Origin of the sequence: Streptomyces sp. HP-A2021 (assembly GCF_022807935.1) — a bacterium.
Taxonomy (GTDB): Bacteria; Actinomycetota; Actinomycetes; order Streptomycetales; family Streptomycetaceae; genus Streptomyces; species Streptomyces afghaniensis.
The window spans coordinates 5,855,589-5,912,217 of sequence record NZ_CP094344.1; the positions used below are offsets into that span (position 1 = coordinate 5,855,589).

General features: G+C 71.3%; 51 protein-coding genes (1 of these 51 running past the window's edge). 27 read left to right on the forward strand and 24 right to left on the reverse strand.

What is annotated here, in order from left to right:
* Positions 1–117: 117 nt before the first annotated feature.
* On the forward strand, positions 118–879 hold the full coding sequence (locus tag MQE23_RS26600; RefSeq protein WP_243380481.1) for an SDR family oxidoreductase: 762 nt from the start codon (positions 118–120) through the stop codon (positions 877–879).
* A gap of 15 nt (positions 880–894) precedes the next feature.
* On the opposite strand, the gene MQE23_RS26605 is transcribed toward MQE23_RS26600, so the two are convergent.
* On the reverse strand, positions 895–1,320 hold the full coding sequence (locus MQE23_RS26605; protein ID WP_243382762.1) for a hypothetical protein: 426 nt from the start codon (positions 1,318–1,320) through the stop codon (positions 895–897).
* Between the two features lie 174 nt (positions 1,321–1,494).
* On the opposite strand from MQE23_RS26605, the gene MQE23_RS26610 reads away from it, so the two are divergent.
* On the forward strand, positions 1,495–2,337 hold the full coding sequence (locus MQE23_RS26610) for a MurR/RpiR family transcriptional regulator (protein ID WP_020274227.1): 843 nt from the start codon (positions 1,495–1,497) through the stop codon (positions 2,335–2,337).
* Between the two features lie 102 nt (positions 2,338–2,439).
* Positions 2,440–3,024: a hypothetical protein gene (locus tag MQE23_RS26615; protein ID WP_037670657.1), complete on the forward strand. Its 585-nt coding sequence runs from the start codon at positions 2,440–2,442 to the stop codon at positions 3,022–3,024.
* Positions 3,025–3,122: 98 nt separating this feature from the next.
* Here MQE23_RS26615 and MQE23_RS26620 read toward each other — a convergent pair whose 3' ends face one another.
* Positions 3,123–4,514, reverse strand: a complete 1,392-nt coding sequence (locus MQE23_RS26620; RefSeq protein WP_020274225.1) for a diaminopimelate decarboxylase — start codon at positions 4,512–4,514, stop codon at positions 3,123–3,125.
* Between the two features lie 150 nt (positions 4,515–4,664).
* On the opposite strand from MQE23_RS26620, the gene hutU reads away from it, so the two are divergent.
* From hutU to MQE23_RS26655, 7 genes are all read left to right on the forward strand, one after another.
* Complete coding sequence (gene hutU / locus MQE23_RS26625) at positions 4,665–6,329, forward strand: urocanate hydratase (protein WP_037670655.1); 1,665 nt, start codon at positions 4,665–4,667, stop codon at positions 6,327–6,329.
* Complete coding sequence (locus MQE23_RS26630) at positions 6,326–7,543, forward strand: allantoate amidohydrolase (protein ID WP_037670654.1); 1,218 nt, start codon at positions 6,326–6,328, stop codon at positions 7,541–7,543. The genes hutU and MQE23_RS26630 overlap by 4 nt, the downstream gene beginning before the upstream one ends.
* Positions 7,534–8,886: a formimidoylglutamate deiminase gene (locus MQE23_RS26635; protein ID WP_243380482.1), complete on the forward strand. Its 1,353-nt coding sequence runs from the start codon at positions 7,534–7,536 to the stop codon at positions 8,884–8,886. The genes MQE23_RS26630 and MQE23_RS26635 overlap by 10 nt, the downstream gene beginning before the upstream one ends.
* On the forward strand, positions 8,883–10,172 hold the full coding sequence (gene hutI / locus MQE23_RS26640) for an imidazolonepropionase (RefSeq protein WP_243380483.1): 1,290 nt from the start codon (positions 8,883–8,885) through the stop codon (positions 10,170–10,172). The genes MQE23_RS26635 and hutI overlap by 4 nt, the downstream gene beginning before the upstream one ends.
* Positions 10,173–10,499: 327 nt before the next feature.
* Positions 10,500–12,704 carry a glycoside hydrolase domain-containing protein gene (locus MQE23_RS26645; protein ID WP_020274220.1) on the forward strand — a complete coding sequence of 735 codons (2,205 nt, stop codon included), beginning with the start codon at positions 10,500–10,502 and terminating at the stop codon, positions 12,702–12,704.
* A 32-nt stretch (positions 12,705–12,736) separates the two neighbouring features.
* The gene (locus MQE23_RS26650; RefSeq protein ID WP_037670651.1) at positions 12,737–13,042 is read left to right on the forward strand and encodes a hypothetical protein; all 306 of its coding nucleotides are present in this window, start codon (positions 12,737–12,739) and stop codon (positions 13,040–13,042) included.
* A 39-nt stretch (positions 13,043–13,081) separates the two neighbouring features.
* Entirely contained in the window at positions 13,082–13,771 is a 690-nt protein-coding gene (locus MQE23_RS26655; RefSeq protein ID WP_243382764.1) for a hypothetical protein, read from the forward strand.
* A gap of 121 nt (positions 13,772–13,892) precedes the next feature.
* Here the strand turns inward: MQE23_RS26655 and MQE23_RS26660 are convergent, their stop codons facing one another.
* A complete protein-coding gene (locus MQE23_RS26660; protein ID WP_020274217.1) occupies positions 13,893–14,819 on the reverse strand; it encodes an RNA polymerase sigma factor SigF in 927 nt (308 codons plus the stop codon).
* Positions 14,820–15,057: 238 nt separating this feature from the next.
* On the opposite strand from MQE23_RS26660, the gene MQE23_RS26665 reads away from it, so the two are divergent.
* The 4 genes from MQE23_RS26665 (at position 15,058) to MQE23_RS26680 (ending at position 18,841) form a co-directional block, all read left to right on the forward strand.
* A complete protein-coding gene (locus MQE23_RS26665) occupies positions 15,058–15,435 on the forward strand; it encodes an STAS domain-containing protein (RefSeq protein WP_030242586.1) in 378 nt (125 codons plus the stop codon).
* A gap of 243 nt (positions 15,436–15,678) precedes the next feature.
* A complete protein-coding gene (locus MQE23_RS26670) occupies positions 15,679–16,233 on the forward strand; it encodes an ATP-binding protein (protein WP_086562404.1) in 555 nt (184 codons plus the stop codon).
* A gap of 834 nt (positions 16,234–17,067) precedes the next feature.
* Entirely contained in the window at positions 17,068–17,775 is a 708-nt protein-coding gene (locus tag MQE23_RS26675) for an LPXTG cell wall anchor domain-containing protein (protein ID WP_243380484.1), read from the forward strand.
* Positions 17,776–17,806: 31 nt separating this feature from the next.
* The gene (locus MQE23_RS26680; RefSeq protein ID WP_243380485.1) at positions 17,807–18,841 is read left to right on the forward strand and encodes a hypothetical protein; all 1,035 of its coding nucleotides are present in this window, start codon (positions 17,807–17,809) and stop codon (positions 18,839–18,841) included.
* A gap of 59 nt (positions 18,842–18,900) precedes the next feature.
* On the opposite strand, the gene MQE23_RS26685 is transcribed toward MQE23_RS26680, so the two are convergent.
* Entirely contained in the window at positions 18,901–20,439 is a 1,539-nt protein-coding gene (locus MQE23_RS26685) for an oligopeptide:H+ symporter (RefSeq protein ID WP_020274211.1), read from the reverse strand.
* Between the two features lie 528 nt (positions 20,440–20,967).
* Here MQE23_RS26685 and MQE23_RS26690 point away from each other — a divergent pair.
* Both MQE23_RS26690 and MQE23_RS26695 read left to right on the forward strand, forming a co-directional pair.
* On the forward strand, positions 20,968–21,645 hold the full coding sequence (locus tag MQE23_RS26690) for a response regulator transcription factor (protein WP_010034575.1): 678 nt from the start codon (positions 20,968–20,970) through the stop codon (positions 21,643–21,645).
* Between the two features lie 38 nt (positions 21,646–21,683).
* Entirely contained in the window at positions 21,684–22,961 is a 1,278-nt protein-coding gene (locus MQE23_RS26695; protein WP_020274208.1) for an ATP-binding protein, read from the forward strand.
* Between the two features lie 19 nt (positions 22,962–22,980).
* Here MQE23_RS26695 and MQE23_RS26700 read toward each other — a convergent pair whose 3' ends face one another.
* On the reverse strand, positions 22,981–23,490 hold the full coding sequence (locus MQE23_RS26700; RefSeq protein ID WP_020274207.1) for a GtrA family protein: 510 nt from the start codon (positions 23,488–23,490) through the stop codon (positions 22,981–22,983).
* A 162-nt stretch (positions 23,491–23,652) separates the two neighbouring features.
* On the opposite strand from MQE23_RS26700, the gene MQE23_RS26705 reads away from it, so the two are divergent.
* Genes MQE23_RS26705 through MQE23_RS26715 form a run of 3 tightly spaced genes read left to right on the forward strand, consistent with a single transcriptional unit; the run spans position 23,653 to position 26,500 of the window.
* On the forward strand, positions 23,653–24,792 hold the full coding sequence (locus tag MQE23_RS26705; protein ID WP_243380486.1) for a 5-(carboxyamino)imidazole ribonucleotide synthase: 1,140 nt from the start codon (positions 23,653–23,655) through the stop codon (positions 24,790–24,792).
* Positions 24,793–24,812: 20 nt separating this feature from the next.
* Positions 24,813–25,316: a 5-(carboxyamino)imidazole ribonucleotide mutase gene (gene purE / locus MQE23_RS26710; RefSeq protein WP_020274205.1), complete on the forward strand. Its 504-nt coding sequence runs from the start codon at positions 24,813–24,815 to the stop codon at positions 25,314–25,316.
* A gap of 5 nt (positions 25,317–25,321) precedes the next feature.
* Complete coding sequence (locus MQE23_RS26715) at positions 25,322–26,500, forward strand: dipeptidase (protein WP_243380487.1); 1,179 nt, start codon at positions 25,322–25,324, stop codon at positions 26,498–26,500.
* Here the strand turns inward: MQE23_RS26715 and MQE23_RS26720 are convergent.
* Positions 26,449–27,582 carry an alkene reductase gene (locus MQE23_RS26720; RefSeq protein ID WP_020274488.1) on the reverse strand — a complete coding sequence of 378 codons (1,134 nt, stop codon included), beginning with the start codon at positions 27,580–27,582 and terminating at the stop codon, positions 26,449–26,451. The genes MQE23_RS26715 and MQE23_RS26720 overlap by 52 nt on opposite strands.
* Positions 27,583–27,635: 53 nt before the next feature.
* Here MQE23_RS26720 and MQE23_RS26725 point away from each other — a divergent pair, with 53 nt between their 5' ends.
* Positions 27,636–27,995, forward strand: coding sequence for a MerR family transcriptional regulator (locus tag MQE23_RS26725; RefSeq protein ID WP_020274489.1), 360 nt, complete (start codon positions 27,636–27,638; stop codon positions 27,993–27,995).
* A 112-nt stretch (positions 27,996–28,107) separates the two neighbouring features.
* Positions 28,108–29,250, forward strand: coding sequence for a dipeptidase (locus MQE23_RS26730; protein ID WP_020274490.1), 1,143 nt, complete (start codon positions 28,108–28,110; stop codon positions 29,248–29,250).
* A gap of 12 nt (positions 29,251–29,262) precedes the next feature.
* On the opposite strand, the gene MQE23_RS26735 is transcribed toward MQE23_RS26730, so the two are convergent.
* Together MQE23_RS26735 and MQE23_RS26740 are read right to left on the reverse strand one after the other, a co-directional pair.
* On the reverse strand, positions 29,263–29,658 hold the full coding sequence (locus MQE23_RS26735) for a VOC family protein (protein WP_243380488.1): 396 nt from the start codon (positions 29,656–29,658) through the stop codon (positions 29,263–29,265).
* 14 nt (positions 29,659–29,672) lie between these two features.
* Complete coding sequence (locus MQE23_RS26740) at positions 29,673–30,044, reverse strand: VOC family protein (RefSeq protein ID WP_020274492.1); 372 nt, start codon at positions 30,042–30,044, stop codon at positions 29,673–29,675.
* Between the two features lie 130 nt (positions 30,045–30,174).
* Between MQE23_RS26740 and MQE23_RS26745 the strand changes: the two genes are divergently transcribed.
* Positions 30,175–30,678: a CGNR zinc finger domain-containing protein gene (locus MQE23_RS26745; RefSeq protein WP_243380489.1), complete on the forward strand. Its 504-nt coding sequence runs from the start codon at positions 30,175–30,177 to the stop codon at positions 30,676–30,678.
* Position 30,679: 1 nt separating this feature from the next.
* On the opposite strand, the gene MQE23_RS26750 is transcribed toward MQE23_RS26745, so the two are convergent.
* The 6 genes from MQE23_RS26750 to MQE23_RS26775 all read right to left on the reverse strand — a co-directional run bounded on the left by MQE23_RS26750 (position 30,680) and on the right by MQE23_RS26775 (position 36,765).
* On the reverse strand, positions 30,680–31,369 hold the full coding sequence (locus MQE23_RS26750; RefSeq protein ID WP_243380490.1) for a cupredoxin family copper-binding protein: 690 nt from the start codon (positions 31,367–31,369) through the stop codon (positions 30,680–30,682).
* 32 nt (positions 31,370–31,401) lie between these two features.
* Positions 31,402–31,899, reverse strand: a complete 498-nt coding sequence (locus tag MQE23_RS26755; protein WP_243380491.1) for a hypothetical protein — start codon at positions 31,897–31,899, stop codon at positions 31,402–31,404.
* Positions 31,900–32,010: 111 nt separating this feature from the next.
* Positions 32,011–33,015 (reverse strand): cupredoxin family copper-binding protein, encoded by a 1,005-nt coding sequence (locus MQE23_RS26760; RefSeq protein WP_243380492.1) that lies wholly within the window; start codon positions 33,013–33,015, stop codon positions 32,011–32,013.
* 26 nt (positions 33,016–33,041) lie between these two features.
* Entirely contained in the window at positions 33,042–34,373 is a 1,332-nt protein-coding gene (locus tag MQE23_RS26765) for a copper resistance protein CopC (RefSeq protein WP_243380493.1), read from the reverse strand.
* Positions 34,370–34,993, reverse strand: coding sequence for a hypothetical protein (locus MQE23_RS26770; protein WP_243380494.1), 624 nt, complete (start codon positions 34,991–34,993; stop codon positions 34,370–34,372). Before MQE23_RS26770 ends, MQE23_RS26765 begins: the two co-directional genes overlap by 4 nt.
* Before the next feature lie 428 nt (positions 34,994–35,421).
* Positions 35,422–36,765 carry a UDP-glucose/GDP-mannose dehydrogenase family protein gene (locus tag MQE23_RS26775; protein WP_243380495.1) on the reverse strand — a complete coding sequence of 448 codons (1,344 nt, stop codon included), beginning with the start codon at positions 36,763–36,765 and terminating at the stop codon, positions 35,422–35,424.
* A gap of 185 nt (positions 36,766–36,950) precedes the next feature.
* Here MQE23_RS26775 and MQE23_RS26780 point away from each other — a divergent pair, with 185 nt between their 5' ends.
* The gene (locus MQE23_RS26780; protein ID WP_020274502.1) at positions 36,951–38,108 is read left to right on the forward strand and encodes an acyl-CoA dehydrogenase family protein; all 1,158 of its coding nucleotides are present in this window, start codon (positions 36,951–36,953) and stop codon (positions 38,106–38,108) included.
* 48 nt (positions 38,109–38,156) lie between these two features.
* On the opposite strand, the gene MQE23_RS26785 is transcribed toward MQE23_RS26780, so the two are convergent.
* Positions 38,157–38,714: an acyl-CoA thioesterase gene (locus tag MQE23_RS26785; RefSeq protein WP_037670903.1), complete on the reverse strand. Its 558-nt coding sequence runs from the start codon at positions 38,712–38,714 to the stop codon at positions 38,157–38,159.
* 119 nt (positions 38,715–38,833) lie between these two features.
* Between MQE23_RS26785 and MQE23_RS26790 the strand changes: the two genes are divergently transcribed.
* A complete protein-coding gene (locus tag MQE23_RS26790) occupies positions 38,834–40,135 on the forward strand; it encodes an LCP family protein (protein ID WP_082319969.1) in 1,302 nt (433 codons plus the stop codon).
* 57 nt (positions 40,136–40,192) lie between these two features.
* Here the strand turns inward: MQE23_RS26790 and MQE23_RS26795 are convergent, their stop codons facing one another.
* Both MQE23_RS26795 and MQE23_RS26800 read right to left on the reverse strand, forming a co-directional pair.
* Positions 40,193–40,558 (reverse strand): four-helix bundle copper-binding protein, encoded by a 366-nt coding sequence (locus MQE23_RS26795; protein ID WP_243380496.1) that lies wholly within the window; start codon positions 40,556–40,558, stop codon positions 40,193–40,195.
* Between the two features lie 121 nt (positions 40,559–40,679).
* On the reverse strand, positions 40,680–42,041 hold the full coding sequence (locus MQE23_RS26800; RefSeq protein ID WP_020274506.1) for an LCP family protein: 1,362 nt from the start codon (positions 42,039–42,041) through the stop codon (positions 40,680–40,682).
* Between the two features lie 250 nt (positions 42,042–42,291).
* Here MQE23_RS26800 and MQE23_RS26805 point away from each other — a divergent pair, with 250 nt between their 5' ends.
* Positions 42,292–43,329, forward strand: coding sequence for a glycosyltransferase family 2 protein (locus MQE23_RS26805; RefSeq protein WP_243380497.1), 1,038 nt, complete (start codon positions 42,292–42,294; stop codon positions 43,327–43,329).
* A 50-nt stretch (positions 43,330–43,379) separates the two neighbouring features.
* Here MQE23_RS26805 and MQE23_RS26810 read toward each other — a convergent pair whose 3' ends face one another.
* The 6 genes from MQE23_RS26810 to MQE23_RS26835 all read right to left on the reverse strand — a co-directional run bounded on the left by MQE23_RS26810 (position 43,380) and on the right by MQE23_RS26835 (position 52,867).
* On the reverse strand, positions 43,380–44,960 hold the full coding sequence (locus MQE23_RS26810) for an LCP family protein (protein ID WP_243380498.1): 1,581 nt from the start codon (positions 44,958–44,960) through the stop codon (positions 43,380–43,382).
* Between the two features lie 90 nt (positions 44,961–45,050).
* Positions 45,051–46,751, reverse strand: coding sequence for an LCP family protein (locus MQE23_RS26815; RefSeq protein WP_243380499.1), 1,701 nt, complete (start codon positions 46,749–46,751; stop codon positions 45,051–45,053).
* 227 nt (positions 46,752–46,978) lie between these two features.
* Positions 46,979–48,643, reverse strand: coding sequence for an LCP family protein (locus MQE23_RS26820; protein WP_020276014.1), 1,665 nt, complete (start codon positions 48,641–48,643; stop codon positions 46,979–46,981).
* 75 nt (positions 48,644–48,718) lie between these two features.
* On the reverse strand, positions 48,719–50,494 hold the full coding sequence (locus MQE23_RS26825; protein ID WP_243380500.1) for an LCP family protein: 1,776 nt from the start codon (positions 50,492–50,494) through the stop codon (positions 48,719–48,721).
* A gap of 240 nt (positions 50,495–50,734) precedes the next feature.
* Positions 50,735–51,967 (reverse strand): LCP family protein, encoded by a 1,233-nt coding sequence (locus tag MQE23_RS26830; protein ID WP_037672391.1) that lies wholly within the window; start codon positions 51,965–51,967, stop codon positions 50,735–50,737.
* Positions 51,968–52,111: 144 nt separating this feature from the next.
* Positions 52,112–52,867 (reverse strand): TIGR03089 family protein, encoded by a 756-nt coding sequence (locus MQE23_RS26835; RefSeq protein ID WP_020276017.1) that lies wholly within the window; start codon positions 52,865–52,867, stop codon positions 52,112–52,114.
* 150 nt (positions 52,868–53,017) lie between these two features.
* On the opposite strand from MQE23_RS26835, the gene MQE23_RS26840 reads away from it, so the two are divergent.
* Entirely contained in the window at positions 53,018–54,538 is a 1,521-nt protein-coding gene (locus tag MQE23_RS26840; protein WP_037672393.1) for a peptidoglycan recognition protein, read from the forward strand.
* Between the two features lie 135 nt (positions 54,539–54,673).
* Entirely contained in the window at positions 54,674–55,756 is a 1,083-nt protein-coding gene (locus MQE23_RS26845; protein ID WP_020276019.1) for an NDP-sugar synthase, read from the forward strand.
* 189 nt (positions 55,757–55,945) lie between these two features.
* Here MQE23_RS26845 and MQE23_RS26850 read toward each other — a convergent pair whose 3' ends face one another.
* Positions 55,946–56,629 carry the 3' portion of a DNA-3-methyladenine glycosylase 2 family protein gene (locus MQE23_RS26850; RefSeq protein WP_243380501.1) on the reverse strand. 318 nt of this gene lie beyond the right edge of the window, so only the last 684 of its 1,002 coding nucleotides appear in the window; its start codon lies beyond the right edge, outside the window — the gene reads right to left on this strand; the stop codon is at positions 55,946–55,948.

Consider the following 56,629-nt stretch of genomic DNA (forward strand, 5'->3'; position numbering starts at 1 on the left):
GCGAACCTGGTACTGCCAGACCCAGGAAAAGCGCCGCCCTGGGTACGGCCGCCGAGAGAGCCGAGGGTGGTGGACGAGGCCGGGGAGACGCCCCGGCCACCAGCGAGGGGACGCCCCATGCCGTACGAGAACCTGACCGGCCGTACCGCTGTCGTCACCGGAGCCGCCAGCGGGATCGGCGAGGCCGTCGCCGTGCTGCTGGCAGCCCAGGGCGCACGGGTGGCGCTGCTGGCCCGGCGTGAGGAACGGCTCGCGGCGATCGCCGGGAAGATCCGCGCCGACGGCGGGCAGGCCCTGGCCGTCGCCGCGGACGTCACCGACGAGACGTCCGTGACCGACGCCGCCGACCGGATCCGTGCCGAGTACGGGACGGTCGACCTGGTCGTGAACGCCGCCGGCGTCATGCTGCCGCACCCCGTCGACGCCCGGCGCACCGACGAGTGGCAGCGGATGCTCGACACCAACGTCACCGGCGTGCTGCGGATGATCGGCGCCTTCACCGCCGACCTGGTCGGCGCCGCCGCGGACGGCCGTACCGCCGACATCGTGAACATCTCGTCCATCGCCGCGCACGTCAGCTTCCCGAACTACGCGGTGTACGGCGCGACCAAGGCCGCCGTCACCTATCTGTCGGAGTCCCTGCGCGGCGAGTTCGGGCCGCGGGAGGTACGGGTCACCAACATCGAGCCCGGGTTCGTCGAGAGCGAGCTGCGCACGCACATCGCCGACGCGGAACTCTCCCGGCAGGTGGAGGGCATGCTGGACGAGGTGGGCGCGCTGTCCGCCGAGGAGGTCGCCGACCTGGTCGCCTACGTGACGAGCCGCCCGCGCCGGGTCAACCTGCGGCAGATCGTCGCGCTGCCGACCCGGCAGGTCTGAACCGCGTGCGCCCGCTCAGTCCTCCCAGTCGCTGTCCTGGGAGGACTTGCGGCGGCCGCCGAACAGGCCCGGGTTGGTGCGGGCGGCCTGCACGACGTTGACGCCGACGATGCCCGCCCAGGCGGCGAGCAGGCCCGGCAGATGGGCCACGCCCCCGCCGATCGCGGACAGCGGCACCGCGAGGACCAGGGAGACGATCCCGAAGCCGAAGCGCTCGCCCCAGGAGTCCGTGGCCTTCGGCGACCGGGAGTCCCGGGCCGTCTGCATCTGCTGCTCGGCGAGCTGCCGGCGCACCCGGCGCTCCACCGCGCCGTCGATCCGCTGGTCGACCTTCTCCAGGAACGAGTCGACCAGCGCGGACTCGTACTCCTCGCCCAGCTCCCTGCGCGCGTGCAGGGTGGCGTCGAGTTCCCTCTTCAGGTCGGTGTCCCGCGCGTCCATTCCGGTCATGTCACTCACGGTAGAAAGCCGGGGCGCCGGCCGCACTGGGGTTAGCCCCCCTGTCGGGCTGGGGTTTCCGGGCGTGCGGCAGGGCCCGCCCTTCGGTTCCGCTTGCCGGTCTGCATATGCTCATGCAGAATCCTCAGCTACTGAATAGGCGAGGGGGAGCACGTCATGAGCGTGACCGACAGCCCTGCCGCGCGGTTGCAGGCGCTCTTCGAGGGCCACCGGCTGACGCCGACCCAGCGGCGCATCGCGCACAGCATGGTGCGGCGCGCCGCCGACGTGCCGTTCCTGTCGAGCGTGGAGCTCGCCGAGCTGGCCGGGGTCAGCCAGCCGTCCGTGACCCGCTTCGCCGTCGCCCTCGGCTTCGACGGCTACCCGGCCCTGCGCCGCCACCTGCGCGAGGTCGCCCCCGCCGAATCCGCCGCGGACGCCGGGTCCTACAACGAGTACCAGCAGGCCGTCGAGGCCGAGATCGAGAATCTGCGGCACCTGGCGGAGGCCCTGGCCGACCCCCGGCCCGTGCAGCGCGCGGGGCGCCTCCTCGCCGCCTCCCGGCCGCTCCCCGTCCTCGGACTGCGGGCGGCGGCCGCCCAGGCACACGGCTTCGCCTACTTCGCGGCCAAGGTCCACCCCGACGTGCGGCTCCTCAACGAGGGCGGCACGATGCTCCACGACCGCATCGACGCCGCCGTCCGGGCCGGCGCGACCGCACTGCTGTGCTTCGCGCTGCCCCGGCACCCCCGCGAGGTCGTCGACACCCTCGACTACGCCAGACAGGCCGGGCTGACCGTCGTCACGGTCGCCGACTCCGCCTTCGCACCGGTGGCCAAGGTGTCCGATCTGCTGCTCCCCGCCGCCGTCGGCACCGGCCTCGCCTTCGACACGGCCTGCGCCCCCATGCTGCTCGGCCGGGTCCTGCTGGAGGCGATGTGCGACGACCTGCCTCAGGCCCAGTCCCGCCTGGAGGAGTTCGACGTGAAGGCGGCGGCGCGGGGGCTGTTCGTCGACTGACGGCACGGGCACCGCATTCTCAGACTCGTCTCACGTTGTGTCGCTAACGTGTTTCTCCTGTAACACCCTTCAGGCGCTTCGCAGACCGGACGGAGGCTGAACGTGACGCGCGGAGGACAGGGACTGGCTCGGGTGGCCGTCGTCGTACGGGCGGGGGCGGCCCCGCTGTGGTGGCTGGGTGTGTTCGCGGCGGGCATCGGCCTGCTGCCCCCGGGGCTGACGGGCCGCCGCATCGGCGTCCTGGCCGGGGCGGCACTGTTCGTCCTGGCGACGGCCGCGGTGGCGTACGGACGCCGCAAGCGCTACGTCGCCCTGGCCGCCTCCGCGGCCCGCGCCGGCAAGCACGACGTGCTCCAGGACCGCGCGGTCACGACCCGCAACTGGCGCCGCGCCCACCGCTGGTGGCTCCTCCTCGCCTTCCTCGCCGCCCTGGGCAGCGCCTTCGCCGTACCCGCCGCGGCGGGTCTGCTCCTGGCCGGCTGCGGCGCGGGCCTGTGGCTGAAGGCGGCGTGGCTCGGCCGCCGCGAGCGCGCGGACGAGGTGCTGCTGTGGGTGCGGGTGGACTGGCTGCGCGGGGGCGCGGGCGGCCCCGCGGGAAAGCGGGTCAAGGGCTACCGCAGCACGGGCATCGCGGCGGGCGACGCGGCACCGGGCGGGGCGAGAAGGAAAACGCCGGCGCTCGTCTGAGCGGGCACGGGGATACCGGCCCAGGGGCGCGGGGCCGCATTCGATGTGCGGCTACGCCGCGTGGGCGCGACCAGCCACGATGAACCCGCAGCCGGAAGCTACGAGAACCCCCACGGCGCCCGGCCGCCCACCAGCGCATCGACCTGCGCCCCTCCGGACTCCGCCACGACCTCCTCGACCGTCTGCGCCTCCCGCACGACCGCGAAGGCGACACGCCCCTCCCCGCCCGGCCCGAACCCGTAAATCGCAGGCCGGACGAGCGAGTTGTACGCGTAGTGATGCGCGAAGTAGTACGCCCCCGTGTCCAGCGCCGCCGCGAAGTCCCCCTGCTCCAGCAACGGCAGCGCGCACCCCTCGGCCAGCAGGTCGCCCGAGAAGCACGCCGGTCCGGCCACGTCCTGCACCACGGCCGGGCCCTCCTTGGGGCGCCCCTTGGCGTCGTACCCGGCGATCCTCAGCGGCCAGACCTCGGGCGCGTACACCGTCCGCGTCGCCACCTGCACGCCCGCGTGCGTGACCGCCACCGGCCGGCCGCCCGCGCTCTTGGCGTATTCGACCCGCGCCACGACGGTCCCGTGCTTCGCCAGCAGCGACCGCCCGAACTCCGTCACCAGTCCGTACCGCCCGTCGAACAGCCCGGGCACCTCCTCGGCCAGCGTCCGCGCGTACTGCGCGTACGTCGGCGTCGTCGCGTCCGACGCGAAGTTCACCGGCAGCCCGCCGCCGATGTCGAGCGTGTCGATCTGCCGCCGCCCGGCCCGCCGGTTGATCTCCTCCGCCAGTTCGTACGTCTCCGCCACGCCCCGCGCCATCAGGGACAGCGGAACCCCCTGGGACCCGGTGTGCGCGTGCAGCCGGGTCAGCCACGGCCGGTCCAGATACGCCCGTACGACCCACTCCCGGGCACCCTCGTCGCGCAGTGCCACCCCGAACTTCGACGTCGCCGTGGCCGTGGACGTCGCCTCGATGGAACCCCCGCCGATCTGCGGATTCACCCGTATCCCGAGCGGGGATCGGCTGCTGCCGGACCTCATCAGGCCGTCGATGCGCTCCAGCTCCTGCGGATTGTCCGCGTTGACGGCGATGCCCAGCGCCAGCGCCTCGCGCAGCTCGCCGGGCGTCTTGGCCGGCGAGTCCAGCACAGTCATCTCCGGGCCCAGTCCCGCCGCCCGCGCCAGCGCCAGCTCGCCCGGGCTCGCCACCTCCGCGCCGATGCCCTCCTCGCGCAGCAGCCGCAGCACCGGCACCAGCGGGGTCGCCTTCACCGCGAAGGCGTGCAGCACGGGCGTACCCGGTGCGACGACCGCGTCGAACGCGGCCCGCAGCTCCGCCGCCGACTCCCGGATGCCGGTGACGTCCAGCAGTCCGACGATGGGGCTGTCGGGCCCGAGCAGTCCCTGCTCCACGGCGGCCCGCACCGCCTCGTCCCGCCGGGCCGCCCGCCCGGCGCCGACGTCGCGTGCCTCTTCTGCCTCGGTGTGTGCGCCCATGCATCCAGCCAAACATCCACGGCAGCGGCGCGCCGAGCCTCACACGTATTGACTAGCTCTATTCAGACGGTCAGGATGTGAATAACCGCAGCAACAATGACCGCAGCACCACCCGCCGGGAGCACCAGGCACCCACCCAGGAGGCAGACCATGTCAGGACCCCGCCCCGTCCGAGCGCCGCGCGGTACGGAACCGAGCGCCCTGGGATGGCAGCAGGAAGCCGCCCTGCGGATGCTCCAGAACAACCTCGACCCGGAGGTCGCCGAGCACCCCGACAAGCTCGTCGTCTACGGCGGCACCGGCAAGGCGGCCCGCGACTGGCGCTCCTTCGACGCGATGGTGCGGACGCTCAAGGGGCTGAAGCAGGACGAGACCATGCTGGTCCAGTCCGGCCGGCCCGTCGGCGTCATGCAGACCCACGAGTGGGCCCCGCGCGTCCTCATCGCCAACTCCAACCTCGTCGGCGACTGGGCGAACTGGGAGGAGTTCCGCCGCCTGGAGGCCCTCGGCCTGACCATGTACGGGCAGATGACGGCCGGCTCCTGGATCTACATCGGCACCCAGGGCATCCTCCAGGGCACCTACGAGACCTTCTCCGCCGTCGCCGCGAAGAAGTTCGGCGGCAGCCTCGCCGGGACGATCACGCTGACCGCCGGTCTCGGCGGGATGGGTGGCGCCCAGCCGCTCGCCGTGACGATGAACGACGGTGTGGCGATCTGCATCGACTGCGACCCGCGTGCGATCGAGCGGCGCATCGAGCACCGGTACCTGGACGTCAAGGCCGACTCCCCGGACCACGCGCTGCGGCTCGCCGTGGAGGCCCGGGACGCCCGCCGCCCGCTGTCCATCGGCGTCCTCGGCAACGCCGCCGAGCTGGTGCCGCAGCTGCTCGCCATGGGCGCCCCGATCGACATCGTCACCGACCAGACCTCCGCCCACGACCCGCTGGCCTACCTGCCCCTCGGCACCGCCTTCGAGGACATGGCCGACGCGGCCGCCAAGGACCCGGCCGGCTTCACCACCCGGGCCCGCGAGTCCATGGCCCGGCACGTCGAGGCCATGGTCGGCTTCATGGACGCCGGCGCGGAGGTCTTCGACTACGGCAACTCCATCCGCGGCGAGGCGCAACTGGCCGGATACGACCGCGCCTTCGCCTTCCCCGGCTTCGTCCCCGCCTACATCCGCCCGCTGTTCTGCGAAGGCAAGGGCCCCTTCCGCTGGGCCGCCCTGTCCGGTGAGGCCTCCGACATCGCGAAGACCGACAAGGCGATCCTCGACCTCTTCCCGGAGAACGAGTCCCTGGCCCGCTGGATCCGCATGGCCGGGGAACGGGTCCACTTCCAGGGCCTGCCCGCCCGTATCTGCTGGCTCGGCTACGGCGAGCGGGACAAGGCCGGTGAGCGGTTCAACGACATGGTCGCGAGCGGGGAGCTGGCCGCGCCGGTCGTCATCGGCCGCGACCATCTCGACTGCGGCTCCGTCGCGTCTCCCTACCGGGAGACCGAGGCCATGCTCGACGGGTCCGACGCGATCGCCGACTGGCCGCTGCTGAACGCGATGGTGAACGTGGCGTCCGGGGCGTCCTGGGTGTCGATCCACCACGGCGGCGGTGTCGGGATGGGCCGGTCGATCCACGCGGGGCAGGTGACGGTGGCCGACGGCACGGCACTCGCGGGCGAGAAGATCCGCCGGGTGCTGACGAACGACCCCGGCATGGGCGTCATCCGGCACGTCGACGCCGGGTACGACATCGCGGAGTCGGTCGCGGGGGAACGGGGCGTGCGGGTGCCGATGCGCGAGGGTGACGACGCGTGAGTTTCCACAGCATGTGGGCGGAGCTGCTGCCGGTCGGCCGCAGCTCCGCCTCCGGTGGTTACCGCCGCTTCGCATGGACGGACGCCGACTCCGACTGCCGGGCCTGGTTCGAGGAACAGGCCCGCTCGCGCGGTCTCGCCTACGAGGTCGACCGGAACGGCAACCAGTGGGCCTGGCTCGGTGACCCCGCCGTCGGGGACGCCGTCGTCACCGGGTCGCATCTGGACTCCGTGCCGGACGGCGGAGCCTTCGACGGGCCCCTCGGAGTCGTGTCCGCCTTCGCCGCGCTGGACGAACTGCGCGGCCGGGACGCGCGGTTCACCAGGCCCCTCGGCATCGTGAACTTCGGTGACGAGGAGGGCGCCCGGTTCGGGCTCGCCTGTGTCGGGTCCCGGCTCACCGCCGGGCAGCTCACCCGCGAGCAGGCGCACCGGCTCACCGACGGCGAGGGCGTGACGCTGCCGCGCGCCATGGAGGCCGCCGGATACGACCCTGACGCCATCGGGCCCGACCCCGAGCGGCTCGCCCGCATCGGCGCCTTCGTCGAACTGCACGTCGAGCAGGGCCGGGCCCTCGACCTGTCCGGCGACCGGGTCGGCATCGCCAGCGCGATCTGGCCGCACGGCCGGTGGCGGTTCGACTTCCGGGGCGAGGCCAACCACGCCGGCACCACCCGGCTCGCCGACCGGCGCGACCCCATGCAGTCCTACGCCGAGACGGTCCTCGCCGCCCGCCGCGAGGCCGAACTCGCCGGTGCCGTCGCCACCTTCGGGAAGATCGCCGTCGAGCCGAACGGCGTCAACGCCATCCCCTCCCTGGTGCGCGGCTGGCTCGACTCGCGCGCCGCCGACCAGGACAGCCTGGACGCCGTGGTGGCCGGCGTCGAGAAGGCGGCCGGGGAGTACGCCGCCGCCCACGGTGTCGATCTCGCCGTCGTACGCGAGTCGTTCACCCCCGTCGTCGAGTTCGACCACGCCCTGCGTGACGAACTCGCCCGCATCCTCGGCAAGGACACCGGCCTCACCGTCCCCGTCCTCGGCACCGGCGCGGGACACGACGCCGGAATCCTCTCCGGGAGCATCCCGACCGCCATGCTGTTCGTGCGCAACCCCACCGGCGTCTCGCACTCACCGGCCGAGTCCGCCGCCGAGGACGACTGCGTGGCCGGGGTGCTCGCACTCGCCGACGTACTGGAAGGACTGGCGTGCAGGTGACCACAGCAGCCACGCGCACGTACTGGCTGGAGCACGCCTGGCTCGGCACACACGTCGAGCCGGGCGTGGCCCTGGACGTCCGGGACGGCCGCATCGCCGCCGTCCGCCTTGGCACCCCGGCCCCACCCCCCGGCGCCGAGGTCCTGCGCGGTCTCACCCTCCCCGGCCTCGCCAACGCCCACAGCCACGCCTTCCACCGCGCCCTGCGCGGCACCGTCCAGGTCGGCTCCGGCACCTTCTGGACCTGGCGCGAGGTCATGTACGCCACGGCCGCCCGGCTCACCCCGGACACCTACCACGCCCTCGCCCGCGCCGTGTACGCCGAGATGGCCCTGGCCGGCATCACGGCGGTCGGCGAGTTCCACTACGTCCACCACGCCCCCGGCGGCACCCCCTACGCCGACCCCAACGCGATGGGTGAGGCTCTGATCGCGGCGGCCGCCGAGGCCGGGATCCGCATCACCCTCCTCGACACCGCCTATCTCTCCTCCGGCTTCGGGCAGCCGCCCACCACCCCTCAGCTCCGCTTCTCCGACGGCACGGCGGAGGCCTGGGCCGAACGCTGTTCAGTTCTCAAGGAACGAGATCACGCGCGGATCGGAGCGGCGATCCACTCCGTACGGGCCGTGCCCGCCGACGAGCTGGCGACCGTCGCCCGGTGGGCCGAGGAGCGGCGGGCCCCGCTCCATGTGCACCTGTCGGAGCAGACGGCCGAGAACGACGCCTGTCGGGAGGCCCACCGCCGCACCCCCACCCGGCTGCTCGCTGACCACGGCGTGCTCGGCCCGCGCACCACCGGCGTACACAACACCCACCTGACCGCCGAGGACATCTCGCTCATCGGCGGCAGCGGCACCGGCACCTGTATGTGCCCCACCACCGAGCGGGACCTCGCCGACGGCATCGGGCCCGCCGTCGCCCTTCAGCAGGCGGGCTCGCCGCTCTGTCTCGGCTCCGACAGCCACGCCGTGATCGACCCGTTCGAAGAGGCGCGCGCCATGGAGCTGAACGAGCGCCTGCGCACCCGTACCCGAGGCCACTGGACGGCGGCAGCTCTCCTGCGCGCCGCCTCGGCGGACGGGCACGCGGCCCTCGGCTGGGAGGACGCCGGCGCCCTGGAGCCCGGCGCGCTCGCCGACTTCACGACGATCGCCCTCGACTCGGTCAGGACGGCAGGGCCGCTTCCGCGGCTCGGGGCCGAGACGGCCGTATTCGCCGCGTCGGCAGCAGACGTGTCGCATACGGTCGTGGGAGGCCGGCACGTCGTACGGGACGGGGTCCACTCGCTCGTACCGGACGTGCCGCAAGCCCTCGCGGACGCCGTCGAAGCCCTGCGCGGATGACCCCGGGCCGCTCCTCCGAGCGGTCGGCCCCCGACCCCGATCCCACCGCCGACCAGGCCACCAAGGACGCCATGAGCAACGCGACGACCGTCAGCCCCGCCCACTCCGCGAGCACCGCAAGCACGCTCATCACCAACATCGCCGCCCTGGTCACCAACGACCCCTCCCTCGGTGGCAGTTCCCCCCTCGGACTGATCCAGGACGCGGCCGTCGTCATCGAAGGCGACCGCATCGCGTGGACCGGTGATCAAAGCAAAGCACCCGCCACTGACAATCGGGTCGACGCCGGCGGCCGGGCGGTCCTCCCCGGCTTCGTCGACTCCCACTCCCACCTGGTCTTCGCGGGCGACCGGACGCAGGAGTTCAACGCCCGGATGTCGGGGCGGCCGTACAGCGCGGGCGGCATCCGCACGACCGTCGCGGCCACCCGCGCCGCGACGGACGAGGAACTCGAGGCGAACGTCACCCGTTACCTCGCCGAGGCCCTCCGCCAGGGCACCACCACCTTCGAGACGAAGTCCGGCTACGGCCTCACGACCCACGACGAGTCCCGCGCCCTGCGCGTCGCCGCCCGCCACACCGACGAGGTCACCTTCCTCGGCGCCCACATCGTCGCGCCCGAGTTCGCCGAGGACCCGGCCGCCTACGTCGCCCTCGTCACCGGCGAGATGCTCGACGCCTGCGCCCCGCACGCCCGCTGGATCGACGTCTTCTGCGAGAAGGGCGCCTTCGACGGCGACCAGGCCCGCGCGATCCTCACCGCCGGCCAGGCACGCGGCCTGCACCCCCGTATCCACGCCAACCAGCTCTCCTACGGCCCCGGCGTGCGACTGGCGGTCGAACTCGACGCGGCCAGCGCCGACCACTGCACCCACCTGACGGACGAGGACGTCGACGCCCTGGCGAACAGCCGCACGGTCGCCACCCTGCTGCCCGGCGCGGAGTTCTCCACCCGCGCCGAGTGGCCGGATGCCCGCCGTCTCCTCGACGCGGGTGCCACCGTGGCCCTGTCCACCGACTGCAACCCGGGCTCGTCGTTCACCTCTTCCGTCCCGTTCTGCATCGCGCTCGCCGTACGGGACATGGGCATGACCCCGGACGAGGCCGTCTGGTCGGCCACGGCGGGCGGCGCCGCGGCCCTCCGGCGCACCGACATCGGCCGCCTCACCCCGGGCGCGTACGCCGACCTGACGCTGCTCGACGCCCCGAGCCACGTGCACCTGGCCTACCGGCCCGGTGTCCCGCTGGTCACCGGGGTCTGGCGGCGCGGCGAGCGGGTGCTCTGACCAACGAAGGCACACGAAGGTTGTGCACGATTTCCATACCGTGTGCATCACGAGTGGATGACAAATCGGAGTTGACGATCCGCCACATCAACTCGCTTCGTGCATAACGGACTTGACCCCCCTCACGGTGCGACGGAAGATCGCGCCAGTCGCTCCGCGCGCACCGAGACCATGCGCCGGCCGCATGCGACGAGGGGGGTTTTCCGGCATGCCCCCGACGGGGGGTGCCGTTCCATGCGCGGACGCGTCGGTGTGAGCAGGACACGTGCCGCGACGACAGCGCTTTCCTCCCCGCCTCATTTTCCGGACGACAGGAGGAAGCAGCCCATGGCAGACGAGATGGTGCAGCGCGCCCAGAGATTCATCAACACCACGTACAACAACGGCGCGACGCTCGGCATATCCAAGCTGGACGAGAACGGCCAGACCGGCTGGCCCGTGATGTACGCGCTCACCCGGGCGCTCCAGTACGAGATGGGCATCACCGCCCTGTCCAACTCCTTCGGCCCGACCACCCTCGCCAAGCTGGGGGAGCTCTACGGCAAGCTCGACGAGACGACCATCCCGTCGGCCAACTTCTGCCGCATCATCCAGTCCGCCCTGTACTGCAAGGGCTACGACGGCGGCGACATCGACGGCAAGTACAACGACCGGGTCAAGGACGCGGTCGTGAAACTCAACCAGAACATGGGCGTCTCCGGCACCTACCCGGGCAGCTCCCTGTGGCCGAAGGTGGTCAAGGGCCTGTTCAACATGGACGCCTACGTCACCGTCAACAACGGTTCGGACACCATCCGTTCCATCCAGCAGTGGCTGAACGGCAAGTACATCCTGCGCAAGGACTTCTACATCATCCCCTGCGACGGCCACCACTCCCGTGACGTCGCCAAGTCGATGCTGTTCGCGATCCAGTACGAGCTGGGCATGGCGGACGGCGTCGCCAACGGCGTCTTCGGGCCCGGCACGCAGTCCGGACTGAAGTCCCACACCGTCTCGCTCGGCACCACCGGCGTCTGGGCGCAGCTGTTCACCGCGGCCATGATCCTGAACAAGCGGAACGTCCCCTTCGGCAGCTTCACCGCCACGGTGCAGTCCGGCGTGGAGACCTTCCAGTCCTTCAGCAAGCTGCCGGTCACCGGCAAGGGCGACTTCCAGACCTGGGCCTCGCTGCTCGTCTCCTACGGCGACCAGTCCCGCAAGGGCACGGCCTGCGACGGCGTCACCAAGATCACGCCCGCGCGGGCGCAGGCCCTGAAGGACGCCGGCTACAAGTACATCGGCCGCTACCTCTTCAACCCCTCCACCACGGACCTGCCGGAGAAGCAGATCCAGCCGGGCGAGCTGGCCACCATCAAGGAATACGGGCTCAACTGCTTCCCGATCTTCCAGACGTGGAGCCGGTCCGCCGACTACTTCAGCCCCAGCCAGGGCGCCGCCGACGCGTTCCGCGCGATCGAGTGGGCCAAATACCACGGCTTCAAGGCCGGCACCATCATCTACTTCGCCGTCGACTACGACGCCATGGACGGCGAGGTCACCGACTACGTCATCCCGCACTTCCGCGGGGTCATGCGCACGATCGGGGAGAACTCAAGCTACGGCGTGGGCGTCTACGGTCCCCGCAACGTCTGCCAGCGCGTCGCGGACGCCGGGTACGCCGCGGCGAGCTTCGTCTCGGACATGTCCAGCGGCTTCTCCGGCAACCTCGGCTACCCGCTGCCGACCAACTGGGCGTTCGACCAGATCTCCACCATCAAGGTCGGCTCCGGCGCCGGTCTGATCGAGATCGACAACAACATCGTCTCCGGCCGCGACTACGGCCAGAGCGACTTCGACGCCGGTGCCGATCTCGGCGGACTGGACGAGAGGCTGGACGAGGCCGCGTACCGGAGCCTGATGCTCCAGGACGTGAAGGCCTACCTGGAGTCGATCGGCGTCCCCGAGACCGGCGGCGACGGCTGGACCGACAAGGACTGGGCCAGCCTGGGGGGCATCTCCACGACGGAGGCGTTCAACGAGGTGGTGAACGCCGACTGGCTCTTCACCTCACTGGCCCGGACGCTGCGGATGCGCAAGGCCCTCATCCAGGCCCCGGTCCTGTGGGAACTGCGTAAGCTCAACCCTCTCGACTTCGCCTCCGACGCGGCGGTCAAGGCAGGCCAGATGGACGACTGCAGCACCGGGTGGGGACAGATCTTCGCCGCGACCGCCATCAAGGCCCGCAACTACTGCATCGGCGAAGGCATCATCAACGGTGAGGGGCTGGACTACACGTCCAAGACCGACCTCCGCAACGTCTGGGACAAGCTCCACGACGACGAGGAGTACAACGTCCGCACCGTCGCGTACGTACTGCTGTGGAACTCGGACGTGCTCGGCATCGACCGGCCGGACCTGAGCGGCAACCTCAACGTCACGCAGGCGGTGCTCGCCCAGTACAACGGCACCGGCCCGGACGCCGAGCAGTACGGACGGGAGCTGATGGGGCTGTACAACGTCCTGGAGCAGTACAACGCGTTGTCGCGCGCCTAGTGACACCGGCGAACGAAGGAAGGCTGGATCCGATGACCAGACGGTGGCAGGTGGCCCTGGGTGCCAATGTGCTTCTCGGCATCCCGGGCGTCATACCGATCTGGATGCTGTGGTTCCTCGCAGCGAGCTGGACGAGCGGCCCCGAGTCGACGGACAACGACCCCATGGTGCTCTGGCTGCCGATCGCGGCCGTCATCGTCGTCCCGTACGTCATGCTCTGGCTGTCCGTGAACCGCTCCATCGCGCGCCGGAGTTCGCTCGCCCCACGGACCTACTGGTGGCTCAGCGCCCTGGCCACGTTCCTGCCGACCACGGCGCTGATCATCTACTCACCGTAAGAAGGGAACCAAGACGTGCACACCGAGAGGCGCGGCAGCATGAACGGGATATCGAGACGAACCCTGGTGCGGACCGCCGGCGTGATCACGGCCGCCGCGGCGGTCGGCTCCCTCGCCCCGGGCACCGCGACGGCCGCCCCCGCGAGCGCCCCCCTGAGCGCACCGAAGAAGGCCCCCACCTCGGCCAACGGCTGGACCCTGGAGAAGGAGGCGAACCACGTCTCCACCGTGTGGACGCGCTCCGTCCCGGGCACCGGCCTGGAGGTCGACGTCCGGATCGGCGACGTGGAGGCGATCCTGCTCCATGTCGTCCGGCGCTACCACTACGAGGTCGAGCAGCTGCCCCGCGTGGACCTCGCGGGCTGGCAGCGGATCGACGGCCTGAAGAAGGACGGGCCGGAGTCCAACCTCGCCTCGGGCACCGCGGTGCGGATCCGCCCGGGCGCCGGCGCGAGCGGCAGTCTCTTCCCGCTCCAGGTGCTGACGGTGCGCGACATCCTCGCCGACTGCCAGGGCGTGGTGCGCTGGGGCGGCGACGACAGCCCCGTTGACGAGTCGCTGTTCTACATCGACCGCGGCCCGGACGACGCGTCGGTCCGTGAGCTCGCCGACCGGCTGCGGCGGGCCGAGGCCACGCCCGGCGAGGGTGCCGGCGTGACGGTGGACGTGCTGGCCCCGTCCCGGCGCGACCGCGCGAAGCGGCTGGTGAAGGAGCAGCGGGCGAACTGAGGCCCGCAGGACTGGTACAGGACTGGTAGGAGACGAGCCCGGGGGCGGACCTTTCGGTCCGCCCCCGAAGGACAACGTCACCGGGCACAGCGTCGTGCAGTGAGGACCACGCCTCGGAGGATCACTCCTCGACGGTGAGCCCCTTGCGCAGCCGTACCAGCGTGCGCGACAGCAGCCGCGAGACGTGCATCTGGGAGATGCCCAGTTCCTCGCCGATCTCCGACTGGGTCATGCCCGCGACGAAGCGCAGCGACAGGATCTTCCGGTCGCGCGGCGGAAGTTCGGCGATCAGGGGCTTCAACGACTCGACGTACTCGATGCCTTCGAGTCCGTGGTCCTCGTAGCCGATGCGGTCCGCGAGCGCGCCCTCGGAGTCGTCCTCCTCCGGCTGGGCGTCCAGCGAGGAGGCGGTGTAGGCGTTCGACGCGGCCATACCCTCGACGACCTCGTCGTTGGAGATGCCGAGGCGCTCGGCCAGTTCGGTCACCGTCGGGGCGCGGTCCAGCTTCTGGGCCAGCTCGTCACCGGCCTTGGCCAGGTCGAGCCGCAGCTCCTGGAGCCGCCGCGGAACGCGCACGGACCACGAGGTGTCGCGGAAGAAGCGCTTGATCTCGCCGACGATGGTCGGCATCGCGAAGGTGGGGAACTCGACACCCCGGGACAGCTCGAAGCGGTCGATCGCCTTGATCAGGCCGATGGTGCCGACCTGGATGATGTCCTCCATCGGCTCGCTGCGGGAGCGGAACCGGGAGGCGGCGAACTTGACCAGCGCGAGGTTCAGTTCGACGAGCGTGTTGCGGACGTACGAGTACTCGTGGGTGCCTTCCTCCAGCGACTCGAGACGCTGGAAGAGGGTCTTGGACAGGGCCCGTGCGTCGACCGCGTCGACTTCCTCGTACGGGGGGATGTCCGGAAGTCCGGCGAGAAGGTCGTCCTGTGTGACGAGCATCTCGTCCTGCTCGATGGGATCCAGATGTTCCGGAGGGGGTGTCGACGTCGCTTTGTGGGTACGCGATGCGTCGAGCCGGGGTGACATGATGTCCTCCATCGTTCTCGGCATATGGCTGCCGGAGCCAGTACGTGCACTGCGGTGTGCGGCGCCTCCAAAGCCGGCCGTGTCGGTTACGTGTCCTTACTAGGCCTACCCGCTTTCCCGAGCCCACCGCAAGTGCGTTCTGTGGGCATATGTCCGTTTGTGTGCGGTTGTTCGGGTGTCGGAGCGTGGAGGGAAGGCGTAGTGTTCGTGGGCGTCAGCAGCAGTCACGACGTCGGGAGAGAGAGACGGCATGGACCGCGGGACAGTCGGCAGCGCACAGTCTGGCCGGCTTCTGGTGGAGGTGCGGGAAGAGGGCTCTAGCGCCGTCGTGACCCCGGCGGGTGAGCTGGATCACCACACCGCCGATCTGTTGCGTGAGCCACTCGAGGACTGCCTCGCCAAGGGATTCAAGCGCCTCGTCATCGACTGCGCGCGGTTGGAGTTCTGCGACTCCACGGGGCTCAACGTGCTCCTGGGGGCGCGGCTGAAGGCCGAGGCCGCGGGTGGCGGTGTGACGCTCGCCGGGATGCAGCCGGTAGTGGCACGCGTGTTCGAGATCACTGGCGCGGATGCGGTCTTCAGCGTCCATGACACGCTTGAGGCGGCCCTGGCCGACGAGTCGGGCTGACCGGCGGTGCGCGGGCACGCCGAGCCTCGGCCATCCCTCTGTGACCGGTGCCCTGACTCCGTCACGCCTTTCGCGCCGAATACGCAGGTGTTCCCCCGGGCCGCCCGGGCAGGAGACATCCTGGAACGGTCGGCCGCCAGGGCGGCGGGGGCGCCGCGAAACCGTCGTGCCGCGCACTGCGTGACTGACTGTGTAGTGAATTTTTTGAATCGTGAACTGGTGAATCGGTGAGGTGAAGCGCTGATGAGCACCACCCGGCCCTACTCGCCGGGCGACCGCGGGCCGGAGCCCAGCGGCGCTTCCGGGGCGTCCGAGGGTGGCGTACCCGCGGGCGGTGCGTCCGGCGAGGGCGTGGCCGCGCCCTCCGGAGCCGCGGCACCGCCCGGGGGCCGGCAGGTGCGCCGGCTGAGCTTCGACGGGGCGAGCGGTGTCGTTCCGCTCGCCCGTGACTTCGCCCGCCAGGCGCTGTACGCGTGGGGCTGGCTGCCGGCCGCCTCCGCGGACCAGCGGGCCGCCGCCGAGGACGTCCTGCTCGTCGTCTCCGAGCTGGTCACCAACGCCTGTCTGCACGCCGAGGGGCCGGACCAGCTGTGGATCACCTGCGACAACAAGGTGATCCGCATCGAGGTCGCCGACCGGGGCACGGGGCAGCCGTCGCCCCGCACCCCGCACCGGGCCGGGCGCCCGGGCGGCCACGGCATGTTCATCGTCCAGCGGCTGTGCCTGGACTGGGGCGTCGTCCGCACACCGGGAGTCGCCGGCAAGACGGTGTGGGCCGAACTGGGCGCCCCTGCCTGATCCGGGGCGGCTGCGGGCACGCCGGGTGGCGGGGTCGGGCTGTTTTCCAGGTGACTGTCTGGGCGGTGGGCTGAGGCTGCTCCCGGGTGACCGTCTGGGTGGTGGGCTGTGGCTGTTTCTCGGATGCCGTGCGGGTGGGGCTGAGGCTTCTTCTCGGGTGACCGATGGGGTACGGGCACCGTTCACTTCTCGGGTGGCCGACCGGGTGCGGGCACCGCGCGCTCCTCGGGTGACTGACCGGGTGCGGACCCCGTGCACTCCTCGGGTGACCGAGCGGGCGCGGCTTCGGCTTCTTCTCGGGTGACCGACCGAGTGCGGGCATCGCGCATTCTTCGGGTGACCGACCAGGTGCAGACACCGTGCACTCCTCGGGTGACCGGCCATGCGCGGACCACGGGCTCTCCTCGCGCGGCCGTTCGGGTGAAGGGTCGCGCGGCAGTACGCCGGTGGCGGCCCTTGCGGCCCTTGCGGCCTGGCGGCCCTGTGGCCTGGTGGCCTTGCGGCCTGGCGGCCCTGTGGCCTGGTGGCCTTGCGGCCTGGTGGCCTGGTGGCCTTGCGGCCTTGCGGCCTTGCGGCCTGGTGGCCTTGCGGCCTTGCGGCCTTGCGGCCTCGCGGCCTCGCGGCCTGTTGGCCCTGCGGCCCCGGCGCCCCGGCTGAGCCGCCCCCGCGGAACCCTCGCCGCGCATCCCCCGCCGCGCATCCCCCGCCCGTCACTCACCACGCGCCGGATCCCCACAGATCCGGCGCGCACTGTGTCTTCCTTCCTCATCGCCCCGGGCGTACCTTGACGGCCCGATCTGATGCTCCGTCAGGAACAGGAAGGGGAGCGGCTCCGTGTCGTACCGGAATCGAACCGCCGCGCTCGCGTCCGCCGCGGCCCTGGCCGGCTCGGCGGTGTTGATGGCCGCCCCCACGGCCCGGGCCGAGGTCGTCGACGTCAACTACCAGTGCAAGACGCCGATCGGCGACAAGAGCGCCGTCTCGCCCATCGACATCAAGGGGGCCAGGAGCGGCAGCGGCTACCGGATCACCATGTCGTGGCAGAAGGGCGTCTCCTCCAGCCCGGTCGAACTGGGCAAGGGCGCGATGACCCCGAGCGCCACCATCGCCCTGGGCGGTGCGGACAGCGGCACCTTGACGGTGACCGGCCCCGCCAACGACGCCGCGATCCCCGCCAACACGCCGATCAAGATCAACGACCTGAGCGGCACGTACACGCCGAAGAAGAGCGGCGAGGTCACCTTCACGGCCGGCGTGCTCACCATCAAGGCGCTCGGCACGACGACGACGTGCACGCCGACGAACGACCCTGGCCCGTCCCTGACCCTCGACGTCACGGCCGCGAGCGGCGGCGGCGCCACCGGCTCCACTCAGGACGGCGGCTCCGGTCCGGGATCCGGCGCCGGCGACGAGCTCCCGCAGACCGGCCCGGAGGACTCGGCCGTCGCCCTCGGCACCCTCGGCGGGACGGTCCTCCTCGCCGGCGCGGCGGGTGCCCTGTGGCTGTCACGACGTCACCGGACAGCGCGAGTACGCCACTGAGCGCCCGCCCGTACGACCGCTGGAGCCGCCGATGCCGTACGTCGCCCGTGTCCCGTACCTGTCACTGCGTCTCCTGCCGGCCCTCTTGCTGCCCCTCCTGCTGGTGCTCCTGCCGGGCCTGGCGGGCGCCGGGCCCGCCGGGGCAGCGGACCGGCCGGTCGTCGAGCTGTCCAGGGCCCAGGCCGGGACGGGCGGTTCGGTCACGGTGACCGGCAGCGGCTGGCGGCCGCGTGCCCTGCTGACGCTGCTGGTCTGCGGACAGGCCGAGCCGACCCGGGGCGTGACCGGCGGCACCAACTCCTGCGCCAACGCCGACGGCCGGACCGTCACCACCGACGCCGAGGGACGCTTCCGCCGCGAACTGCCCGTCGTGGAACCGCCCGTGCCGTGCCCCTGCGTGGTGCACGTGGCGACGGTGACCGGGGCCGGGGCCGGGGCCGAGGCCGACGCGGTCCTCCGGGTCGCCGGGCACGCGGTCGAGCCGCTGCCCGCGGACCGGGCCGGTGGGCGGCTGTCCCTGCTCGCGGACACCCGGCTGCGGGGCTCCAGCGGGCTGCTGACCTGGTTCGGCTCCCCGCCTGCCCGGACGCTCGTGGTCACCGTCGGGAACGTCGGGACGTCCCCCGTGAAGGACCCCGTCTTCCAGGTCGGCACCGCCCACGGCGTGTTCGCCCCGCAGTGGCAGGACCAGCGCTGGCGCGGCACGATCCGGCCCGGCGGCAAGGCGCGCATCGAACTCCCCGTGGAGCTCGCGGCCGGGGCGCACGGCGACTACACCGTGTCCCTGAAGTACGGCGGCAAGGTCCTCGCCGAACACCCCTGGGGCGTGGGCCGTCCGTGGGGCGTGACCCTGTTCTGGGTCCTCGTCTGCCTGGTCGTCCCGGCGGCGCTGTTCCGCGCAGGCCTGGCCGTAGTGGACCGCGCACGCCCCCGCCGCCCCGTCCACGCGGCCCGCCCGCCCCGCCGACGCCCGCGCCTGCGTCTGCGCCTGCCCGCCGCGCGCCGGTCCCCGGCCCTGCCGTGGGTCTCCCCGGACGCCGAACCGCCGAGCTCGACGAGGACATGAGAAGGGCCGCCGCACCTTCCGGGTGCGGCGGCCCTTTCGTCAAGGTCGGACGGGACGGCTCAGTGGACGTCGCCCATCAGCGCCTTGACCTGCCTGCGGTACATGTACACCGCGACACCCGCCAGGGCGGCGAGGACCGCCTGCGCCGCGACCGCGCCCGTGCCGCTCAGGTCGACGCCGCCGACGGCCGGGTTGGAGAGCAGACCCGTCACCGAGTCGCCCGCCGTGACCGCGAGGAACCAGACGCCCATCATCTGGCTGGCGTACTTGGCCGGGGCCATCTTCGTGGTCACCGACAGGCCGACCGGCGAGAGGCACAGCTCACCGACGGTCTGGATCAGGTAGATGCCCACCAGCCACATCGGGCTGACCAGCGTGTCACCGCCGGCCATGCCCAGCGGCAGCAGGAAGAAGAAGAACGAGACACCGACGAAGAACAGCGCCGCGGCGAACTTGGCGACCGTGCTCGGCTCCTTGCCCTTGCGGTTCAGCCACAGCCAGAACCAGGCGAAGACCGGGGCCAGGGCCATGATGAACACCGGGTTCAGCGACTGGTACCAGGACGACGGGAAGTCGAAGCCGAGCAGCGAGCCGGAGGCCTTCGTCTCACCGAACGCCTGGACCGTGGAGCCGCCCTGGTCGTAGATCATCCAGAAGACGGCGGCAGCGACGAAGAACCAGATGTAGCCGGTCATCTTCGACTGCTCGACCGCGCTGAGCTCCTTGTCCCGCTTGATGCGGATCAGCACACCGGCCGGGATGATCAGGCCGATCACCGTGAGCGGGATCATCGCCCAGTTGAGGGTGAAGTGGCCGGTGAGGCCGACGACGCCGTAGAAGACCGCCGCGACGGCCAGCCAGAGCAGACCCTTGCGCAGCCAGGACGCGCGCTCCTCGGCCGCCAGCGGCTTGGGCACGAGGTTGCTCTGCGGGCTCAGGTTCCGGGTGCCGACGAGGAAGGCCACGAGACCGATGGCCATACCGACCGCGGCGAGGCCGAAGCCCAGGTGCCAGCTCACCTGCTGGCCGACCGTGCCGATGATCAGCGGCGCGAAGAAGGCACCCATGTTGATGCCCATGTAGAAGATCGTGAAGCCGCCGTCGCGGCGGGGGTCGTCCGGGCCGTCGTAGAGGTGGCCGACCATGGTGGAGATGTTGGCCTTGAGCAGGCCGGAGCCGAGTGCCACCAGGGCCAGACCGGCGAAGAAGGGTGCCTGGCCGCCGGGCAGGGCCAGCACGAGGTGGCCCGACATGATCGTGACGGCCGCGATGGTCACGGTCTTGCGCGGGCCCCAGACCCGGTCACCGAGCCAGCCGCCCGGCATGGCGAGCAGGTACACCATCGACAGGTAGACGGAGTAGATCGCCGTGGTGGTGGCGAGGTCCATCCCGAGCCCGCCGCCCACGCTGCCCTTCTTGGCGTCGGGCCCGCCGGAGAGCAGGTACACGACGAGCAGGGCCCGCATGCCGTAGAAGCTGAACCGCTCCCACATCTCGGTCATGAACAGAGTGGCCAGTCCGCGGGGGTGGCCGAAGAAGGTCTTCTCGGAGCCGGGGGTGCCCGGGCGGGCCGAGTCCTTCGTCAGGCTGGACGCCATGGTCGTTCCTTGCTGGTCGGGACGCGCTCCGCAGCAGCGGTGGTGCGCCCGGTGGGGGGCTGCGGCACCGGTGCGTACGGCCGTCCGCCCGCCGCCTACGGGCGTCCGCTCCGGGTCACGGAGCGGATGGGCGGTCGCCACCGGGATCCACGCCTCTACGCGCGTATCCGCACGACGAGGCCCGGCCACAGTTCGTTTCAGGTTCGGGCTGGCGGGCACCAGCCCGCACGCGAGTCCGCACACAAAAGAGACCTCCAGGGGCAAACAGCCTCCGAAGGTCGCCGTGGTGCTACAGGCGTTGATTCACCATACGGCAGGACACCGCCGCATATGGAAGGACTTGAGACACGGATCACAGGTGTTGGGGGAACCGTAAGCACTGTTTCCAAGGTCCTTACCAAGATGGCACCCCACAGGCAGAGGTTTGTACGCGTACCCGCAGAAAGTAAGAAACGGGTTTGCCGCGGGTAAGAATCAAGGCTTCCGGTCACACCCCAGCTCAGGGGCTTGCAGGTCTACCATCACCTCATGACCCGTGTACTGCTCGCCGAGGACGACGCGTCCATCTCGGAGCCTCTCGCCCGTGCTCTGCGCCGGGAGGGCTACGAGGTCGAGGTGCGTGAGGACGGACCCACCGCCCTCGACGCCGGAATGCAGGGTGGCGTCGACCTGGTCGTGCTCGACCTGGGTCTGCCCGGCATGGACGGTCTGGAGGTGGCCCGCCGTCTGCGCGGCGAAGGCCACAGCATCCCGATCCTCATCCTGACCGCCCGCGCCGACGAGGTGGACACCGTCGTCGGGCTCGACGCGGGCGCCGACGACTACGTCACCAAGCCGTTCCGGCTCGCCGAGCTGCTCGCCCGCGTCCGCGCCCTGCTGCGCCGCGGCGCCGCCGAGCCGCAGCAGCCGCCCGCCACCCACGGCGTGCGGATCGACGTCGAGTCGCACCGCGCCTGGATGGGCGAGGAGGAGCTCCAGCTCACCGCCAAGGAGTTCGACCTGCTGCGGGTGCTGGTGCGCGACGCGGGCCGGGTCGTCACCCGCGACCAGCTGATGCGCGAGGTCTGGGACACCACCTGGTGGTCGTCGACCAAGACCCTCGACATGCACATCTCCTGGCTGCGCAAGAAGCTCGGCGACGACGCGGCCAACCCCCGGTACATCGCCACGGTGCGCGGTGTGGGCTTCCGTTTCGAGAAGAGCTGAGCCGCGGGGCAGGCACGGGTAGGCACGGGTAACAGGACATGCGCCGCCGACTGATCCAGTCCACGCTCGCCGTGGTGCTCGTCGTGATCGCCGTCTTCGGCGTCTCCCTCGTCATCGTCGAGACCAGGACGATCAGCAACAGCGCCCAGGAGCGGGTGGAGTCCGAAGCGGTCCGGCTGGCCAGCATCGTCGACAGCCGGCTCTTCGGGGCGCAGCAGGTCGACGCGGACGTGCTGCGCGAGCAGGTCACCCAGAACCGCTACTACGCGGTGATCCGGATCCCCGGGGAAGCGCCCATCGAGGTCGGCTCCAAGCCGTCCGGTGACGTCATCAGCGCCACCGCGCCCGGCGAGGAGGGCGAGACGGTCACCGTCCAGGAGCCGCGCTCCTCGGTGACCCGCGAGGTCGGCCGCACCCTGCTGATCATCGCGCTCGTGGCGCTGCTCGCCGTGGTGGCCGCGGTGCTGCTGGCGGTCCGCCAGGCGAACCGACTGGCGTCGCCGCTGACCGACCTCGCGGAGACGGCCGAGCGGCTCGGCTCGGGCGACCCGCGCCCGCGGCACAAGCGGTACGGCGTGCCCGAGCTGGACCGGGTCGCGGACGTGCTGGACGGCTCGGCCGAGCGCATCGCGCGCATGCTCACCGCCGAGCGGCGGTTGGCCGCGGACGCCTCCCACCAGCTGCGGACGCCGCTCACCGCGCTGTCCATGCGGCTGGAGGAGATCACCCTCACCGACGACCCGGACACGGTGAAGGAGGAGGCGACGATCGCGCTGACCCAGGTCGAACGGCTCACGGACGTCGTCGAGCGGCTGCTGACCAACTCCCGCGATCCGCGTACCGGCTCCGCCGTGACCTTCGACCTCGACGAGGTCATCCAGCAGCAGCTCGCCGAGTGGCGCCCCGCCTACCGCAGCGCGGGCCGGGCGATCGTCAGCTCCGGCAAGCGGCACCTCGAGGCCGTGGGCACACCGGGAGCGGTCGCGCAGGTGCTGGCCGCGCTGATCGAGAACTCCCTGATGCACGGCGGCGGCACGGTGGCGCTGCGCACCCGCGTCACCGGCAACCAGGCCGTCATCGAGGTCACGGACGAGGGCCCCGGGGTCCCCGCCGATCTCGGCGCCCGCATCTTCGAGCGGGCCATCAGCGGCCGCAACTCCACGGGCATCGGCCTGGCCGTGGCCCGCGACCTGGCGGAAGCGGACGGCGGCCGCCTGGAGATGCTCCAGACCAAGCCTCCGGTGTTCGGCCTGTTCCTGTCCCGCACGCCCGTCCGGAAGTCCCTCGGCGGCGAGGACGAGCCGATGATCCGCTGACGCGCGGCGTGGAACGGGCCTACGGCACCCGCTGCCGGGCTGCCCGCGACCGCTTGGCCCGCTCGCCCTTCAGGATCGATTCCGCGTCCGCCACCGCCTCACGGACCGGAAGGGCGCGGAACACCCAGCTGCGGTACGACCAGAAGCGGAACAGAGTGGCGACCCCGATGCCGAGGAACTTGAAGATGTTGTTCTGCAGCGGGGTGTCCCAGCCGAAGCCGTACGTGGCCGCGTACAGGATGCCGTTCTCGATGACCAGCCCGATCGCGCTGAACAGCAGGAACAGGCTCATTTCCCGCGTACGGCGGCTCTTGTCGCGGTCGCGGTAGGTGAAGTAGCGGAAGCCGACGTAGTTGAAGATGATCGCCACGACGGTCGCGATGACGCTCGCGCGCACCACCTGGAGGTCGGTGACATGCCGTACCAGGTTGAACACGAGGAGGTTGACGAGTACCCCGGCACCGCCCACCGCGCCGAACTTGGCGACTTCGTGGACCAGCCGTCGGAGCCGCGAGGCACCATGTCCCATGGTCGTGCAGGCCCCCGTCCGTGGTCGGCGTCAACCCAGCCATGCTAACCACCCTCCAGCGCGATCTTCCTGCGGGCGGCGGTGGACGGCCGGAGATGGTCCGGGGAGGGCCGGGGTGGGACAGGAAACCGGCCACCCCGGCGCGGCCGATACCCTGGGGGCGTGACGTTCCCGGTAGTCGGCATGGTCGGCGGGGGCCAGCTCGCTCGTATGACACACGAGGCAGGCATCCCGCTGGGCATCAGGTTCAAGCTCCTCAGTGACACCCCGCAGGACTCAGCTGCGCAGGTCGTGAGCGATGTCGTCGTCGGCGACTATCGCGACCTGGAGACGCTGCGCGCCTTCGCACGCGGGTGCGATGTGATCACCTTCGATCACGAACACGTGCCCACCGAGCACCTCAGGGCCCTGGAGGCGGACGGCATCCCCGTGCGTCCCGGCCCCGACGCGCTCGTGCACGCCCAGGACAAGGGCGTGATGCGCGCGAAGCTCGACGCGATCGGCGTGCCCTGCCCCAGACACAGAATCGTTTCCGATCCGCAGGACGTGGCCGCCTTCGCGGCGGAGGGGGACGGCTTCCCCGTCGTTCTCAAGACCGTCCGCGGCGGCTACGACGGCAAGGGCGTGTGGGTCGTCGACTCCGTCGAGGAGGCCGCCGACCCGTTCAAGGCCGGCGTCCCCGTGCTCGCCGAGGAGAAGGTCGACTTCCTCCGCGAGCTCGCCGCCAACGTCGTACGCTCCCCGCACGGTCAGGCCGTCGCCTACCCGGTCGTCGAGTCCCGCCAGGTCAACGGCGTCTGCGACACGGTGATCGCCCCGGCCCCCGGCCTCGACGAGGCCCTCGCCCTGCGGGCCGAGGAGATGGCGCTGAACATCGCCAAGGAGCTCGGCGTCGTCGGGCACCTCGCCGTCGAGCTGTTCCAGACCCGCGACGGCCGCATCCTCGTCAACGAACTGGCGATGCGTCCGCACAACTCCGGCCACTGGTCCATGGACGGCGCCGTCACCAGCCAGTTCGCCAACCACGTCCGGGCGGTCCTGGACCTGCCCCTCGGCGACCCGCGCCCGCGCGCGACGTGGACGGTCATGGTCAACGTCCTCGGCGGCGACTACCCGGACATGTACTCCGCGTACCTGCACTGCATGGCCCGCGACCCGCAGCTCAAGATCCACATGTACGGCAAGGACGTGAAGCCCGGCCGCAAGGTCGGCCACGTCAACACCTACGGCGACGACCTGGACGACGCGCTGGAGCGCGCCCGTCACGCAGCCGGCTACCTGAGAGGCACCATCACCGAATGAGCCCTGTTGTTGGCATCGTCATGGGGTCGGACAGCGACTGGCCCGTCATGGAGGCCGCCGCCAAGGCCCTCGACGAGTTCGAGATCGCCTACGAGGTCGACGTCGTCTCCGCGCACCGCATGCCGCGCGAGATGGTCGCGTACGGCGAGCAGGCCGACGAACGCGGACTCAAGGTGATCATCGCCGGGGCCGGCGGCGCCGCCCACCTGCCCGGCATGCTCGCCTCCGTGACACCGCTGCCGGTCATCGGCGTGCCCGTGCCGCTGAAGTACCTCGACGGCATGGACAGCCTGTTGTCCATCGTGCAGATGCCGGCCGGTGTCCCGGTCGCCACGGTCTCCGTCGCCGGTGCCCGCAACGCCGGTCTGCTGGCGGCCCGCATCCTCGCCGCGCACGACGACGAACTGCGCGCCCGCATGCGCGACTTCCAGCAGGAGCTCAACGACCAGGCCACCGAGAAGGGCAAGCGCCTGCGCTCCAAGGTCGAGGGCTCGGGCGGCTTCGGCTTCGGCGCGGGGAAGTGACGACGATGACCTCCGTGGAGGCAGTCCGGGAACTCCTGAGCGAGTTCCCGGTCGTCGACGGGCACAACGACCTGCCCTGGGCGCTGCGCGAGCAGGTCCGCTACGACCTCGACGCCCGCGATCTCGCCGCCGACCAGAGCGCCCACCTGCACACCGACATCCCGCGGCTGCGCGCCGGCGGGGTCGGCGCGCAGTACTGGTCGGTGTACGTCCGCACGGACCTGCCCGACCCGGTCGCGGCCACGCTCGAACAGATCGACTGCGTACGGCAGTTGCTCGACCGCCACCCGAAGGACCTGCGGCCCGCGCTGACGGCCGCCGACATGGAGGCCGCACGCCGGGAGGGCCGGATCGCCTCCCTCATGGGCGCGGAGGGCGGCCACTCCATCGCCAACTCCCTGGGCACCCTGCGCGGTCTGTACGGGCTCGGCGTGCGCTACCTCACGCTCACCCACAACGACAACGTCGACTGGGCGGACTCCGCGACCGACGAGCCCAGGGCCGGCGGCCTCACCGCCTTCGGCCGTGAGGTCGTACGGGAGATGAACCGGCTCGGCATGCTCGTCGACCTCTCCCACGTGGCCGCGACGACCATGCGCGACGCGCTCGACGCGAGCTCCGCCCCGGTGATCTTCTCCCACTCCTCGGCCCGGGCCGTGTGCGACCACCCGCGCAACGTCCCGGACGACGTCCTGGAGCGGCTGCCCGGCAACGGCGGCATGGCGATGGTGACGTTCGTGCCGAAGTTCGTGCTCCAGGCCGCCGTCGACTGGACGGCCGAGGCCGACGAGAACATGCGCGCCCACGGCTTCCACCACCTCGACACCACCGCGGAGGCCATGAAGGTCCACCGCGCCTTCGAGGAGCGGCACCCGCGCCCGGTGGCGACGGTGGCGACGGTCGCCGATCACCTGGACCACATGCGCGAGGTCACCGGCATCGACCACCTCGGCATCGGCGGCGACTACGACGGCACGGCGTTCACCCCCGACGGCCTGGACGACGTCTCCGGCTACCCGAAACTGCTCGCGGAGCTGCTGGACCGCGGCTGGTCGAAGGCCGACCTGGCCAAGCTGACCTGGAAGAACGCGGTACGGGTGCTGGACGCGGCCGAGGACGTGGCACGCGGGCTTCAGGCCACGCGGTCGCCGTCGAACGCGACGATCGAGTCGCTCGACGGCTGAGCGTCGAGGGCGGGGTAGTCGGTGTAGCCGGTCGCCCCGCCCACGTACATGAAGTACCGGTCGCGCATCTCGTTCAACGGCGCCCGGAGCCGCAGCCGCGTCACCAGGTCGGGGTTGGCGAGGAAGGGCCGGCCGAGCGCGATCACGTCGGCCCCGGCGGCCAGCAGTTCCTCGGACGCCCGGAGCACACCGTCCGTGGAGATCTCCTTCAGGACCGGGTTGGCGACGATCACCCCGGGCCAGCCGGCGCGCACCTTGCGGAACACCGGCGTGTCCGGGTCGGCGTACCCCAGGTGCAGATACGCGAGCCCCAGCCCGCCGAGCCGCTCGGCGAGCGCGGGGTAGATCTCCTCCGTCTCGCCCTCCTCGATGCCGTTGACGGTGTTGCCGGGGGAGACCCTCAGACCCACCCGCTCCGCCCCGATCTCGGCGGCCACGGCCTCGGTCACCTCGGCGGTGAACCGGATCCGGGCGGCGACCGGTCCGCCGTAGCCGTCGGTGCGGAGGTTGGTGTTGCGGGCGAGGAACTGGTGGAGGAGATGGCCGTTGGCGGAGTGCACCTCCACGCCCTCGAACCCGGCGTCCAGCGCGTTGCGGGCGGCCTTCGCGAAGTCCGCGACGGTGGTGCGGATGTCCTCGGCGGTCATCTCCCGCGGTACCGGGGCCGGCAGGTGACCCTCCGGCGTGAAGATCGTCTCGGGGAGCGGGACGGGCGAGGGGGCGACCGGTGTCAGCCCGCTGGTCGCCGGGTGGCCGACCCGGCCGCCGTGCTGGAGCTGGAGGAACATCCGGCCGCCCGCCTCCCGCACGGCGTCCGTGACCTGCCGCCAGCCGGCCACGTGCGCCGGGCTGTGGACGGCGGTGATGTTCGGGTACGTCTGCCCGACCGCGTTCGGCGTCGCGGCCTCGGCGATGATCAGCCCGGCGGAGGCGCGCTGGGCGTAGTACGTGGCCATGAGCGCGGTCGGGGTGCCGTCGGCCCCGGCCCGGTTGCGGGTCAGGGGCGCCATCACCAGACGGTTGGGCAGGTCCAGCCCGGGGAGACGAGCCGGTTCGAAGAGTGCTGTCGTGTGCTGCGTCATGCCCGTACGCTAGAACCTGACACCCATGTCAGAATCAAGCCCGGGAGTGGGACGTGCGGATCGGTGAACTGGCCCGGCGCACCAATGTCAGCGAGCGGTCGCTGCGCTACTACGAGAAGCAGGGCATGCTCACCGCCGAGCGGACGCCCGGCGGACACCGGGAGTACCCGGAGGCGGCCGTGGACCGGGTCATCCGGATCCAGGAGCTGTTCGCCGCGGGGCTGTGCAGCGAGAAGATCGTCCAGCTGCTGCCGTGCATGCGGGACACGGACGGCGGGCCCTCGGTTCGCGCCACGCCCAACCTGGTCGCCGAGCTCACGGCCGAGCGTGCCCGCATCGACCGGATGATCGCCGACCTGATCCGCTCCCGGGACACCCTGGACGAGGTGATCGAGGCGGCCCGGGTGCCCTGAGAGCGTCGCCGCACGAGGTCCGGGCCGTACTCCGAACGCGCCGCCCACCAGGAACCCCTCAGCGCTCCGTGCGACGGTGACCGTACCTTACGAACGACCGCACGGAGCCGCCATGGCAGACCTCCAGGACGACCTGCGCCCCACAGCCGCGGCCGGCGAATTCGACGATCTGTCCCAGTCGTACCCCGACGAGGCCGCCATGGCGGCGGAGTCGGCGGAGCCCTATGAGCCCGTCTCCGATCCGGACGACGCACCGATGGCCCGGGCCCACGCCATCCTCGCCGTCCACCCCGTGGCCGACGGCTACAACGGACTGCCCTGGGCGCTCAAGCGCCTGTCCTGTTACGACCTGGAGGAGGGCGAGAGCACCGTCGACACGGACGTGCCCCGCCTGCGCCGCGGGCATGTGGGCGCGCTGTTCTGGTCGCTGCACCTGCCCGAGGGCCTGGACGGCGACCGGGCCGTCGGCGCCACCCTGGAGCAGCTGGACCTGGCCAAGACCATCGCCCGGACCTGCGACGAGGGGCTGCGTCCGGCCTCCACGGCGGGGCAGGTCGCGGACGCCCGCAACTGCGGCCGCGTCGCCGTGCTCCTCGGTCCCGCCGGGGCCTCGGCCGTGGGCGACTCGCTGGGCATCCTGCGCCAGCTGCACTTCCTCGGCCTGCGCGTGCTGACGCTGACCGGAGTGTCCTGGGCGAGCGAGGCGGGACTGACGCGGTTCGGCGAGGAGGTCGTGCGCGAGATGAACCGGATCGGCGTGATCGCGGACCTCTCCGGTGCCTCCGTGCCGACCGTCCGCCGGGTGCTGAGCCTGTCCCGGGCGCCCGTGCTGTTCAGCCGCTCCGCCGCCCGGGCGCTGCGCCCCCACCCGGTCAACCTCCCCGACGAGCTGCTGGCGGAGCTGGGCGCGGCCAAGGGGCTGTGCCTGGTGCCGCTGACCGCGGAGCAGACCGGCCCGACCGTCCGCGACGTCGCCGATCACCTCGACCACATCCGGGGCGTGGCCGGTGCGCAGTGCGTCGGACTGTCCGGCACGTACGACTCGGGTTCGGCCCACCCGCAGGAACTCGGCGACACCTCCTGCTATCCGCGACTGATCGCCGAGCTGCTGCGGCGCGGCTGGGACGAGGCCGACGTGGCCCTGCTGACCTGGGGCAACGTCCAGCGGGTGCTGTGCGGCGCCGACTTCACCGCCCGCGCCGCCCGGCAGCGGCGCGAGCCGTCGACGGCGACCATCTCCGAGCTGGACGGGTGACCGGCAGGTGACTCAGACGGTGTGCTCGATCCGGCACAGGCAGAACGGATGCCCCGCCGGGTCGGCGTACACCCGGAAGTCCTTCTTCTCGTAGTCCTCCCGGTCCAGCACCCGCGCCCCGAGCGCCAGCACCCGCTCCTCGGCCGCGTCGATCTCCTCCCAGGTCGACCCGCCGTCGAAGTCCAGGTGGAACTGCTGGGCGTTGCGGTCGGCCCGGGGCCACTCCGGCGGGGTGTATCCGGGTGAGCGCTGGAAGGCGAGCCGCGGCCCGTCGGGGATCCGCAGCACCACCCAGTCGGGGTTGTCGTCCTCGGGCGTGCCGCCCCCGACCTGCGCGTAGAAACGGGCCAGCTCGCGCGGGTCGGGGCAGTCGACGACGACGGAACGGAAACGTGCCACAGCAGGCATGGGGCCTCCGGGTGTCAGCAGGCGCAGAGGCAGAACGGGTGCCCGGCCGGATCGGCGTAAACCCGGAACGTCCGCGTCCGGTCCTCGGCGTCCAGCGGCTTCGCGCCGAGCGCCAGCACGCCCTTCTCGGCCGCGTCCAGGTCCTCCACGACCAGGTCGAGATGGAACTGCTGCGAGCCGTCGGGCGACGGCCACTTCGGCGGCACGTACCCGGGGGACTCCTGGAAGGCCAGTGCCGCTCCGCCCGGCACCTTCAGGTCGACCCACTCGCCCGAGTCGTCGGCCTCCACCGTGGGAGTGCCGCCGAGCACCTCGGCGTAGAAACCGGCCAGTGCGCGCGGGTCGGGACAGTCCAGGACGACGACATCCAGCTTGGCGAGAGCCATGGCTTCCTCCTTGAAGCGGCTGTTACCTTCGCGGGTTACCTTCATAGGTCGGGTAACCGGTAACCGTTACTGCATGCTCCCGCATTGGCGGTAACCTCGCAAGGGAAAACGCGAGAGGTACGGTCCAGCCATGACGGAGAGAGCGCCCGCGCCCGGCGGCCTGGCCCTGGTCGAGGCCCTGGTGAACACGCTGGACGTCGAGTCGGGTGCCGACTCGCTGGACACGGCGGAGGGCCGGGCACGCTTCGGGATCACGCGGGACGAGGCCGAGGACGCCCGCGCGCTGCGTGAGTCCCTGCGCGTGGTCCTGCTCGCCCACGCGGGCCACCCGCCGCACCGCGAGGTGATCCCGCTGGGCGACCTGCTGGCCGGGGCGCCGCTGCTGGTGGCGGTCGACGGGCGGGACGGCTCGGCGGCCCTCGCCCCGGCCGACGAGGGCCCCCTGCTCTCCCGTGTCGCCGCCGCCGTCGCCGAGGCCCTGGTCGCCGGCACCTGGACCCGGCTCAAGGCCTGCGAGGCGGCCGACTGCCTCTGGGCGTACTACGACCGCAGCCCGGCCGGCCGGGGCCGCTGGTGCTCGATGCAGGTGTGCGGGGCCCGGGCGAAGATGCGCCGGTACCGGGCGAAGGGCTGACCTAGGCTTCCTCCTCGCGGGGTGCCCGGGGCGCCTGGGGAGCCGACGCCCGGGAGCCGACCAGGAGCAGGCACAGCACCGCGACACCGGCGACGATGCCGGTCAGCACGAGCAGCGGGTCGAGGGGGCGGGTGGTGGAGGCCGTCGTCTGCGTCTGCGGCTGCTGCGCGGCCTGTGCGGCCGGGGACGGCGGGGACGCCTGCGGTGACCGGCCCGCGGCCGCCGGGGCGCCGGACGTGGCGGAGGACGGCGACGAGGACGGCATGCGCATCGTCGGCGGCCTGCTGCTCGGCGTGGTCCGGCTCGGCGCGGTCGCCCGGTGTCCCGAGGAGGAGCCGGTGTGGTGCTCGTGCGCCGTCGGTGCCGCCGTCGTCGCCGCGCGGACCGTGATCCCGGCCGTCATGTTCGGGTGGACGGTGCAGACGTAGCCGTACGACCCGGCCGTGGTGAACGTGAAGCTCCAGCTCTGTCCCTTGTCGAGCATCGGGGAGTGGATCGGGACCGGGCCCGAGGTGGTCTTCACGTCGTGCGGCGCCGTGTCCTGGTTGGTCCAGGTCACCGTGGACCCGGCTGGGACGCTCAGGCTCGCGGGCGAGAAGGCGTACCCCTTCATCGTCACGCTGTACGAGGCCGCCGACGCCTGCCCGGCCGGCAGCAGCGGCAGGGCGAGGAGCGTCAGGACGGCGGACACGGCGGCACCCCGGGCCGTCCGCCGGGCCGCCCTCACGCGAACTCCGCCGCGACCAGCAGCCGCAGCCGGGTGGCCGGCCGGCGCCACGGCAGCCGGAACCCGGTGGCGCGCCGCAGCAGCCGGTACGGCAGCCGTGCGTGCCCCACGACCAGCAGCCGGTCGTCGGCCCGCTCGACCACCCGCAGCCGCAGCAGGACGGGGAAGGTCAAGCCGTTCAGGTCGAGGTCGCCGGTGACCTGCAGACGGCCGTGGACCTCGTCGACCTGCTCCGAGGTGAGCACGGCGGAAAACCGGCGGTCGTCGAACTCGTACCGGAACGAGGGGCGTTCGGTTTCCTCCGGCACGGTGAGGGACGCATCGCCGAGCGTGACGCGACGGCGCAGGACCGGCAGCGGTCCGTACCAGGCGGTGAGTTCGGTGAGCGAGCGGCCGGGGGCCACGGTGTACCGGCCGGGCAGCGGCAGCCGGCGGCCGGAGCCGCCGGGCGGCTGTGGCGGGGGAGGGACGGTGGGCAGGGTGACGGTCGTCATCCCGGTCTCCTTGGAAGGCGGTTCCCGAAGCATGGCGATGGTGTGGAGAATGGAGCGGGCGCCGCTCCGGCCGGCTGAGCCCCGGCCGGAGCGGCGCCCACCTCTGTCCCGTCAGCAGTTGTTCGTGAGGAAGTCCGTGGTGGGCGTGAGCATCTGCCCGGCCCAGACGGTGTGCATCTTCACGTAGCTGTCGGGGTTGAGCAGGTCCGTGACCTGCTGTCCGAGCGATTCCTCCAGATGTGCCTTGTTGACGTGGTTCAGCAGCACGCTGAGGGTGTCGTCGAGCACCGTGCCGCCGCCTTCGACGGCGGGCTTGAGGATGCTCTCGACCCACACCGTGTGCATCTTGATGTACGAGTCGAGCGCGAGTGCGTCCTGCACCTGCTCGCCCGGGGACCGCTCCAGGTGTGCCACGTAGAGGTGCTGGAGGATCGGCAGCAGCACGTTCTGGACGCTGGTGCACTGCTCGTCGCCACCGGAGCCGCCACCGCCGGTACCGCCCGTGGGAGTCGGCGTGGGGGCCGGTGACGAGGGGGGAGCGGACGTGGGGCCGGTCGTCGGCGGAGCCGTGGGTGTGGGTGTGGGCGTGGGCGTGGGGGCGGGCGTCGATCCGCCGCCACCGCCGCCGGAGCCCTCGACGACCTTCACCGATGCCACCATGTCCGGGTGTACGGCGCAGTAGTACTCGTACGTCCCCGCCTTGGTGAAGGTGTACGACCAGGAGTCGCCCTGCTCCAGCGTCCCCGAGTCGAACTTCACCGGGGCCTTGGTGGTGGTGACCGTGTGCGGCACGCTGTCGTGGTTGGTCCACCGGACGGTCTGGCCGACCTCGACGACGAGTTGCTTCCCGTCGCCGAACTTGTTGCCCATGATGTCGACCTGGTGGTCGGCCTTGGCGGCGGCGGGCCGTGCCTCGGCGGCGGCCACGGGCGCCTGAGCCGCGCCCGTGTCCTGCTCCGAGCCGGCCGGCGTGGAACCGGAGACCGCGCTCAACAGCCCGAGGCTGAGCACGGCGGCCAGCGCCGCACCGAGCCCGGCGACCAGCAGACCCCGGTTCCCGGCGGGCGGCCTGCGCTGCCCCTGACCGGTCTCGTCGCTCTCGTTCTTTCGTTTCACTTCTGCTCCTTGTGCTTGGGGGGAGTTCAACGGCCGGGGTCGGCCGTGACCAGCAGACTCGTCACGGCGAGCACGACGAGGACGAGCCCCGTCTCGGCCGCGACCGAGTAACCGAAGGGCCGCACGGTGGCGGCGTCGCCGCGCAGCAGCACGGCGAGATCGAGGCGGGTGCGCACCCACTGGCGGCTCGCGAACGCGGCGAGCAGGACGGCCCCGAGCACGCCCGTCTTCAGCAGCAGCAGCTGCCCGTACGAGGTGTGCAGCAGGGCGTCGTACGACCCCACCACCTGCCAGGCGAGCACCAGCCCGGCGCCGACGATCCCGGTGACGCTCACCGCCGCGAGGCGTGAGTAACCCGGCACCACCACCGCCAGCTCGCTGGCTCGCCGGCGCGGCAGCACGGCCAGCGCGAGGACGGCCAGCCCGCCGATCCACAGCGAGGCGCCGAGCAGATGGACGAAGTCGGCGACGGCACCCCACGTGGGCTCGGGGCCCTCGGAGCTGTGTCCCGTCATGCCGGTGGTCCGCAGCAGCCCGAACGTCACCGCGAGGGCGCCCACCCGCCAGCCCGGGGAGCGGGAGGTGCGGGCCCCGCCCTGGAGCAGGGCGCCGAGCACCACGGCTGCCAGCACCCACACCAGAGCGCGGGCGGCGAGCACGACCCCGGGCTCGGTGGCCAGCAGATCGGCGTACGTCGTCGGGCGCAGCGCGTCCCGCAGTCCGCCGAGCGTGCCGTAGGCCCCCTGGAGGCCGATGCTTGCGACGGTGGCCAGCAGCCCGACCGTCCAGGCGAGCACGAGCAGCGCCCGGGACCGCGGCTCGGCCGCGCCGCGCGGCCACAGCAGCACGACGAAGGCGAGGCCGCCGACGAACAGGGCCAGCGCGAGATAACCGGCCCAGCGGGCGGCGACGAGGGCCTTGCGCAGCGAGGGCGAGGGTGCGGGAGCGGAGGCGGCGGCCTCGCCGCCGGTCTTCGCGGCCGGTGCGCCGATGGTGAGGGCGATCCGGCCGGAGGAGGCGTGTCCGTCCTCCGCGTCGACCACGGACCACATGACGGCGAGCTCACCGTGCTCCCGGGCGGGGAGTGCGACCCGCACGGCGTCGGTCCCGCCGCCCGGCGCACGGGACACCGGCAGCCGGTCGCCGCCCACCGTCAGCACACGGACGTCGGCGAGGTCGACGGCCTCGTCGAAGGTGAGGGTGAGGTGGCCGGGGGCCTTCGCCAGGTCCGCCCCGTCCTTCGGGGAGGACGAGACCAGCTCCGTGTGGGCGAAGGCGGCCTGGGGCGCTCCGGCCAGGACGTAGAGGAGCGGGGTGAGCAGGAGCAGGAGCAGGGCGCGGCGGACGGTCGTGGTCACGGGGTCGCCTCCGGCCCGGGGGACGCGATGCCGCCGAGGAGGCTGCCGGCCGGGGCCAGGCCGACACAGGGGGAGGGCTGCGGCGTGGGCGTCTCGTCCGCGCCGTCGAGCAGCCCGAACACGGGCTCGGTGAGCCCGCCGAGGAGCGGTTGTACGAGGGTGACCTCGCCGTCCTCGCAGGTGTCACCGTCGGCCGGGGCGGACCCCGACGGGCTGGGCGTGGGCGTGGGGGAGGGGGAACCGGTGCCGGAGGGCGGGGCGGGCTGGGAGGGCGTATGGCCCATGTGCCCGGAGCCGTCCGCGCCGCCGGTGCCGTAGCCGGCGCCCGCGCCGATTCCGCCGTACCCGGGCAACGGGCCGCTGCCGATGGGGACTTGGCCCGCCCCGGTGCCCGGATCCGATACGCCGGGGCCGCCCGGCGCGGCCGGTGTGGGGTTCGCCGGCGCGGTGGCCGCGGGCGGTGCTGTCGGGGGAGCGGCGGTCTGCGTGCTGCCGGAGGCGGAGGGGGCACCGATGCCCGACGCGTAACCCAGCACGATGACCACGGCGCCGACGAGCGCGCCGGCCACCAACTCGTCGCGGTGATCCCGCGGCCACTCCGCCCGGGAGAACAAGGGCATGGGGCACTCCTGGCATGGTCAGGTCAAGCCAATGGAAGGTGTGGCGAATGACGACCAGTGGAGTGGAGGGGGGATTCCGTGCAACTACGCGTCGGTTAATCGATTGTTTCCTGACCCTCTCTCCTGATGGGCAGGCCCGTGAGAACGGTCGATTCCGCGTGCTGCTCGAATGGAATTCGAACTCATATTGATGATTTCGAGGGCGGCGGCGTATGTCGAGGCCGGAGGGGACTGCCGATCCTTGGGGCACCTGCCCCGAGCGCGGCCTCGGCGGCCGGGTGCGACGGCGGAATGCGCACAGAAAATCCCCGTGGATCCGCTCGGCTCTTCACCGTTCCCGCGAGAATTCCCGAATCTCCCGCAAAGCCGTCCGGAATTCATGGAACCCGGTCCGAATTCGAGGGGCCGACCGCGACCCGGCCATGGGCTCAGGCGGTCGGCCGACCCATCGCCCGGTACGTCCACCCGGCCTTGCGCCAGCGCTCCGGGTTGAGGGCGTTGCGCCCGTCGAGGATGACCCGGGCCGCGGCGACCTCGCCGAGCGCCTCCTCGTCCAGCTCCCGGAACTCCCGCCACTCCGTCAGGTGCAGCACGATGTCCGCGCCGCGCACCGCCTCCAGCGCCGAGTCGGCGTAGCCGAGGGTCGGGAAGACGCGGCGGGCGTTGTCCATGCCCTTGGGGTCGTAGACCGTGACCTGGCCGCCCTGGAGGTGGATCTGCCCGGCGACGTTCAGCGCGGGGGAGTCCCGGACGTCGTCCGAGTCGGGCTTGAAGGTCGCGCCCAGGACCGCGACGCGCTTGCCCAGGAACGGCCCGCCGCCCAGCGCCTGCCGGGTCAGCTCGACCATCTGCCCGCGCTGGCGCATGTTGATGGAGTCGATCTCCCGCAGGAAGGTCAGCGCCTGGTCCGCGCCCAGCTCGCCGGCGCGCGCCATGAAGGCCCGGATGTCCTTCGGCAGACAGCCGCCGCCGAAGCCGATCCCGGCCCGCAGGAACTTCTTGCCGATCCGGTCGTCGTAGCCGATGGCCTCCGCCAGCTTGGCCACGTCACCGCCCGCGGCCTCGCACACCTCCGCCATGGCGTTGATGAACGAGATCTTCGTGGCGAGGAAGGAGTTCGCGGAGGTCTTCACCAGCTCGGCGGTCGGGAAGTCGGTCACCACGAACGGCGAGCCCTCGGCGATCGGCGTGGCGTACACCTCGCGCAGCAGCTTCTCGGCGCGCTCGCTGCGCACGCCGACCACGATGCGGTCGGGGTGCAGCGTGTCCTTGACGGCGAAGCCCTCGCGCAGGAACTCCGGGTTCCACGCCAGCTCGGCGTCCTCGCCGGCCGGCGCGTGCGCGGACAGGTAGGCCGCCAGCCGGTCGGCGGTGCCGACGGGCACGGTCGACTTGCCGACGACCAGGGCCGGGCCGTGCAGATGCGGCGCGAGCGAGGCGAACGCGGAGTCGACGTAACTCATGTCGGAGGCGTACTCGCCGTGCCGCTGCGGGGTGTTCACACAGACGAAGTGCACATCGCCGAACGCGCCGACCTCGGCCCAGTCCTGGGTGAAACGCAGCCGGCCGCTGGCGCCCTCGATCCCCGCGACATGCCGCCGCAGCAGCTCGTCGAGCCCCGGCTCGTACATCGGGGCCTCGCCGCGCTCCAGCTTCTCGATCTTCTCCGGCACGACGTCGAGGGCGAGCACCTCGAAGCCGAGCTCGGCCATGGCCGCCGCGTGTGTCGCGCCGAGATAACCGGTGCCGATCACGGTGATCTTCAGGGCCATGGGTGCTCCAGGGGTCTACGGCAGGTGCGCGCCCGAGCATATCCGGGGCATGGGAGCGTGCTTCACGGGGCAACTTTCCCGCTGTCGTCTAGGTCACGTATCCCTCCCGTGGGCGACCCCATAAACTTTTGATTACTTAACGGTAGTTAGCGCCACCATCGCAGCGTTTTGGAGCGTGAGAGACCTTGGCCGGATCGGCTGACTTCGACCTGTACCGCCCGTCCGAGGAGCACGACATGCTCCGCGACGCCGTCCGCTCACTGGCCGAGGCGAAGATCGCGCCGTACGCCGCCGCGGTGGACGAGGAGGCCCGCTTCCCGCGCGAGGCACTCGAGGCGCTGGTCGCGAACGACCTGCACGCCGTGCACGTACCCGAGGAGTACGGCGGCTCGGGCGCCGACGCGCTCGCCACCGTCATAGTGATCGAGGAAGTCGCACGCGTCTGCGCCTCCTCCTCCCTCATCCCCGCGGTGAACAAGCTGGGTTCGCTCCCGGTGATCCTCTCCGGCTCCGAGGAGCTGAAGAAGAAGTACATGGCCCCGCTCGCCAAGGGCGACGGCATGTTCTCGTACTGCCTGTCCGAGCCGGACGCCGGCTCCGACGCCGCCGGCATGAAGACGAAGGCCGTCCGCGACGGCGACCACTGGATCCTCAACGGCGTGAAGCGCTGGATCACCAACGCGGGCGAGTCCGAGTACTACACGGTGATGGCGGTCACGGACCCGGCCAAGCGCTCGAAAGGCATCTCCGCCTTCGTCGTCGAGAAGTCCGACGAGGGCGTCTCCTTCGGCGCCCCGGAGAAGAAGCTCGGCATCAAGGGCTCCCCGACCCGCGAGGTCTACCTCGACAACGTCCGCATCCCCGCCGACCGCATGATCGGCGAGGAGGGCACCGGCTTCGCCACGGCGATGAAGACCCTCGACCACACCCGCATCACCATCGCCGCCCAGGCCCTCGGCATCGCCCAGGGCGCCCTCGACTACGCCAAGGGCTACGTCAAGGAGCGCAAGCAGTTCGGCAAGCCGATCGCCGACTTCCAGGGCATCCAGTTCATGCTCGCCGACATGGCCATGAAGATCTCGGCCGCCCGCGCCCTGACCTACCAGGCCGCCGCCGCCTCCGAGCGCGGCGACGCCGACCTCACCTACCTGGGCGCCGCCGCCAAGTGCTTCGCCTCGGACGTGGCGATGGAGGCCACCACGGACGCCGTCCAGCTCCTCGGCGGGTACGGCTACACGCGCGACTACCCGGTGGAGCGCATGATGCGCGACGCCAAGATCACCCAGATCTACGAGGGCACGAACCAGGTCCAGCGCATCGTGATGGCGCGCAACCTGCCGTAACAGGCCCCTGCGTCAGCTGGTGAGCCTCCCGTTCCGCGGGAGGCTCACTCAGTCCTCGAACCCCTCCGCCGCCCGCTTCTCCCGCAGCTCCATGATCGCCCGGCGGCGGGCCAGGCGGTGGGTGCGGCGGATCTGGGCCTCCTGGTAGCGGCGCTTGTCGCGTTCGGTCTCCGGGAGGACCGGGGGGACCCGGCGGGGCTTGCCGTCGGCGTCGACGGCCGCGAAGACGAGGTAGGCCGAGCCGACCTGCGTGGGCGGGGCGGACTCGTTCCAGCGTTCGGCCAGGACGCGGACGCCGACCTCCATGGAGGTGCGGCCGGTCCAGTTGACCTGCGCCTTGACGTGGACCAGGTCACCGACGCGGACCGGCTCCAGGAACGCCATCTCGTCCATGGACGCCGTCACCGCCGGCCCGCCGGAGTGCCGCCCGGCCACGGCACCCGCCGCGTCGTCCACCAGCTTCATGATCACGCCACCGTGCACCGTCCCCAGAAGGTTGGTGTCGTTGTGGGTCATGATGTGGCTGAGGGTGGTGCGGGACGCCGAAGTCGGCTTGCCCGGGATATCCGCAGTGCCGGAATCCGCAGCTGGGGCCTGGTCTGTCATGGCCCCTACCTTATGCCGAGGCGGTATGAGGGGGTTTTGTGTCAGCTTCGCCACAGCCGTGCTCTGATTTTCCGACGACTCTTGTATGGCGTACTACCGGGACCTGCACACTGGGGCGCATGAATGATTGGCCCGAGGGATTCTCCGGTGACAACCGCGGCAACCGCTACGGACGCGGCAGCTCGAGCGCACAGCCCGAGAGCGCCCGTGTCATGCGGCAGGTCCGCCGCGGTCCGGCGGCATCGCCCGGGCAGGCCGGCTACGGCGGCGCCCCGCCGTACCAGGGCGGCGTGCCGCAGCAGCCGTCGTACGTGGACGGCGGCGGATACGGCCCCGGCGACGGCTACGACAGCGGCTACAACACCGGCCAGGTCTACGGCTCACCCGGCGGCAGAGGACCTGGCGGTCCGGGCGACGGGATGTACGAGCCGCGCCCCGCGCCGAACTGGCGCCGCCGCATCAAGGTGACGGCCATCACGCTCGTGACGTTGCTGGTCGTGACGAGCGTCGGCACCTACTTCTGGGCCGACTCCAAGCTCAACCGCGACGTCGACCTGTCGAAGGTCATCGACCGGCCGGAGGCGGGCGAGGGCACGAACTACCTGATCGTCGGCTCCGACAGCCGCGCGGGCATGTCGGCCGAGGAGAAGAAGAAGCTGCACACCGGGTCCGCCGAGGGCAAGCGCACGGACTCGATGATGATCCTGCACACCGGTGGCAACGGCCCGACGCTGATCTCGCTGCCGCGTGACTCGAACGTCACGATCCCGTCGTACAAGGGCTCCGACTCCGGCAAGCTCTACCCGGCCACCGGACGCCAGACGAAGCTGAACGCGGCGTACGCGGAGGACGGCCCCGAACTGCTGGTCCGCACCGTCGAGGCCAACACCGGCCTGCACATCGACCACTACGTGGAGATCGGCTTCGGCGGCTTCGCGAACATCGTGGACGCGGTCGGCGGTGTCGAGATGGACATCCCGCAGGACATCAAGGACACCAAGTCGGGCGCGGATCTGAAGAAGGGCAAGCAGACCCTCAACGGCGAGCAGGCCCTCGCCTTCGTCCGTACCCGCTACGCGCTCGCCGGCTCCGACCTGGACCGCACGAAGAACCAGCAGAAGTTCCTCTCCGCGCTGGCCAACCAGGTCGCCACCCCGAGCACGATCCTCAACCCGTTCAAGCTGTACCCGACCATGGGCGCGGGCCTGGACTCGCTCGTGGTCGACAAGGACATGGGCCTGTTCGACCTGGCGTCGATGTTCTGGGCGATGAAGGGCGTCAGCGGCGGCGAGGGCAAGTCGATGAACATGCCGATCGCGGGCAACTCGGCGAACGGCAATCTCCAGTGGGACACCGCGAAGGTGAAGACGCTGGTCAACCAGCTGAAGAACGACGAGACGGTCACCGTCTCGGGCAACTGAGCACCGGCATGCGTCGGGGGCACCCACGGGGTGCCCCCGACTGCTGTGAGGCGGTCCTCACATCGTGGCGGCCGACATCGACCGGCACGTCTCGGCACAGCGGCGACACGCCTCGGCGCAGCGCATCATCTGGGCGTCGTCCGGCATGGACATACACGCCTCGGCGCACATGTCGCAGGCCCGGGCGCACATCGCGCACATCTCGGCCGACAGCGGCGAGCGGCGCATCATCATGTCGGCGCACATACGCGTCATCTCGGCGCAGTCCATGACCGCGCGCATGATCTGCATCTGGGCCTGGCCGCCCATCTGCAGGCAGGAGCTCATGGTCTCCTCGCACATGCTGTGGCAGGTCATGCACGCCTGGACGCAGTCCTGCATCTCCTTGCTCAGCGGGGTCATCGTGGCGGGCTGCTGGGTCATGATTCCTCCCGGGGGACGGCGAGAGCCGGGGCCCGGCCCTCGTGCCTTCCGTCCTACGCCTGCCGGGGCCCGACCGCCACGGGGCGGAAGGAAGTAATCCGCCATGCGTGCGGCACGGACCCTACGAGCACGCCACCTCATCCCCGCGCACCACCCCGGACTCGCCCTGCCCCGGGCCGTCGGCCCGTACCTTGCGTACGCGTTCGAAGTCCGTGCCCGCGATGACCTTCAGGGTCCCGCCCAGGCCCTTGACCGGGCGGAGTTCGCTGCCCGGCAGGGCCGCGGCGAGGGACTTGGCCGAGCGGTCCCAGCGGGGGTCGTAGGCGACGATCGTGCGCTTCACGTCACTGGCGGCGGCGTTCACCGGGGCCCGGGTCGTACGGAAGCCCGTCGACGCCAGGGCCGCGTCCACGCGGCGGCCGAGGCCGGGCGTGCCCGTGCCGTTCTCCACCTGGACGCGGATCTGCTGCGGGGCGACCGGGACGATCCGCGCCTCGCTGTGCGGCCGGCGCACGGACAGCGGCCGGTCCTCGCGCAGGGCGTGGAAGAGCCGCTCCGCCTTCACGGGGTCCCACTTCAGCGTCGAGCCGACGCCCTGCACGGCGAACTCCATGCGCCCGATCGGGACGGTCGTGAACTCGGAGGAGGAGGGGGAGAAGTTCCGCATGGCCCGGCCCAGGTCCAGCATCTCCTCCGTGCCGAAGCCCTTGTCCGCCCGCACCGAGCCGAGCACCGCCCGCGTCACGTCCCGGAACTTCATCGGGTTGAGGAGGATCCCCGAGGAGGTGATCCGTTCCACGAGCGCCGCCATGAACCGCTGCTGGCGTTTCATCCGGCCCAGGTCCGAGGCCCCGTCGAGGTGGCGCGCGCGTACGTACTGGAGCGCCTGCCCGCCCGCCAGCGTGTGCCGCCCGGCCGGGAGGTTCAGGCCGGTGTAGCTGTCCCTGAGCGGGGCGGCGGTGCAGATCTGTACGCCGCCGACCACGTCCACCGTCCTCATGAAGCTGGTGAAGTCGACCTCCAGATAGTGGTCGATCTTCACCTTCGTCATGCTCTCGACCGTCCGCACGGTCAGCTGCGGCCCGCCCTCGGCGTACGCCGCGTTCAGCTTGACCGGGTGCGAACCGTGCCGCTTGCCCGTCGTACGGTCGACGTGCGCGGGCGTCATGGCGTACGAGTCGCGCGGCAGGCTCACCACACTCGCCCGTTCCCGGTCCTCCGAGACGTGCACGATCATGATCGTGTCGGTGCAGTGGCAGGGCTCCCCGCCCAGCCGGTACTTCCGCCGCTGCTCCTTGCTGATCTCTTCGCGGCCGTCGGTGCCGACCAGCAGCACGTTCATGCCGTGCCCCGCCTGCGGCCGGTTCTTCATGTCCTTGAAGGGGTCGACCCGGGCGATGTCCGCGTCCAGGCTGGTCATCACCGCGTGCCCGATACCGGCGGACGCGAGGACCACCACGGACAGGGTGGTGACCACCCGCATGCCCCAGCGCGGTTTCCGGCGCCGTGCGGGCGGCGCGGGCCTGCGCGGGGCACGCCCGGGCGAGGGCTGCGGGCGGCGCTGCGGGGCGGCGGTGGACCGAGGGGACCGCGGCGGCGTGGGCAAGGGGACACCTCCGGACGACGGCCGTACGTGGGATCCGTGAAACCGTAGGCCGATACGATCTGCGGCCCGCGGTACCGCCCCTGCGGCGCGCACTGGTGTCCCCCGTTCGCGGTAACGTGAGGCCCCTATGAACGCCAATCCCGACGTGCGGCTCCCCGCCGTTTCCGTGATCATGCCCGTCCTCGACGAGGAACGGCATCTGCGGGGAGCAGTCCAAGCGATCCTCGCGCAGGAGTACGCCGGCGAGATGGAGGTCGTGATCGCCCTCGGTCCGTCCACGGACCGCACGGACGAGATCGCCGCCGAGCTCGTGGCCGAAGACCCGCGCGTGCATACCGTCCCCAACCCCACCGGCCGTACGCCCGCGGCGCTGAACGCGGCGATCAACGCCTCCCGCCACCCGATCGTCGTCCGCGTCGACGGGCACGGCATGCTCTCGCCCAACTACATCGCCACCGCCGTACGGCTCCTGGAGGAGACCGGCGCGCAGAACGTCGGCGGCATCATGCACGCCGAGGGCGAGAACGACTGGGAGCGTGCCGTCGCCGCCGCGATGACCTCGAAGATAGGTGTGGGCAACGCCTCCTTCCACACGGGCGGACAGGCGGGCCCGGCCGACACCGTCTACCTCGGAGTGTTCCGGCGCGAGGCGCTGGAGCGGCAGGGTGGCTACAACGTGGAGTTCATCCGCGCCCAGGACTGGGAGCTGAACTTCCGGATCAGGGAGGCCGGGGGCCTCATCTGGTTCTCGCCCGAGCTGAAGGTGTCGTACCGGCCGCGGCCGAGCGTGAAGGCGCTCGCCAAGCAGTACAAGGACTACGGGCGCTGGCGGCACGTCGTCGCCCGCTTCCACGAGGGCTCGATCAACCTGCGCTACCTCGCCCCGCCGACCGCCGTGTGCGCGATCGCGGCCGGGACCCTGGTGGGCGCGCTGCTGACGCCGTGGGGTTTCGTGGTGCCCGGCGGCTATCTCGCGGCGATCCTGCTCGGCTCGGTCCCGGCGGGCAGGGGGCTGCCGCTGAAGGCGCGGCTCCAGATCCCCGTGGCGCTGGCCACCATGCACATGTCGTGGGGCTGGGGCTTTCTGACCAGCCCCCGGTCGCTGGCGAAGAAGGTCATCGCGTCCCGGCGCCCGGCGGTCCGGGCGGACGCGACCACCGGCTGACACACCCCGCACGCGTTCGGGCCCCTCCCCGTGGGAGGGGCCCGAACGCGTCACCAGGTGAAGTTCGGGTTCACGTGCATGCAGGCCTTGTCGTCCGCGCCGTTGAGCGCGTCGGCCGACTTCGGGGTCTTGTCGTCCCGCTTCGGCGCCTTGTAGTCCGTGCCCTCCCGCCAGTCGGCGCCCACGACGAGCGTGACGCCGGAGACGCCGGTCGACCGCTTGACCGAACTCAGAGGGATCCCCAGGGCCTTGGCGACCCGCTGGGCGTCGCCCTCCAGGTCGGCGCTCGGGTAGCGGACGACGGTGCGCTCCTCGCTCCACGAGCCGGTGGTGTCGGCGACGGTCTGGGCGAACCCCTGCTCGGTCAGCAGCCCGGCCACCGTGCTCGCGCGCCCGCGTGCCGCGGCCAGGGTGTCGGTCCGGGTGCCGTTGCGGACCTGCACGGGGATCTCGTCGTCGGCCGCGGCCGGGTCGGCGGAAGCCTTCTCCGCCGCCTTTTTCCCGTCCTTGTCCTTGCCGTCCAGCGCGATGTCCTCCCGCACCAGCCGGAACAGCTGCTCGGCGTCCTCCGTGGGTTCCACGCGGGCGCCCACGTACCGGTTGGGCATCGTGGTCATGGTGATGCGCTCCGGCTCGACCTTGCGCAGCTCGTCGCTGAGGTCGTAGAGCTTCTTGACGGTGTCGAGGCCGGGGTCGACCGTCAGGGCGCGGGTGGCCTCCTCGGCCAGTCTGCGGAGCTTGTTGGGACTGCTGAGGGTGGCGTTCTCGCGCAGCTGGCGGACCATCGCGTTCATGTACATGTGCTGGGCCTTGGCGCGGGCGAGGTCGCTGCCGTCCTCGAAGCCGTAGCGGGTGCGCAGCCACTGGAGGGCCTGCTCGCCCTGGATGTACGAGGTGCCCTTCTCCAGCTTCAGACCCGAACCCTTGCCGTCGGAGGTGCGGGAGTGGATGTTGGCGTCGACGCACACGGGGACACCGCCGACGGCGTCGGCCATCGACACCACGCCCGCGAAGTCGACCATGATGAAGTGGTCGATGTGGATGCCGGTGAGCTCCTGCCAGGTGGCCACCGTGCAGCCCGGACCGCCGTGCCCGAGGCTCTGGTTGGTCATCCTCCGCCCCTGCGTCTCCGGGTACACCTTCCCGTCGTCCGGGTCGGTGCACTTCGGGATCTTCACGAGCGTGTCCCGGGGCATGCTGACGACCGACATGTTGGTGCGGTCGGCGGACAGGTGCAGCAGCATCTGCACGTCCGCCAGGGGCGCGGCGCCGAACGTCTCACGGGCGCCGCCGAGTTTCTGGTTCTCCTTGCTGTCCCGTGCGTCCGAGCCGATCAGCAGGATGTTCAGCGGGGTCTGCCCGGCGGCGTTCGGCGTCGGTGCGGCGACCTTGTGGTCGCCGAGGTTCAGCGCGTCCTTCTTGATGTTGCCGTTGAGGTGCCGGTAGTAGAGGTATCCGGCCCCGGCCGTCCCGAGTATGAGGAGGGCGAGCACGGCCGCGGACCACTTCAGCAGCCGCCGCGGGCGCCGTGGCGGCCCCTCGCCGCCCGGCGCCGACTCGGTCTCACCCGGGCCCGGTTCCTGGCGGACGCCCTGCCGCGATTCGTTCTCCCGCACACCGCTCTGCGTCACTTCCCGGTCCTTCCCGCCCCCCGCGCACGCGACAGGCCCGCCCTGCCTCCTGTTAGACGCATGACGGGCCTGTCAGTTGCCCTCAGCGGGTCAACTCGCGCACTTCACCTTGTCGGCGGTGGACTTCTCCACATCCGCCGCCTCGACCGGGGCGTCGAGCTTCACACCGGCACCCTTGAAGTCCTTGCCGAGGGTCAGGGTCATGGCGGGCACACCCTGGGAGTTGGTCACGCTCTCGCCGGGCTTCAGCGCCGAGCCGGACAGTCCCATGATGTCGGCGAGGCGGCGGGCCTGGTCGGCCTGGTCGGGGGCGTACTCGAGGGTGGTCCTCGCCAGTTCGGCGGGGGCGTTCCCGCCGTTCTCGGACTTGGTGACGCCCTCCTCGACCTGGAGGTACTGGAGGGTTTTCTGCGCGCTGCCGGCGACGGCACCGCCGTTGAGGATCCGCACCCGGACCTCGGAGGCGGGGGCCTTGGTGCCCTTCAGCCGCGCGGCCTCGGCGTCCTTCTCCTTCTTCTTCTGCTGCTTGACCTCGGTGAACGAGACGTCGTTCTTGATCATGTCGAACACCTGCGGGGCCTTCGACTGGTCGAGGACGACTGTCGCCTTCACCTGCTCCGCCGGGTTGTCCACCACCGGCACCGTCGCGAAGCTGATGTTCTTCGTCGGCACCTTCTTCAGCTCCAGCGCGACGTCCTTGAGCGTGCCGACACTGCCGATGGCCTGGTCCACGGTCAGCGCCTTGGTGGCGGCCTCGGCCAGCTTCAGCAGCTTCGAGGGGCTGGTGAGGGTGTCACCGGAGGACATCTTGCGCATGAGCGAGCCCAGGAACTGCTGCTGCACCTTGATCCGGTCCAGGTCACCGCTGTTGCCGAAGCTCTTGCGGGTCCGGACGAACGCGAGGGCCTGCTCGCCCTCGACCTTCGACGGGCCCGCGGGCAGGACGAGTTTGGACTCCTTGTCGTTGACCGGCTTCTCCACACAGACGTCGACCCCGTCCACCGCCGTGGTCAGTGTCTTCACCGCGTTGAAGTCGGCCATCATGAAGTGGTCGACCTGGATGCCGGTGTTCTCCTTCACCGTGCGCATCGTGCAGCCCGGGTCCCGGCCGCCCTCCCCGAGGCTCCGGTTGAAGCGCACGCCCCGCAGGCCCGGGACGACCTTCTCCGAGCCGTCCTCCAGCTTCGTCGGGCAGTCGGGGATGTTCACGATCAGGTCCCGGGGGATGCTGAGCGCGGTCGCGTTGGAGCGGTCCTTGGCGACGTGCAGCAGGATCGTGGTGTCGGCGTGCCCGCTGCTGCCCTTGTCGCCGTAGCCCTCGTTGCCCGCACCGGTGCGTTTGTCCGTGCCGATGATGAGGATGCTGAAGGCCTCGTCCTTGCTGAAGTTGCTGGCGCCCGCGCTGCCGACGTCGGTCGTCGTGACGTTGCCCTCCAGGTGCCGGAGGTAGAAGTAGCCGGCCGCCCCGACGCCGACCAGCACGAACGCCATCGTGCCGCCGGTCCACACCAGCACCTTCTTCGCCTTCTTCGGCTTGCGCTGCACCGGCCGGCGGCCACCGCGCCGCCCGGGCGGCGGCTCCTCGGGCGCACCGCGCCGCCGGCGCTGGGGCGGTACGTCGGCGCGCGTGCCGCCCGCCCGCGTCGGGGGAGTGGATCCGCGTGTCCCGGATACCGGCGACTGCGTTCCGGATGGAGTCAGTCGCAGTTCGTATTCGCCGGTGTTCGGATTGAGTACCCACTGGTCTGCGGGGTCGATCTGGTCCCCCCGCCCACGGCGTTGCGCGTCCACGGTTGTCTGTTTCCTCCGTCGGGGCACGCGGCGCCTTCTCCCCCCGGAAGGCGCACGGGTACTGGTCATCACAGAAGCACTGGATCGCTCACACTATCCGCCCAGTTGAACGTCGATGTGCGCGGAATGACAAATTCAACGTCCATGCATGTGGGCAATTCCGCCCAATTCCATGTGAGGGAGTGGAAGGAAGTCGTCGACCGGTGTGCGAGTTGCTTCTCCGGTCGCTACCAGCGGTAGGGCGCGTACACGTCCATGCACTTGCCGGTGTCCGAGCCGTTGAGGGCGTCGGCGTCGCCGGGCAGGTCCCCGGCCTTCGGAGCCGGCTGCTTCGGATAGGCCGTACCCGTACGCCAGTCGGCGCCCACGACGACCGTGACGCCGGAGACGTCGGTGGAACGCCGCACCGAACTCGCCGGGATACCCAGCGACTTGGCGACCCGCTGCGCGTCGCCCGCCAGTTCGGCGCTCGGATAGCGCACCACGGTCCGCTCCTCGGACAATGCGCCCGAGGTGTCCGCGGCGGCTTTCGTGAAGCCCTTCTCCACGAGCGCCCGCGTGATGGCGCCCGCGCGGCCGGTCACGGGGCCGAGGGTGGTGGAGCGCGTGGCGTTCTGCACCAGGACGCCGATCGCGTCGTCCGCCGCGGCGGGGTCCTTGGACGTCCGGGGCGCCTCGGAGGTCTTGGACGCCTCGGAGGTCTTCTTCGCGCCCTTGCCGTCGAAGGGCACGTCGTCGCGGATCATGTCCCACACCCGGTCGGCGTCGGCACCGGCCGGGACCAGGTGGTTGCGGTCCTGCGGGTCCTCGGCCGTGGGCAGCGTCGTCATGGTGATCCGGTCCGTCGGGACCGTCTTCAGCTGCATCCCCAGGTCGTACAGCTTCTTCACCGTGCCGAGTTCCTCGGACACGTGCAGAGACTTGGTGGCCGCCTCGGCCAGGTCCGTCAGGCGGCCGGTGTCGGTGAAGACGTTCTGCGCCTTGAGCGTGCGGATCATCGAGTTCATGTACATGTGCTGCGCCCGGGCCCGCAGCGGGTCGCTGCCCCAGGCGTGCCGGGTGCGCAGCCACTGGAGGGCCTGCTCGCCCTGGACCTTCCTGTGACCCGCCTTCAGCTTCAGGCCGGAGCCGCCGGGCACGCCGGGCAGCGGGCGGTCCCACACGTTCTGCCGCACGCACACCTCGACCCCGCCGATGGCGTCGGCCATCTTCACCACGCCCGCGAAGTCGATCGTCATCCAGTGGTCGACGTAGACCCCGGTGAGGTTCTCCCAGGTCGCCAGCGTGCAGCCCGCTCCGCCCCGGGCCAGCGAGGCGTTGATGATCGTGTTGACCGGCGGGTACGTCCGCCCGGTCTTCGGGTCGGTGCACTTGGGTATGTCGACCCGGGTGTCGCGCGGAATGCTCACCACGGCGGCGCTCTTGCGGTCCGCGGCCAGGTGGATGAGCATCTGCACGTCGGCCAGCGGCGGATTGCCGCGGTCCTTGCGCGCGCCGCCCAGCTTCACGTTCTCGTCGGAGGCACGGCTGTCGGAGCCGATCAGCAGGATGTTCAGGGGCGTCTGCCCGGCCGCGTTCGGAGAGGCCTTCGTCGCCTTGGAGTCGCCGCTGCTGCGCCGGCCCTTCTCGATGTTGCCGTTGAGGTGCTCGTAGTAGAGGTAGCCGGCACCGGCGGTCGCGAGGATCAGCACGGAGAGGGACGCCGCCGACCAGCGCAGGACGCGGCGACCGCGACCCGGGCCGGGACCGCGGCCGGGCCGACGGCCGCCCCGGCGGTGCCCGTCGCCCGGCCCGGCCGGGCTGCCCGGATTGCCGGGGTTGCCCGGGACCGGATCGCCCGGGACGGCCCCCGGCTTCGTCCCCTCCCCGTACACACTGCTGCTCTGTGCCATCTGCTCTTTCCCACCCCCGTGTCACCGGACAAGGCCTGCCGTACGCCCTGTGAGACGTACGGCAGGCCCGTCAGGTCACTCGGCGCACTCGACCTTGTCCGCCGTGGACTTCTGCACACCCTCCGGCGCCTTCGACGGAGCGGTGAGGGAAGCGCCCGCACCCTTGAAGTCCTTGCCCAGGGTCAGCGTCATCGTCGGCAGCCCCTGGGCGTTCTGCACGCTCTCGCCGGGCTTCATCGCCGACCCGGACAGTCCCATGATGTCGGCGAGGCGGCGGGCCTGGTCGGCCTGGTCGGGGGCGTACTCGAGCGTGGTCTTCGCCAGTTCGGCCGGCGCGTTGCCGGCGTTCTCCGACTTGGTCACGCCCTCCTCGACCTGGAGCCAGCTGAGCGTTTCCTGGGCGCTGCCGGGGTCGGCACCGCCGTTGAGGATCCGCACCCGGACCTCGGAGGCCGGGGCCTTGGTGCCCTTCAGCCGGGCGGCCACCGCGGCCGCCTCCTTCTTCTTCTTTTCCTTGACGGCGGTGAAGGAGACGTCGTTCTTGATCATGTCGAAGACCTGCGGGGCCGTCGACTCGTTCAGGACGACCGTGCTCTTGACCTTCTCCGTCGGGTTGTCGATCACCGGGGTCGTGGTGAACGTCAGGTTCTTGGTGTTGAGCTTGCCCAGCTCCAGGCCGAGGTCCTTCAGCTTGCCGATGCTGTCCAGCTGCGAGTCGACGGTCAGGGCCTTGGTGCCCGCCTCGGCCAGGTCGAGCATCTTGGAGGGGCTGGTGAGCGTGTCGTTGGACTTCAGCTTGCGCATCAGCGCGCTCAGGAACTGCTGCTGGAGCCCGATCCGGCTCAGGTCGCCGCCGAAGCCGACGGCGTGCCGGGTCCGCACGAACGCCAGCGCCTGCTCGCCCTCGATGGTGTGCGTGCCCTTCGACAGCTTCAGGTGCGAGTCCGGGTCGTCGATGTCCTTGCCGAGACAGACCTCGACCCCGCCGACCGCGCTGGTCAGCGTCTTGACGGCGTTGAAGTCGGCCACCATGAAGTTGTCCGGCTTGACCCCGGTCAGCTCGGTCACGGTCCGCATGGTGCAGCTGGGGGTGCGGCCGTCCTGGCCGAGGCTGGTGTTGAAGCGGACCTTCTGCGTGCCCGGGATGACCTTCTGCGTCCCGTCCTCCTGCGTGGTCGGGCAGTCCGGCACGTCGACGATCAGGTCACGCGGGATGCTGAGCGCGGTCGCGTTCGAACGGTCCTTGGAGACGTGCAGCAGGATCGTGGTGTCGGCGTGCCCGACACTGCCCGCGTCGCCGTAGTCCTCGTTGCCCTTGCCGGTGCGTTTGTCGGTGCCGATCAGCAGGATGTTGATGGCCTTGTCCTTCTGGAAGCCACCGGTGCTCGCGCCGTCGTCGGAGACGGACGCGATGTTGTCGTTCAGGTGCTCGATGTAGAAGTACGCGCCGCCCGCCCCGGCGACCAGCACGAACGCCATCGTGCCGCCGGTCCACAGCAGGACCTTCTTCCCCTTCGCGGCCTTCTTGGCCGGCCGCCGTCCGCGCCGTCCCGGCAGCGGCTCCTCCGGCGCCCCGCGGCGCCTGCGCGGCGGGGCCGCACGGCCGGGCGTCTCGGGCCGCGCGCGGCCGGGTGCATCCGTGCGGCTGCCGGCCTCAGTCCGACCGCCGGCATCCCTGCGGCCGCGCGCCGGCGGGACCCCGTCGGAGGCCGGTGGCCTGCGCGGGCTGGGGACGCCCGACTGCGCTGGGGAAGGGGGCAGTCGCAGTTCGTATTCACCGGTGTTCGGATTGAGCACCCACTGGTCTGCGGGATCGATGTCGTCCGCCCGCCCACGGCCTTGCGCGTCCACGGTTGTCTGTTTCCTCCGTCGGGGCACGCGGCGCCTCCCCCTCCAAGGCACCCGGGTCTCGGTCACACAGTGCGCGACCTCAGGACCGTCCTCAGAGCCGGGCGCACCGGATCGCTCACACTAACCGCCCAGTTCAGTGCCGAGTGGCGACGGTGACAAATTCCACGTCCCTACACCTGGGCAATTCGCCCATTTCCCGGGTGAAGAGTTCATTGCCTTGGAGTGGCCTTGGTGCCCGCTTTACTCACAGGTGTCCTCGGCTGCCGTGTTCCCCCGGAACGTCGGTGGAGGAGAAACGGTGACGGCGGGCTCGGAAAACGACCCCGGATACGAATCCCTGTACGACCCGTCATGCGAATCGGTAGGCCTCAGCGGGGCGGAACCGCGCGGAACGTTACCGGCCACCGCCACGGGTGTGTCCGTACGCAGCCGCTCGAACAGCCTCTCCGCCTCGGGCTCCACGAGTTGGTCGCGATTGGCGTCGTACGCGTACGACTCCCGTGGAACGGTCAGGAATTGCACACGTTCCATGGGGATGTCGCGCAGTCCGCGCACAAGTTCGTACAGACCGCGAAGGCTGGCCAGATCCGGGTCGGTTGTGAGAGAGGACGTGGCGGCGTCCAGCACGGGATAAAGCTTCGCCGGATTCAGCAGGACGTCGTTGCTGCGCACCTTGTTGACGAGTGCCCCGAGAAACCGTTGCTGCCGCTCCATCCGCTCGGTGTCACTGCCGTCACCGAGCGTCTTGCGGGCGCGGACGTAGCCGAGCGCCTGCTCGCCGTCGAGGGTGACGCGTCCGGCGGGGAGCCGCAGTTTGGCGGCCCGGTCGTCGATCGGCTCCCGCAGGCACACCTCCACGCCGTCGACCGCGTCGACCATCTTCTTGAAGCCGTGGAAGTCGACGACGACGTGGTTGTCGATGCGGATGTCGGTGAGCTTCTCGACGGTCCGGATGGTGCAGGCCGAACCGCCCACCTGGAAGGCCTGGTTGAACGCGGCGAACCGCGGCGCGCTGCGCGACCCGTCCGGGCGTCGGCAGCCCGGCAGGTTCACCATCAGGTCCCGCGGCAGGGAGACGGCGGTGGCGCTGCCCCGGCCCGCGGACAGGTGCAGCAGGATCGTGGTGTCCGACCGCTCGGTCCCGGAGTCCCGCCCGTAGCGCGCGTTGTCGTCACCTTCGCGCGAGTCGGACCCGATCAGCAGGATGTTCCGCGCGTCCTTGACCAGCGAGGTGGGCCGCTCCTTCTCGTACCGCGCGAGCTCCGCGGCGGCGGCCTCGTCGGGCGTGATGTTCCCGCTGAGCTTCGCGTACACGGCCCATCCGGCCCCGGCGGCCGCGACGACGACCCCGGCGACCCCGAACGCGCCGATCCGCACCCACCGCCGTCGACGCCGCCGCACCAGCCCAGGCCCACTGGCGGAGGCCCCCGCCCCCGCCCCCGTCTCCGGCCCAAGCCTCCCGGTGTCGCCCACGACAGAGACCACCCCTCACGTCGTACGAACGTGCGCGCGCACTGCTCCTACGACTGTGGCGTGGATGGGGAGTGGGGGTGGGGTGGGGATGGGCTGAACGGGGGAGAGGCAGTTCCCGCTGAGCTGCGGGCGCCGGAAACCGGCCTACCGGGCAATAGCCGTAACCCGCTCACTCTCCACCCGCTTGTCCAGCACGCCCTCCCCGGCCCGCTCCAGATGTCGGCACAACACCACAGAACCCCCCGTGGCCAACGGCCCGTACAGCCCCGCGTTCAACCCCTCCCACGTGTCGTACGGCAACCCCGACAAGATCCGCGACCCCGGCCCGGTCAGCCCCAGCCCCGACGCCTCCGCCCGGGCCCGCTCGACAACCTCCGCCCCACTGAACTCCCGCCCCGCCACGATCAGCGCAGGCCCGTCCGGATCCACCGGCGCGTATGGCACGAACCGGTCCCCCTGTCCCGGCACCTCCACCGCGTAGTCGACAAACCCCTCGGGCGCCTGCGGAAACCGCCCCCCGAGCGGCCGCAGCGCCATCGCGATCCGCGCCCCGGAACAGGCCCGCGCCGCCTCCAGCCCGTCCGGCCCGCTCACCACGACATCGGCCGCCCGCGCATCCCCCGACACGTCCGCGACGGCTCCCACCGAAGAACACGCCAGCAGCCACACCGCCGTCTGCCAGTGCGCGGGCAGCAGCAGCGCCACCCGGTCCCCGGGCTCGACGGACAGCTCGTCCTGGAGGAGGTTGGCGGTCTTGGCCACCCAATTGGCGAAGGTGGCAACGGACAGTTCGACACGTTCGCCCGTGGCGTCGTCGTAGAAGGTCACCAGGGGGCGTCCCGGATCCGCGGCGAGCGCGGAATTCAGCAGGTCGGCAGGGGTGCGATCGGTGGCGTTCACCCGGGCAAGCGTACGCGGCACCCAAGCCGCCGCCCAACGGCCCGGCCACCGTCCCGGCGTGAATCCGCCACCGGTTCGGCCGAACCAGGACCGACAGTCCGTCAACTCCCAAATGGACAGACTTATAGGACTATGTCCAAGATCGGGAGCATGCGTGGATTTCTTGCTTCTTCGATCGGTGTCACCTGTGCGGCCGCTCTGGCCCTCCCGCTCACCCCGCCCGCCGTCGCGGCGACGGCGAGACCGGTGCCGACCACGGAAGCCGCCACGGCAGCGAGACCCGCGCCCCACGCGGGGACACCGGACACGACCATGACCAACCGCCGCGCGGCCGAGCCGTACGCCCCCGGCAGCACCCAGTCCCTCCCCCTCGAACCCCTCACCCGCAACCGCGCCACCCCCACCGGTCCCGACACCCCCGAACAGGGCCTGACCCGCCGTTCCGTACGCCACTTCTCGCTCGTCGGCGTTGTCTGGGACAACCCGGCGGCCGAACTGCACGGCCGCGTCCAGGTCCGCACCCGGGCCGCCGGCACCGGCACCTGGTCGGGCTGGCAGGACGTCGAGACGCACAACGGCGAGCACGCGGCCGACCCGGACACCCCCGAGAGGGCCTCGGGCCGCGTCCGCGGGGCCACGGCACCGCTGTGGGTCGGCGACTCCGACGGCGTGGAACTCCGGGTCCGCTCCGAACCCGAGAGCGCGGAAGCCGACTCCGCGCACCACGGCACGGGCGCCCGCACCCTGCCCGCCGCGCCCCCGCTCCCCTCCGGCCTCCGCCTCGAACTCGTCGACCCGGGCGATGACGCCCCACCGCCCGACGCCCCTGAGGACGACTCCCGCACCACCGGCCTCGCCGAGGAGATCGCCGCCGCCGACGAGGCCTCCGTCGCCGACGAGATCTCCGCCGCCACCGAAGCCGCCGCCACCGAAGCCTCTGCCGTCAACACCGACCTGGCCCCTCTCGGCGCCATCGAGATCCCGGCACTGAACCGGGCGGAGACCGAGCAGGAGTTCTTCACCCTCAATGCCGGTGAGCTGACGGAGCAGCAGCGGGTGAGGCCGTTCGTCGGCCCGCGCCCGCGCATCGTCACGCGGCGCGGCTGGGGTGCGAACGAGGGGCTGCGGGAACGGGGCTTCCGGTACACGAAGAAGGTCAAAGCGGCCTTTGTGCACCACACGGCCAGCGGCAACAACTACCGCTGCTCGCAGTCCCCGTCAGTCATCCGCAGTATCTACCGCTACCACGTCAGGAGCATGGGCTGGCGGGACGTCGGCTACAACTTCCTCATCGACAAGTGCGGAAAGATCTACGAGGGCCGCGCCGGGGGCGTGGCCAGGCCGGTGCTCGGCGCCCACACCCTTGGTTTCAACAGCAACAGTATGGGGATCGCCGTCCTCGGGTCGTACGGCGCCAAGAAGCCGTCGTCCGCCGCAGTCAAGGCCATCGCCCGGCTCACGGCGTGGAAGCTGGGCCTGTACCGGGTGAATCCGCGGGGAAAGACATACCTGAAGTCGGCTGGTAGCAATCTCCACCGAAAAGGTAAGAAGGTACGACTGAACGTGATCTCCGGTCACCGGGACGGATTCAAGACGTCCTGCCCGGGACGCAAGCTCTACGGCAAGCTCGGCTCGGCCCGCTCCAAGGCGGCCCGGTACCAGGGCCGCTGAGACACACGTTCACCGCCGTCGGGGGGCAGCGGGGCGGAATGCCGCACGGCCAGCGAAGGCGCCACGGAACGGTCTGCATACACTGACCGGCCGAAAGACAGTTCGGCCGGTCCCGGCAGGAAGCAGAGACGACACGTGACAGAAGCGATCCTCCTGGTCGGCGGCAAGGGCACCCGGCTGCGCCCGCTCACGGTGCACACGCCCAAGCCCATGGTGCCGGCGGCCGGGGTGCCCTTCCTCACGCACCAGCTGGCGAGAGCGAGAGCGGCGGGCGTCGAGCACATCGTCCTGGCCACGTCCTATCTGGCCGAGGTCTTCGAGCCGTACTTCGGTGACGGTTCCGCGCTGGGGCTCCACCTGGAGTACGTGACGGAGGAGGAGCCCCTGGGCACGGGCGGCGCCATCCGCAACGTGGCCTCCCGGCTGCACTCCGGCCCCGACGACCCGGTGCTGATCTTCAACGGCGACATCCTGACGGGCCTCGACATCAGGGCCCTGGTCGACACCCACGAGTCGACGGGCGCGGACATCTCCCTGCACCTCACCAAGGTCACGGACCCGCGCGCCTACGGTCTCGTCCCCACGGACGACACGGGCAGGGTCCTGGCCTTCCTGGAGAAGCCGCAGACGCCCGAGGAGATCGTCACCGACCAGATCAACGCGGGGGCGTACGTCTTCCGCCGCTCGGTCATCGACACGATCCCGCAGGGCCGGCCGGTGTCGGTGGAGCGGGAGACCTTCCCCGACCTCCTCTCCGCCGGAGCCCACCTCCAGGGCATGGTCGACTCGACGTACTGGCTGGACCTCGGCACACCGGCGGCGTTCGTCCGGGGCTCGGCGGACCTGGTCCTGGGCCGGGCCCCGTCCCCGGCGGTTCCCGGCCGCTGCGGCGACCGCCTGGTCCTGCCGACGGCGACGGTCGCGGCCGACGCGAAGCTGTCCGGCGGCACGGTGGTCGGCGAGGGCGCGTTCGTCGCGGAGGGCGCCCGCGTCTTCGGCAGCACGATCCTCCCGGGCGCCGTGATCGAACCCGGAGCGGTCATCACCGACTCCCTCATAGGCACCCGGGCCCGTGTCGGCGAACGCTCCGTCCTCACCGGCACGGTCATAGGCGACGGCGCGATCATCGGCCCCGACAACGAACTCCGCGACGGCGCCCGCATCTGGTGCGACGCCCAAATCCCAGCAGGAGCGGTCCGCTTCTCTTCGGACCAGTAGACCTACGCGCGGCTGCCCGTCGGCCGCCGCCTGCGGGCAGTCGTGCCGCTGGGGCGGCACGGGTGGGCGATGGGGGTCCCCCCTGCTCGAGCGAAGCCGAGAGCTTGGGGGAGGCACCCCGCCTCCGCCGGGCTGCGGACCCACCCGCCCTCAGCCCTCACGCCGCAGCACCAGAAACCGGGCAGCACATCACAACGCCCCGATATCCCACCGCGGCATCTTCGGCGCCCTCCGCCCCGGCACCACCCCGCTCAACAGAATCAACCGAGCCGCCCGATGCCGCTGCCCCGCATACGGCTGAAGCAACTCCAGCATCACGGAGTCATCCGCATCCCGATCCCCGGCCAACGCCCACCCCACGATCCTGGGCAGATGCAGATCCCCCACGGTCACCTCATCCGCCGCCCCATGGCTGCGCTGCACCGTCTCCGCCGACGTCCACGGCCCGACCCCCGGCACAACCTCCAACCGCGCCCGAGCCGCCCCCGGCTCCATCCCGGCCGCCTCCTCCAACCGTCCGGCCACCCGAACCGCACGCAGGATCGTCGACGCCCGCTTGTTGTCCACCCCGGCCCGATGCCACTCCCACGACGGGATCAACGCCCACTCCCGAGGCGCCGGCATCACACACATCCGCCCGGGCGCGGGCCCCGGCGCGGGCTCCCCGAACTTCCGCACCAGCAGCCGCCACGCCCGATACGCCTCATCGGTCGTGACCTTCTGCTCCAGGATCGACGGAATCAGCGACTCCATCACCAGCCCGCTCCGCGTCAGCCTGAGCCCCGGCCGCCGATGCCGGGCCAGCGCCACCAGCCGGTGCCGGGGCACGAACACGGACGGGTCGTCGGCGGCCCCGAGCAGCTCCGGCAACCG

What these genes read in the sequence shown, in the direction of transcription:
- MQE23_RS26600 (WP_243380481.1), top strand. Translation starts at nt 118, where the DNA reads ATGCCGTACGAGAACCTGACCGGCCGTACCGCTGTCGTCACCGGAGCC.
- MQE23_RS26605 (WP_243382762.1), bottom strand. Translation starts at nt 1,320, where the DNA reads ATGGACGCGCGGGACACCGACCTGAAGAGGGAACTCGACGCCACCCTG.
- MQE23_RS26610 (WP_020274227.1), top strand. Translation starts at nt 1,495, where the DNA reads ATGAGCGTGACCGACAGCCCTGCCGCGCGGTTGCAGGCGCTCTTCGAG.
- MQE23_RS26620 (WP_020274225.1), bottom strand. Translation starts at nt 4,514, where the DNA reads ATGGGCGCACACACCGAGGCAGAAGAGGCACGCGACGTCGGCGCCGGG.
- hutU (WP_037670655.1), top strand. Translation starts at nt 4,665, where the DNA reads ATGTCAGGACCCCGCCCCGTCCGAGCGCCGCGCGGTACGGAACCGAGC.
- hutI (WP_243380483.1), top strand. Translation starts at nt 8,883, where the DNA reads ATGACCCCGGGCCGCTCCTCCGAGCGGTCGGCCCCCGACCCCGATCCC.
- MQE23_RS26645 (WP_020274220.1), top strand. Translation starts at nt 10,500, where the DNA reads ATGGCAGACGAGATGGTGCAGCGCGCCCAGAGATTCATCAACACCACG.
- MQE23_RS26650 (WP_037670651.1), top strand. Translation starts at nt 12,737, where the DNA reads ATGACCAGACGGTGGCAGGTGGCCCTGGGTGCCAATGTGCTTCTCGGC.
- MQE23_RS26655 (WP_243382764.1), top strand. Translation starts at nt 13,082, where the DNA reads ATGAACGGGATATCGAGACGAACCCTGGTGCGGACCGCCGGCGTGATC.
- MQE23_RS26660 (WP_020274217.1), bottom strand. Translation starts at nt 14,819, where the DNA reads ATGGAGGACATCATGTCACCCCGGCTCGACGCATCGCGTACCCACAAA.
- MQE23_RS26665 (WP_030242586.1), top strand. Translation starts at nt 15,058, where the DNA reads ATGGACCGCGGGACAGTCGGCAGCGCACAGTCTGGCCGGCTTCTGGTG.
- MQE23_RS26670 (WP_086562404.1), top strand. Translation starts at nt 15,679, where the DNA reads ATGAGCACCACCCGGCCCTACTCGCCGGGCGACCGCGGGCCGGAGCCC.
- MQE23_RS26680 (WP_243380485.1), top strand. Translation starts at nt 17,807, where the DNA reads ATGCCGTACGTCGCCCGTGTCCCGTACCTGTCACTGCGTCTCCTGCCG.
- MQE23_RS26685 (WP_020274211.1), bottom strand. Translation starts at nt 20,439, where the DNA reads ATGGCGTCCAGCCTGACGAAGGACTCGGCCCGCCCGGGCACCCCCGGC.
- MQE23_RS26690 (WP_010034575.1), top strand. Translation starts at nt 20,968, where the DNA reads ATGACCCGTGTACTGCTCGCCGAGGACGACGCGTCCATCTCGGAGCCT.
- MQE23_RS26695 (WP_020274208.1), top strand. Translation starts at nt 21,684, where the DNA reads ATGCGCCGCCGACTGATCCAGTCCACGCTCGCCGTGGTGCTCGTCGTG.
- MQE23_RS26700 (WP_020274207.1), bottom strand. Translation starts at nt 23,490, where the DNA reads ATGGGACATGGTGCCTCGCGGCTCCGACGGCTGGTCCACGAAGTCGCC.
- purE (WP_020274205.1), top strand. Translation starts at nt 24,813, where the DNA reads ATGGGGTCGGACAGCGACTGGCCCGTCATGGAGGCCGCCGCCAAGGCC.
- MQE23_RS26715 (WP_243380487.1), top strand. Translation starts at nt 25,322, where the DNA reads ATGACCTCCGTGGAGGCAGTCCGGGAACTCCTGAGCGAGTTCCCGGTC.
- MQE23_RS26720 (WP_020274488.1), bottom strand. Translation starts at nt 27,582, where the DNA reads ATGACGCAGCACACGACAGCACTCTTCGAACCGGCTCGTCTCCCCGGG.
- MQE23_RS26730 (WP_020274490.1), top strand. Translation starts at nt 28,108, where the DNA reads ATGGCAGACCTCCAGGACGACCTGCGCCCCACAGCCGCGGCCGGCGAA.
- MQE23_RS26735 (WP_243380488.1), bottom strand. Translation starts at nt 29,658, where the DNA reads ATGCCTGCTGTGGCACGTTTCCGTTCCGTCGTCGTCGACTGCCCCGAC.
- MQE23_RS26740 (WP_020274492.1), bottom strand. Translation starts at nt 30,044, where the DNA reads ATGGCTCTCGCCAAGCTGGATGTCGTCGTCCTGGACTGTCCCGACCCG.
- MQE23_RS26745 (WP_243380489.1), top strand. Translation starts at nt 30,175, where the DNA reads ATGACGGAGAGAGCGCCCGCGCCCGGCGGCCTGGCCCTGGTCGAGGCC.
- MQE23_RS26755 (WP_243380491.1), bottom strand. Translation starts at nt 31,899, where the DNA reads ATGACGACCGTCACCCTGCCCACCGTCCCTCCCCCGCCACAGCCGCCC.
- MQE23_RS26770 (WP_243380494.1), bottom strand. Translation starts at nt 34,993, where the DNA reads ATGCCCTTGTTCTCCCGGGCGGAGTGGCCGCGGGATCACCGCGACGAG.
- MQE23_RS26775 (WP_243380495.1), bottom strand. Translation starts at nt 36,765, where the DNA reads ATGGCCCTGAAGATCACCGTGATCGGCACCGGTTATCTCGGCGCGACA.
- MQE23_RS26785 (WP_037670903.1), bottom strand. Translation starts at nt 38,714, where the DNA reads ATGACAGACCAGGCCCCAGCTGCGGATTCCGGCACTGCGGATATCCCG.
- MQE23_RS26790 (WP_082319969.1), top strand. Translation starts at nt 38,834, where the DNA reads ATGAATGATTGGCCCGAGGGATTCTCCGGTGACAACCGCGGCAACCGC.
- MQE23_RS26795 (WP_243380496.1), bottom strand. Translation starts at nt 40,558, where the DNA reads ATGACCCAGCAGCCCGCCACGATGACCCCGCTGAGCAAGGAGATGCAG.
- MQE23_RS26800 (WP_020274506.1), bottom strand. Translation starts at nt 42,041, where the DNA reads ATGCGGGTGGTCACCACCCTGTCCGTGGTGGTCCTCGCGTCCGCCGGT.
- MQE23_RS26805 (WP_243380497.1), top strand. Translation starts at nt 42,292, where the DNA reads ATGAACGCCAATCCCGACGTGCGGCTCCCCGCCGTTTCCGTGATCATG.
- MQE23_RS26820 (WP_020276014.1), bottom strand. Translation starts at nt 48,643, where the DNA reads ATGGCACAGAGCAGCAGTGTGTACGGGGAGGGGACGAAGCCGGGGGCC.
- MQE23_RS26840 (WP_037672393.1), top strand. Translation starts at nt 53,018, where the DNA reads ATGCGTGGATTTCTTGCTTCTTCGATCGGTGTCACCTGTGCGGCCGCT.